Annotated in this window: 51 protein-coding genes and 1 riboswitch (1 of these 52 only partly in view); of the genes, 34 read left to right on the forward strand and 17 right to left on the reverse strand. The window is 73.2% G+C overall.

Going from position 1 to position 56,767, the window contains the following annotated elements; translation table 11 throughout:
* Positions 1–11: 11 nt before the first annotated feature.
* Positions 12–1,271, forward strand: a complete 1,260-nt coding sequence (locus ACYF6T_RS23980; RefSeq protein ID WP_461698875.1) for an alginate lyase family protein — start codon at positions 12–14, stop codon at positions 1,269–1,271.
* Positions 1,272–1,368: 97 nt separating this feature from the next.
* Entirely contained in the window at positions 1,369–1,827 is a 459-nt protein-coding gene (locus ACYF6T_RS23985; protein WP_461698876.1) for an acyl-CoA thioesterase, read from the forward strand.
* On the opposite strand, the gene ACYF6T_RS23990 is transcribed toward ACYF6T_RS23985, so the two are convergent.
* Positions 1,787–2,998: an MFS transporter gene (locus ACYF6T_RS23990; RefSeq protein WP_461698877.1), complete on the reverse strand. Its 1,212-nt coding sequence runs from the start codon at positions 2,996–2,998 to the stop codon at positions 1,787–1,789. The genes ACYF6T_RS23985 and ACYF6T_RS23990 overlap by 41 nt on opposite strands.
* Before the next feature lie 132 nt (positions 2,999–3,130).
* Here ACYF6T_RS23990 and ACYF6T_RS23995 point away from each other — a divergent pair, with 132 nt between their 5' ends.
* Complete coding sequence (locus ACYF6T_RS23995) at positions 3,131–4,555, forward strand: ROK family transcriptional regulator (protein WP_461698878.1); 1,425 nt, start codon at positions 3,131–3,133, stop codon at positions 4,553–4,555.
* A gap of 12 nt (positions 4,556–4,567) precedes the next feature.
* On the opposite strand, the gene ACYF6T_RS24000 is transcribed toward ACYF6T_RS23995, so the two are convergent.
* Positions 4,568–5,464 (reverse strand): RNA polymerase sigma-70 factor, encoded by an 897-nt coding sequence (locus tag ACYF6T_RS24000; RefSeq protein WP_461698879.1) that lies wholly within the window; start codon positions 5,462–5,464, stop codon positions 4,568–4,570.
* A 231-nt stretch (positions 5,465–5,695) separates the two neighbouring features.
* Positions 5,696–5,826: riboswitch (FMN riboswitch) on the forward strand.
* A gap of 156 nt (positions 5,827–5,982) precedes the next feature.
* Here ACYF6T_RS24000 and ACYF6T_RS24005 point away from each other — a divergent pair.
* The 9 genes from ACYF6T_RS24005 to ACYF6T_RS24045 all read left to right on the forward strand — a co-directional run bounded on the left by ACYF6T_RS24005 (position 5,983) and on the right by ACYF6T_RS24045 (position 13,314).
* Positions 5,983–6,588, forward strand: coding sequence for a riboflavin synthase (locus tag ACYF6T_RS24005; RefSeq protein WP_461698880.1), 606 nt, complete (start codon positions 5,983–5,985; stop codon positions 6,586–6,588).
* On the forward strand, positions 6,585–7,235 hold the full coding sequence (gene pnuC / locus ACYF6T_RS24010) for a nicotinamide riboside transporter PnuC (protein WP_461698881.1): 651 nt from the start codon (positions 6,585–6,587) through the stop codon (positions 7,233–7,235). Before ACYF6T_RS24005 ends, pnuC begins: the two co-directional genes overlap by 4 nt.
* The gene (locus tag ACYF6T_RS24015) at positions 7,232–8,575 is read left to right on the forward strand and encodes a bifunctional 3,4-dihydroxy-2-butanone-4-phosphate synthase/GTP cyclohydrolase II (protein WP_461698882.1); all 1,344 of its coding nucleotides are present in this window, start codon (positions 7,232–7,234) and stop codon (positions 8,573–8,575) included. The genes pnuC and ACYF6T_RS24015 overlap by 4 nt, the downstream gene beginning before the upstream one ends.
* A 26-nt stretch (positions 8,576–8,601) precedes the next feature.
* Positions 8,602–9,087 carry a 6,7-dimethyl-8-ribityllumazine synthase gene (gene ribH / locus ACYF6T_RS24020; RefSeq protein ID WP_461698883.1) on the forward strand — a complete coding sequence of 162 codons (486 nt, stop codon included), beginning with the start codon at positions 8,602–8,604 and terminating at the stop codon, positions 9,085–9,087.
* Between the two features lie 34 nt (positions 9,088–9,121).
* Entirely contained in the window at positions 9,122–9,394 is a 273-nt protein-coding gene (locus ACYF6T_RS24025) for a phosphoribosyl-ATP diphosphatase (RefSeq protein WP_128789165.1), read from the forward strand.
* Positions 9,395–9,439: 45 nt separating this feature from the next.
* The gene (hisG, locus tag ACYF6T_RS24030; protein ID WP_461698884.1) at positions 9,440–10,288 is read left to right on the forward strand and encodes an ATP phosphoribosyltransferase; all 849 of its coding nucleotides are present in this window, start codon (positions 9,440–9,442) and stop codon (positions 10,286–10,288) included.
* A 13-nt stretch (positions 10,289–10,301) separates the two neighbouring features.
* The gene (locus ACYF6T_RS24035; RefSeq protein WP_461698885.1) at positions 10,302–10,745 is read left to right on the forward strand and encodes a PH domain-containing protein; all 444 of its coding nucleotides are present in this window, start codon (positions 10,302–10,304) and stop codon (positions 10,743–10,745) included.
* A gap of 176 nt (positions 10,746–10,921) precedes the next feature.
* Positions 10,922–12,247 carry a hemolysin family protein gene (locus ACYF6T_RS24040; RefSeq protein ID WP_461698886.1) on the forward strand — a complete coding sequence of 442 codons (1,326 nt, stop codon included), beginning with the start codon at positions 10,922–10,924 and terminating at the stop codon, positions 12,245–12,247.
* Positions 12,244–13,314 (forward strand): hemolysin family protein, encoded by a 1,071-nt coding sequence (locus ACYF6T_RS24045; protein ID WP_461698887.1) that lies wholly within the window; start codon positions 12,244–12,246, stop codon positions 13,312–13,314. Before ACYF6T_RS24040 ends, ACYF6T_RS24045 begins: the two co-directional genes overlap by 4 nt.
* Positions 13,315–13,366: 52 nt before the next feature.
* Here ACYF6T_RS24045 and ACYF6T_RS24050 read toward each other — a convergent pair whose 3' ends face one another.
* Together ACYF6T_RS24050 and ACYF6T_RS24055 are read right to left on the reverse strand one after the other, a co-directional pair.
* Complete coding sequence (locus tag ACYF6T_RS24050) at positions 13,367–15,226, reverse strand: AAA family ATPase (RefSeq protein WP_461698888.1); 1,860 nt, start codon at positions 15,224–15,226, stop codon at positions 13,367–13,369.
* Positions 15,227–15,652: 426 nt separating this feature from the next.
* A complete protein-coding gene (locus ACYF6T_RS24055; RefSeq protein ID WP_461698937.1) occupies positions 15,653–16,273 on the reverse strand; it encodes a uridine kinase family protein in 621 nt (206 codons plus the stop codon).
* A 204-nt stretch (positions 16,274–16,477) separates the two neighbouring features.
* Here ACYF6T_RS24055 and ACYF6T_RS24060 point away from each other — a divergent pair, with 204 nt between their 5' ends.
* The 8 genes from ACYF6T_RS24060 (at position 16,478) to ACYF6T_RS24095 (ending at position 25,925) form a co-directional block, all read left to right on the forward strand.
* Complete coding sequence (locus ACYF6T_RS24060; RefSeq protein ID WP_461698889.1) at positions 16,478–17,452, forward strand: hypothetical protein; 975 nt, start codon at positions 16,478–16,480, stop codon at positions 17,450–17,452.
* A gap of 45 nt (positions 17,453–17,497) precedes the next feature.
* Positions 17,498–18,952: an amino acid permease gene (locus ACYF6T_RS24065; protein ID WP_461698938.1), complete on the forward strand. Its 1,455-nt coding sequence runs from the start codon at positions 17,498–17,500 to the stop codon at positions 18,950–18,952.
* Between the two features lie 204 nt (positions 18,953–19,156).
* Positions 19,157–20,527 carry a peptidase C39 family protein gene (locus tag ACYF6T_RS24070; protein WP_461698890.1) on the forward strand — a complete coding sequence of 457 codons (1,371 nt, stop codon included), beginning with the start codon at positions 19,157–19,159 and terminating at the stop codon, positions 20,525–20,527.
* Positions 20,528–20,719: 192 nt separating this feature from the next.
* Positions 20,720–20,860, forward strand: a complete 141-nt coding sequence (locus ACYF6T_RS24075; RefSeq protein WP_461698891.1) for an SCO1431 family membrane protein — start codon at positions 20,720–20,722, stop codon at positions 20,858–20,860.
* A 66-nt stretch (positions 20,861–20,926) separates the two neighbouring features.
* Positions 20,927–21,598 carry a TetR/AcrR family transcriptional regulator gene (locus ACYF6T_RS24080; RefSeq protein ID WP_461698892.1) on the forward strand — a complete coding sequence of 224 codons (672 nt, stop codon included), beginning with the start codon at positions 20,927–20,929 and terminating at the stop codon, positions 21,596–21,598.
* 610 nt (positions 21,599–22,208) lie between these two features.
* On the forward strand, positions 22,209–23,381 hold the full coding sequence (locus ACYF6T_RS24085) for an acyl-CoA dehydrogenase family protein (RefSeq protein ID WP_461698893.1): 1,173 nt from the start codon (positions 22,209–22,211) through the stop codon (positions 23,379–23,381).
* A 335-nt stretch (positions 23,382–23,716) separates the two neighbouring features.
* Entirely contained in the window at positions 23,717–24,817 is a 1,101-nt protein-coding gene (locus ACYF6T_RS24090) for a hypothetical protein (RefSeq protein WP_461698894.1), read from the forward strand.
* Between the two features lie 13 nt (positions 24,818–24,830).
* Complete coding sequence (locus ACYF6T_RS24095) at positions 24,831–25,925, forward strand: phosphotransferase family protein (RefSeq protein WP_461698895.1); 1,095 nt, start codon at positions 24,831–24,833, stop codon at positions 25,923–25,925.
* A gap of 10 nt (positions 25,926–25,935) precedes the next feature.
* On the opposite strand, the gene ACYF6T_RS24100 is transcribed toward ACYF6T_RS24095, so the two are convergent.
* Positions 25,936–26,373 (reverse strand): hypothetical protein, encoded by a 438-nt coding sequence (locus ACYF6T_RS24100; protein WP_461698896.1) that lies wholly within the window; start codon positions 26,371–26,373, stop codon positions 25,936–25,938.
* Positions 26,374–26,642: 269 nt separating this feature from the next.
* On the opposite strand from ACYF6T_RS24100, the gene ACYF6T_RS24105 reads away from it, so the two are divergent.
* The 4 genes from ACYF6T_RS24105 to fxsA all read left to right on the forward strand — a co-directional run bounded on the left by ACYF6T_RS24105 (position 26,643) and on the right by fxsA (position 30,751).
* Positions 26,643–27,083: an Lrp/AsnC family transcriptional regulator gene (locus ACYF6T_RS24105; RefSeq protein ID WP_461698897.1), complete on the forward strand. Its 441-nt coding sequence runs from the start codon at positions 26,643–26,645 to the stop codon at positions 27,081–27,083.
* A gap of 73 nt (positions 27,084–27,156) precedes the next feature.
* Positions 27,157–28,755 carry an amidohydrolase gene (locus ACYF6T_RS24110; protein WP_461698898.1) on the forward strand — a complete coding sequence of 533 codons (1,599 nt, stop codon included), beginning with the start codon at positions 27,157–27,159 and terminating at the stop codon, positions 28,753–28,755.
* A 557-nt stretch (positions 28,756–29,312) separates the two neighbouring features.
* Positions 29,313–30,107 carry a polyprenol monophosphomannose synthase gene (locus ACYF6T_RS24115; protein ID WP_461698899.1) on the forward strand — a complete coding sequence of 265 codons (795 nt, stop codon included), beginning with the start codon at positions 29,313–29,315 and terminating at the stop codon, positions 30,105–30,107.
* Between the two features lie 80 nt (positions 30,108–30,187).
* Positions 30,188–30,751, forward strand: coding sequence for an FxsA family membrane protein (fxsA, locus tag ACYF6T_RS24120; RefSeq protein WP_461698900.1), 564 nt, complete (start codon positions 30,188–30,190; stop codon positions 30,749–30,751).
* A gap of 118 nt (positions 30,752–30,869) precedes the next feature.
* Here fxsA and ACYF6T_RS24125 read toward each other — a convergent pair whose 3' ends face one another.
* The 4 genes from ACYF6T_RS24125 to yczE all read right to left on the reverse strand — a co-directional run bounded on the left by ACYF6T_RS24125 (position 30,870) and on the right by yczE (position 34,369).
* Positions 30,870–31,244, reverse strand: coding sequence for an RNA polymerase-binding protein RbpA (locus ACYF6T_RS24125; RefSeq protein ID WP_003977404.1), 375 nt, complete (start codon positions 31,242–31,244; stop codon positions 30,870–30,872).
* A 255-nt stretch (positions 31,245–31,499) separates the two neighbouring features.
* On the reverse strand, positions 31,500–32,834 hold the full coding sequence (locus ACYF6T_RS24130) for an MFS transporter (protein ID WP_461698901.1): 1,335 nt from the start codon (positions 32,832–32,834) through the stop codon (positions 31,500–31,502).
* A gap of 54 nt (positions 32,835–32,888) precedes the next feature.
* A complete protein-coding gene (locus ACYF6T_RS24135) occupies positions 32,889–33,665 on the reverse strand; it encodes a glycerophosphodiester phosphodiesterase (RefSeq protein ID WP_461698902.1) in 777 nt (258 codons plus the stop codon).
* On the reverse strand, positions 33,662–34,369 hold the full coding sequence (gene yczE / locus ACYF6T_RS24140) for a membrane protein YczE (protein ID WP_461698903.1): 708 nt from the start codon (positions 34,367–34,369) through the stop codon (positions 33,662–33,664). Before yczE ends, ACYF6T_RS24135 begins: the two co-directional genes overlap by 4 nt.
* Before the next feature lie 56 nt (positions 34,370–34,425).
* On the opposite strand from yczE, the gene ACYF6T_RS24145 reads away from it, so the two are divergent.
* A complete protein-coding gene (locus ACYF6T_RS24145) occupies positions 34,426–35,925 on the forward strand; it encodes an SCO1417 family PLP biosynthesis transcription factor (protein ID WP_461698904.1) in 1,500 nt (499 codons plus the stop codon).
* A 50-nt stretch (positions 35,926–35,975) separates the two neighbouring features.
* Here the strand turns inward: ACYF6T_RS24145 and ACYF6T_RS24150 are convergent, their stop codons facing one another.
* Together ACYF6T_RS24150 and ACYF6T_RS24155 are read right to left on the reverse strand one after the other, a co-directional pair.
* On the reverse strand, positions 35,976–37,598 hold the full coding sequence (locus ACYF6T_RS24150; protein WP_461698905.1) for a P-loop NTPase family protein: 1,623 nt from the start codon (positions 37,596–37,598) through the stop codon (positions 35,976–35,978).
* 40 nt (positions 37,599–37,638) lie between these two features.
* Positions 37,639–37,833, reverse strand: coding sequence for a hypothetical protein (locus tag ACYF6T_RS24155; RefSeq protein ID WP_007380617.1), 195 nt, complete (start codon positions 37,831–37,833; stop codon positions 37,639–37,641).
* Positions 37,834–38,093: 260 nt separating this feature from the next.
* On the opposite strand from ACYF6T_RS24155, the gene ACYF6T_RS24160 reads away from it, so the two are divergent.
* From ACYF6T_RS24160 to ACYF6T_RS24180, 5 genes are all read left to right on the forward strand, one after another.
* The gene (locus ACYF6T_RS24160) at positions 38,094–38,486 is read left to right on the forward strand and encodes an ankyrin repeat domain-containing protein (RefSeq protein ID WP_461698906.1); all 393 of its coding nucleotides are present in this window, start codon (positions 38,094–38,096) and stop codon (positions 38,484–38,486) included.
* 301 nt (positions 38,487–38,787) lie between these two features.
* Positions 38,788–40,206, forward strand: coding sequence for a HEAT repeat domain-containing protein (locus tag ACYF6T_RS24165; RefSeq protein ID WP_461698907.1), 1,419 nt, complete (start codon positions 38,788–38,790; stop codon positions 40,204–40,206).
* Positions 40,207–40,391: 185 nt separating this feature from the next.
* Positions 40,392–41,522, forward strand: coding sequence for a glycosyltransferase family 4 protein (locus ACYF6T_RS24170; protein ID WP_461698908.1), 1,131 nt, complete (start codon positions 40,392–40,394; stop codon positions 41,520–41,522).
* Positions 41,519–42,676 (forward strand): glycosyltransferase, encoded by a 1,158-nt coding sequence (locus ACYF6T_RS24175; protein WP_461698909.1) that lies wholly within the window; start codon positions 41,519–41,521, stop codon positions 42,674–42,676. Before ACYF6T_RS24170 ends, ACYF6T_RS24175 begins: the two co-directional genes overlap by 4 nt.
* Positions 42,673–43,521, forward strand: a complete 849-nt coding sequence (locus ACYF6T_RS24180) for an SGNH/GDSL hydrolase family protein (protein WP_461698910.1) — start codon at positions 42,673–42,675, stop codon at positions 43,519–43,521. Before ACYF6T_RS24175 ends, ACYF6T_RS24180 begins: the two co-directional genes overlap by 4 nt.
* A 153-nt stretch (positions 43,522–43,674) precedes the next feature.
* Here the strand turns inward: ACYF6T_RS24180 and ACYF6T_RS24185 are convergent, their stop codons facing one another.
* The 5 genes from ACYF6T_RS24185 to ACYF6T_RS24205 all read right to left on the reverse strand — a co-directional run bounded on the left by ACYF6T_RS24185 (position 43,675) and on the right by ACYF6T_RS24205 (position 48,145).
* Positions 43,675–44,544: a 5-oxoprolinase subunit C family protein gene (locus ACYF6T_RS24185; protein ID WP_461698911.1), complete on the reverse strand. Its 870-nt coding sequence runs from the start codon at positions 44,542–44,544 to the stop codon at positions 43,675–43,677.
* Positions 44,541–45,158, reverse strand: coding sequence for a 5-oxoprolinase subunit B family protein (locus tag ACYF6T_RS24190; protein WP_461698912.1), 618 nt, complete (start codon positions 45,156–45,158; stop codon positions 44,541–44,543). The genes ACYF6T_RS24185 and ACYF6T_RS24190 overlap by 4 nt, the downstream gene beginning before the upstream one ends.
* On the reverse strand, positions 45,155–45,913 hold the full coding sequence (locus ACYF6T_RS24195; RefSeq protein WP_461698913.1) for a LamB/YcsF family protein: 759 nt from the start codon (positions 45,911–45,913) through the stop codon (positions 45,155–45,157). Before ACYF6T_RS24195 ends, ACYF6T_RS24190 begins: the two co-directional genes overlap by 4 nt.
* Positions 45,914–46,004: 91 nt before the next feature.
* Positions 46,005–46,853, reverse strand: coding sequence for a putative hydro-lyase (locus ACYF6T_RS24200; RefSeq protein WP_461698914.1), 849 nt, complete (start codon positions 46,851–46,853; stop codon positions 46,005–46,007).
* The gene (locus ACYF6T_RS24205; protein ID WP_461698915.1) at positions 46,850–48,145 is read right to left on the reverse strand and encodes an MFS transporter; all 1,296 of its coding nucleotides are present in this window, start codon (positions 48,143–48,145) and stop codon (positions 46,850–46,852) included. The genes ACYF6T_RS24200 and ACYF6T_RS24205 overlap by 4 nt, the downstream gene beginning before the upstream one ends.
* A gap of 161 nt (positions 48,146–48,306) precedes the next feature.
* Here ACYF6T_RS24205 and ACYF6T_RS24210 point away from each other — a divergent pair, with 161 nt between their 5' ends.
* The 4 genes from ACYF6T_RS24210 (at position 48,307) to ACYF6T_RS24225 (ending at position 56,276) form a co-directional block, all read left to right on the forward strand.
* The gene (locus ACYF6T_RS24210) at positions 48,307–49,008 is read left to right on the forward strand and encodes a GntR family transcriptional regulator (RefSeq protein WP_461698916.1); all 702 of its coding nucleotides are present in this window, start codon (positions 48,307–48,309) and stop codon (positions 49,006–49,008) included.
* A gap of 126 nt (positions 49,009–49,134) precedes the next feature.
* The gene (locus ACYF6T_RS24215; RefSeq protein WP_461698917.1) at positions 49,135–50,661 is read left to right on the forward strand and encodes a hypothetical protein; all 1,527 of its coding nucleotides are present in this window, start codon (positions 49,135–49,137) and stop codon (positions 50,659–50,661) included.
* Positions 50,662–50,692: 31 nt separating this feature from the next.
* Complete coding sequence (locus ACYF6T_RS24220; RefSeq protein ID WP_461698918.1) at positions 50,693–51,571, forward strand: hypothetical protein; 879 nt, start codon at positions 50,693–50,695, stop codon at positions 51,569–51,571.
* A gap of 37 nt (positions 51,572–51,608) precedes the next feature.
* On the forward strand, positions 51,609–56,276 hold the full coding sequence (locus ACYF6T_RS24225; RefSeq protein WP_461698919.1) for a hypothetical protein: 4,668 nt from the start codon (positions 51,609–51,611) through the stop codon (positions 56,274–56,276).
* Between the two features lie 133 nt (positions 56,277–56,409).
* On the opposite strand, the gene ACYF6T_RS24230 is transcribed toward ACYF6T_RS24225, so the two are convergent.
* A protein-coding gene (locus ACYF6T_RS24230) for a hypothetical protein (RefSeq protein WP_461698920.1) crosses the window boundary here: on the reverse strand, positions 56,410–56,767 show its 3' portion. The gene runs 194 nt beyond the window's last position; only the last 358 of its 552 coding nucleotides appear in the window; its start codon lies beyond the right edge, outside the window; it ends in the stop codon at positions 56,410–56,412.

The raw sequence follows: 56,767 nt of genomic DNA on the forward strand, positions 1-56,767 counted from the left end.
CGGAGTGCCCGATGAGTGGAAGATCCCGTGCGGCCGTCCTGCTGGCCGCGGTGGTGACGTGCGCGACCGCCCTCGTCCCCTCCGCCCACGCGGCCCCGCAGGTGCCCAGGACCACCGTCCTCGACGGCGGCCGGCTCCAGCAGACGAAACTGCGCCTCGACCGCGGTGATCCCCAACTCCGTGCCGCGCTGAAGGACTTGACCGCCCGCGCCGACGGCTGGCTGAGCCAGGGCCCCTGGACGGTCGTCGACAAGCCCCGGCCGGCGCCCGGCGGCGACGTGCACGACTACCTCAGCCAGGCCCCCTACTGGTGGCCCACCACCACTCCCACCGCCGACAACCCCTGGGGCTGCCCGTACGTCCAGCGGGATGGACAGCGCAACCCCGAAGTCGACTCCGGCACCGACCGCCAGGACGCCGAGCACGTCTTCGACTCGACGTACGACCTCGCCCTGGCCTGGTACTACACGGGCCGGACGGCCTACGCCCAGAAGGCGGCCCGCATCCTGCGCACCTGGTTCCTCGACCCCGCCACCCGCATGAACCCGAACCTGGACCACGCGCAGTTCATCCCGTGCATGTACGACGGCCGGGCCATCGGCATCATCGACTTCTCCCAGTCGTACACGAGCGTCCTCGACGCGCAGGCCCTCCTCGCCACCGGAGCCCCCGGCTGGAGCGCCGGGGACCGCGCGGCGATGGGCCGATGGAACGCGGACTTCCGCGACTGGCTGCGGAACAGCGACTTCGGCAAGGCCGAGGGCGCGGCCGCCAACAACCACGGCACCTTCTACGACCTTCAGCTCGCCGCCCTCGCCTACGCGACCGGCGACACGGCCCTGGCCCGGCGGACGGTCCTGGACGCCCGCGCCAGGCGCATCGACCCGCAGATCGCCGCCGACGGCAGCCAGCCCCAGGAGCTGGCCCGCACCCGCAGCTGGCACTACTCGACCTTCGACCTGGTCGCCTACACCCGGCTCGCGGCGATCGGCCGGCACGTCGGCGTGAACCTGTGGGCCTATCGGGGACCGGACGGACAGAGCCTGTCCAAGGCGGTGGACTACCTGCTGCCGGCCGCGACCGGCGCCGCCGCCTGGCCGTACCCGGAGCTGGAGTTCCACCGCTACGCGGCCACCGACGTCGTCCACGCGGCGGCCGACGCGGGGGACAAGGCGGCGCGCAGGGCCGTCGCGCGGCTGGAGACACCGCCCGGCGGCGACCTCTGGGCGCTGCGCCCGGCGGCCGAGCAACTGGACTCCATAGCGGGCTGACCATGGCTGACCAGGCCCTTCCCGGCCGGGGCTGCTGAGCGTCCGCTTAGGATGGGGTGTCCCCACCGCTTCACCGTGACGCTCAGGAGCCCCACCCATGACCGCCGAAGCCCCGGCCGCGCCCGCCCTGTCCCACGGCCGGCTGATCCCCGTCACCGTCCACTTCGACGACCTGGACGCGCTCGGGCTGCTGCACAACGCCCGCTACCCCCTCATGGTCGAGCGGGCGTGGGCCGAGCTGTGGCAGGAGTACGGCGTCCACTTCGCGGGCGACTGGGTGGCGGCCGGCGACGCCTGCAACGCCGTCAAGGAGCTGCGCATCGGCTACGAGGCCCCGGTCACCCGGCCCGGCACCTACGCCGTCCACCTCTGGCTGGAGCGGCTCGGCACCACCGGCCTGACCTACGGCTTCCGGTTCTGCTCGCGGGACGGCGCGACGACCTACGCGCAGGGCACCCGCGTGCTGGTCCGGCTGGACCCGCACACGCTGCGCCCCGCACCCTGGAGCGACCGCTTCAGGGCCGCGGGTCGGGAACTGCTGCGCTCGGCGGACTGACCTTCGGCCGGTTGCGCTCACCGGCCCGCAGCACCCCGGCGAAGGCCGCGAGACCGCCGGCCAGCACGGTCACCAGCACGAAGGACACCACCAGGCTCGTCGCCTGCGCCACCCCGCCGATCAGGCTGGGCGCGACCAGACCGGAGGTGTACGTGATGGTGGCGACGCCCGCGATGGCCTGGCTCGGATTCGGGCCGCTGTGCCCGGCCGCCGCGAAGCACAGCGGTACGACGACGGCGATGCCGAGCCCGAGCAGCGCGAAGCCGGTCATCGCCGCCACCGGCTCGCCCGCGACGACGATGAGCAGTCCGCCGAGGACGGCGAAGGCGCCGCCGGCCCGGACCGTGCGCACGGCGCCGAAACGGTTGACCACCGCGTCGCCCACCAGCCGCGCCACCGCCATGGTGAGCATGAAGCCGGTCGTGCACGCCGCCGCCAGGCCCGCCGAGGTGTCCAACTGGTCGCGCAGGAAGACCGCCGACCAGTCCAGGCTCGCGCCCTCCGCGAACACCGCGCAGAAGCCGACGGCGCCGATGAGCAGGGCGGACCTGGGCGGCAGCGCGAACCTCGGCGGCGGCTCCTCGTCCTCGGCCGGCTGCAGGTCGAGCACCCACGTGCAGGCCAGCAGGCCGAGCGTGGTGAGGGTCGCCGCCGCGAGCGCGAAGTGGACGCGGGCGTCGGAGCCCAGGTGCGCGGCGAGCGTGCCGCCCGCCGAGCCGATCAGGGCGCCCGCGCTCCACATGCCGTGCAGACCGGACATGATCGACTTGCCGAGCCGGTGCTCGATCTCGACGCCGAGCGCGTTCATGGCGACGTCCGCCATGCCGGCGCTCGCGCCGTACGTGAACATCGCCAGGCACAGCAGCGGCAGGTTCGGGGCGAGGGACGGCAGGATCAGGGACAGCGTCCACATCGCGATCAGGCCGCGCAGGGCCGTACGGCTGCCGAAGCGGTGGCTGACGCGGCCCGCCAGCGGCATCGAGCAGGAGGCGCCGAACGCCGTGAAGGCCAGGGCGAAGCCCAGTTGGCCGGCGCTCAGATGTGCGTGGTCCTGGATCCACGGCACGCGGGTGGCGAACGAGCCGGTGACCGCGCCGTGCACCGCGAACACGGCCGCCACGGCGTACCGGGCGCGCCTCACCTCGCGCTGGTCGTAGACCACGTCGCCCATTCTCGGCCCCTCCCGCTGCTCCCGGCCCCACTGCCTCCCGTAAACTATCAGGAACCCTACCTGATAAATAGGGGATTATCGGTCTCGCGGGTGCCGCCCGGCGTGGCCCCGCCGATCTGGAAGGATCCCGGCATGCCTGCATCGCCGAGCACCGCCCGGGCCATCAACGACCGGCTCGCCCTGCGTCTGCTGCAGCAGGAAGGCCCGCTCACCGCGGGGCAGTTGAAGCAGCTCACGGGGTTGTCCCGGCCCACGGTCGCCGACCTCGTGGAGCGCCTGACCGCGTCCGGACTGATCACGGTGGTCGGGGAGGCGGGCGAGCAGCGGCGGGGGCCGAACGCGAAGCTGTACGGCATCGTCGCCGACCGCGCGCATCTGGCGGCGCTGGACGTGCGCACCGAGGGCGTCTCCGTGATCGTGTCCGACCTGGTGGGTGCGGTGCTGGCCGAGGCGTTCGTGCCGATCGACGCGGGGGCCGGACCCGAGGTGGAGCGGGCGGTCGCGCTCGTCGAGCGGGCGGTGAAGGAGGCGGGGGCCGACCGGTTGCACACCGTCGGCGTCGGCGCGCCCGGTCTGATCGACCCGGCGACCGGGGAACTGCGCGACTCCTCGGGTCTGCCCGAATGGCACCGCCGCCTGGTCGCCGCCCTCCAGGACCGCTTTCCCGAGGCCCGCTTCAGCGTCGACAACGAGGCCAACCTCGCGGCCCTGGCCGAACAGCGCGAGGGCGCGGCCCGCGACCGCGACACCTTCGTCCTGCTCTGGCTCAGCCACGGCACGGGCGCGGCGGTCGTCCTCGACGGCGCACTGCGCCGCGGGGCCTCCGGGGGTGCGGGTGAGATCGGCTTCCTGCCGGTACCGGGCACGCCCGGCCTGCCGTCGGCGACGGACTGCGACGGGGGCTTCCATTCACTGGCGGGTTCGGCGGCGATCGTGGACCTGGCGGCCAAGCACGGGGTACCCCCCGAGACCGGACCACAGGAACCGGCGGCTGCGGGTTTGGTGCGGGAGGCGGTGGAGACGGCGGCGGCCGACGGCGATGCGGCGAACGTGGGTGGGGTGGGCAGGGGTGTGGCCGAGGTCAACGGGGTGAATGCGGGCGCTGACAACGCGGACAGGGTCGACGTGGGTGGGGTGGGCGGGAACTCGGCTAACGCGGGTGGGGTTGCCGGGCATGCGGTCGGCGCGGGCGTGGCCGGCATGGGCGTGGTCGACGTCGACGGGGCCAACGGGGGCGCGGGCGACCCGGGCGCCGTCGAGTCCGGTTTCGGCGGTGTCGGTGCCGGCTGTTTTCTCGATGACCTCGCCGAGCGCCTCGCGGTGGGTGTTGCCTCCGTTGTGGCGATCCTGGACCCCGGGTGCGTGGTGCTGGGGGGCGAGGTCGGTCAGGCCGGCGGGCAGGCGCTCGCCGGGCGCGTCGAGGACCGCATCCGCCGTATGTCCCCGCTGCCGACGGAGGTGCGCCCCAGCACCCTGGGCGGCGCCGCGGTCCTGCGGGGCGCCCTGCTCACGGCCCGCGACCGCGCCCAGGACGAGCTGTTCCCGCGGGGACGCTGACGCGGATCGCGGCTACGCCGGCCGCGCGAGCTGACGCCGTACGAAGTCCAGCTTGTCGGGGTTCACCAGGACCCGGACATCCGTCACCAGCCCGTCGCGCAGGTCGAACGACAGCACCCCGACGAGCAGGTCGCCCGCCCACGCCACGAGCGCACTCGCGCCGTTGACCTCGGCCGGGGCGAACCGCAGATCCGTTCCCCAGCGCTGGAACGCCCCGATCGCCAGCCGGCCGACCTTCTCGCGCCCCTCGACCGGCCGCCGCGCCGCCGAGACCTTGCCGCCGCCGTCGGACCACCAGGTCGCGTCCTCGGCCAGCAGCTTCTCCAGGCCGGTCAGATCGCCGCCCCGGGCCGCCGACATGAACGACGCGACCAGCTCGTCCCGCCGCTCGGGCGCCGGTTCGAACCGCGACCGCTCCTCGCCCACCCGCCGCACCGCCCGCCGGTACAGCTGACGGACGTGGGACTCGGTCAGCTCCAGCACGCCGGCGATCTCCCGGTGGCCGTAACCGAAGGCCTCGCGCAGCACGTACACCGCCCGCTCGGCCGGAGTCAGCCGCTCCAGCAGCACCAGCATGGCCAGCGAGACGGCCTCCCGCTGCTCCGCCGACTCCAGCGGACCCAGCGTGCCGTCCGAGGTGACCACCGGCTCCGGCAGCCAGGTCCCGACATACCGCTCGCGCCGCGCCCGCGCCGAGGTCAGCCGGGTGAGGCAGAGGTTGGTGACGACCTTGGCGAGCCAGGCCGCCGGATGGTCGATCCCCCCGCGGTCGGCCCCGCTGAAGCGCAGGTAGGCGTCCTGGACCGCGTCCTCGGCCTCGTCCGCGGAGCCCAGCAGGCGATAGGCCAGACCGAACAGCCGCGGACGGTGGCTCTCGAACTCCTCGGCGATCGAGATGCTGGTGGTCATGGCTCTCACCCTGCCAGAACGCGGGCCGGCGAGGAGAGTTGGAGGCCCGGCGACGGGCAAGGGCCGTCGTCACCGCCGCCGGGCCGGTCTGCGGAGCCGTAAAGGACTAGACCAAAGCTTCCGGCATGCGGGGCGGGTTGAGAAGTCCAGTGACGCACCCTGTGAGCCACCCCACACCGTTCCCTCGTCTGGGCGTCGATCGGGCGTGGCACACTGGCTCTGTACCAGAAGCAGCGCACTCCGGGGTCGGTGAAAGTCCGAACCGGCGGTTACAGTCCGCGACCCGACCGCTTCCAGCGGCCGGTTGACCAGGTGAAATTCCTGGACCGACGGTTAAAGTCCGGATGGGAGGCAGTGCGCGGCGAGCGGGCACGCAGTGTGTGCGCGCCGCCGTACGTGGCTTCGCCCTCCACGGGCGGGTCCTGTCCGGCGTCGCCCCCGGTGTTCTCGCTCGTACGTTCTGTCGTCATCGACAGGCCCCGGAGTCCGTGCCCGAAAGAGGCAGGAGGACCCGGGAAGTGTTCACCGGAATCGTCGAAGAGCTGGGTGAGATCACCGCCGTCGAGGACCTCGGCGACTCCTGTCGTTTCCGGGTCCGCGGTCCCGTCGTCACCGAGGGCGCGAAGCACGGGGACTCCATCGCCGTCAACGGCGTCTGCCTCACCGTCGTCGACCACGAGGGCGACGAGTTCACCGCCGACGTCATGGCCGAGACCCTCAACCGCTCCAGCCTCGGCGCTCTCGCCGTCGCCTCCCGCGTCAACCTCGAACGCCCCACCGCGGTGGGCGCGCGCCTGGGCGGGCACATCGTGCAGGGGCACGTCGACGGCACCGGCGAGGTGCTGGAGCGCAAGCCCTCCGACAACTGGGAGATCATCAAGATCTCGCTGCCCGCGGACCTTTCGCGCTACGTCGTCGAGAAGGGCTCCATCACGGTCGACGGCATCAGCCTCACCGTCGTCGACGCCGGCCCCGACTACTTCACCGTCAGCCTCATCCCCACCACCCTCGCGCTGACCACGCTCGGCATCAAGCAGCCCGGCGACCCGGTCAACCTGGAAGTGGACGTCGTCGCCAAGTACGTCGAGCGGCTGCTCGCGAGCGGTCAGGGGGCGGCCAAGTGAACTGGCTGAACTCCGAGGCGTTCGTCCTGTTCGACCAGCACATCATCTGGTCCGACACGATCGGCAACATCCTCGGCCTGATCACCCTCGCCCTCGGCTGGCGGCGCTCGCTGCTGACCTGGCCGGTGCAGTTCCTCTCCGGCCTGATCCTCTTCGTCGCCTTCTACGGCCACCTCGCCGGCAGCGCCGGCAAGCAGGTCGTCGTCATGGTGGTCGCGCTGTACGGCTGGTGGCAGTGGAACCGCAACAAGGGGCGGGCCGAAGACGGCGGGGACGGTCACATCGCCCCGCGGTTCGCCACCTGGCGCGAGCGCGGCGCGATGATCGCCGCCGCCGCGGTCGGCACGGTCGCAGTCGCCCTGCTCTTCAAGGCCTACCCGTCCCTGTCCTGGGACCCCTGGCCGGACGCCTACATCTTCGTCGGCACCGTCGTCGCGATGTACGCCCAGGCGCGCGGCATGGTCGAGTTCTGGATCGCCTGGCTCCTGGTCGACCTGGTCGGCGTCCCCCTCAACTTCGCCAACGGCTACGCCTTCTCCGGCTTCGTCTACGTCATCTACGGCGCACTCGTCCTGTGGGGCATGCGCGACTGGTGGCTGCGCTCCCGCCGGACCCCGCAGCCCGTTCTGGAAGGAGCGCCGGCATGACCACGGCACCCGTTCTGTACCGCACGGACACCGTCGAGGACTTCTCGCTCGACCCGGTCGAGCAGGCCGTCGCCGACATCGCCGCCGGCCGGCCGATCGTGGTCGTCGACGACGAGGACCGCGAGAACGAGGGCGACCTCGTCATCGCCGCGGAGAAGGTCACCCCCGAGATCGTCGCGTTCATGATGAGCGAGTGCCGCGGCCTGATCTGCGCCCCCATGGAGGGCGAGGAACTGGACCGGCTCCAGCTGCCGCAGATGGTCGAGGACAACACCGAGTCGATGAAGACCGCCTTCACGGTCTCCGTCGACGCCTCCGCCGCGCACGGCGTCACCACCGGCATCTCCGCCGCCGACCGCGCCACCACGCTCCGGCTCCTGGCGGGCGGCGACGCCCAGCCGGCCGACTTCGTCCGCCCCGGCCACATCTTCCCGCTGCGCGCCCGGCCCGGCGGGGTACTGACCCGCAACGGCCACACCGAGGCCGCCGTCGACCTCGCCCGCCTCGCGGGTCTGCGTCCGGCCGGTGCGATCGTGGAGATCGCCGGCGAGGACGGCCGCATGCTGCGGCTGCCCGAGCTGATCCCCTTCGCCCGCAAGCACGGCCTGACGATCATCTCCATCGAGGACCTGATCGCCTACCGCCGCTCCGCCGAGCGCCCCGCCCCGCCCGCGCAGGCGGCGCCGGCCGCGGCGCCCGAGCCGGCCGTCCGCCGTGAGGCCGAGGTCCACCTGCCCACCCGGCTCGGCACGTTCACGGCGTACGGCTACCGCTCCACCGTCGACGGCGTCGAGCACGTGGCCCTCGTCCACGGCGACCTCGCCGACGGCGAGGACGTCCTGGTCCGCGTCCACTCCGAGTGCCTGACCGGTGACGTCTTCCACTCCCTGCGCTGCGACTGCGGCCCCCAGTTGGACGCCGCCCTGGAACGCATCCAGGCCGAGGGCCGGGGCGTCGTCGTCTACCTGCGCGGCCACGAGGGGCGCGGCATCGGCCTGCTGTCCAAGCTGCGCGCCTACGAGCTCCAGGAACGCGGCCGGGACACCCTCGACGCCAACCTCGAACTCGGTCTGCCCGCCGACGCCCGCGACTACGGCGCCGGCGCCCGCATCCTGACCGACCTCGGCGTGCGCAGCGTGCGCCTGATGACCAACAACCCCGACAAGACCGACGCGCTGCTGCGGCACGGCATCCAGGTCACCGGCCGCGAGCCGATGCCCGTGCAGGCGGGCGAGTACAACCTCCGCTACCTGCGCACCAAGCGGGACCGGATGGGACACGACCTGCCCTGGCTGGAGACGACCCCGGCCGGCGCGGCGACCACCTGCGGCAACCAGTAACCAGCACACCGAGGAGACTTCAGAACGTGAGCGGCAAGGGCGCACCGGAGCTGTCCGTACGCAACGTGGGCGACCTCAGGGTCGCCGTCATCGCGGCGCAGTGGCACGAGAAGGTGATGGACGGACTGGTGGACGGCGCCCTGCGCGCCCTGCACGACCTGGGCATCGACGAGCCGACCCTCTTGCGGGTCCCCGGCAGCTGGGAACTCCCGGTCGTCGCCAAGGTGCTGGCGGGCCGCGGCTACGACGCGATCGTCGCCCTCGGCGTCGTCATCCGCGGCGGCACGCCCCACTTCGACTACGTGTGCCAGGGCGTCACCCAGGGCCTGACCCAGGTCTCCGTGGACACCGGCGTCCCCGTCGGCTTCGGCGTGCTGACATGCGACACGGAGGAGCAGGCCCTGGACCGGGCCGGCCTCGCGGACTCCAGCGAGGACAAGGGGCACGAGGCGGTGACGGCGGCGGTGGCGACCGCGGCCACGCTGCGTTCAGTATCTGAACCATGGCGTTAGGGCGGGCGGCCCACCGCGTAGAGTGGGCGCCACCATGTCCAAGAAGACGTTCGAGGAGCTCTTCACCGAGCTCCAGCACAAGGCCGCCCACGGCGACCCCGCCACTTCCCGCACCGCAGAACTGGTCGGCAAGGGCGTCCATGCCATCGGCAAGAAGGTCGTCGAGGAGGCCGCCGAGGTCTGGATGGCCGCCGAGTACGAGGGCAAGGACGCGGCAGCCGAGGAGATCTCGCAGCTGCTGTACCACGTCCAGGTGATGATGGTCGCCCGCGGGATCTCCCTGGACGACGTCTACGCCCACCTGTGAACCACCCGCCGCACCACCCCCTTCAGAGCAAAGGAAGCCGACCTCATGCTGCGCATCGCCGTCCCCAACAAGGGTTCGCTCTCAGGCCCTGCGGCGGAGATGCTGCATGAGGCCGGCTACCGGCAGCGCCGCGAGTCCAAGGAACTGCGGATCGTCGACCCGGCCAACGAGGTCGAGTTCTTCTACCTCCGCCCCCGCGACATCGCCATCTACGTCTCCTCCGGCCGGCTCGACATCGGCATCACCGGCCGCGACCTGCTGATCGACTCCGGCGCCGACGCCGAGGAGATCCTGGCGCTGGGCTTCGCCCGCTCCACCTTCCGCTTCGCGGCCAAGCCCGGCACGGCGAGCGGCGTCGAGGACCTCAAGGGCCGCACCGTCGCCACCTCCTACGAGGGCATCGTCGAGGGCCACCTCGCCGAGCACGGCGTCGACGCCTCCGTCGTCCACCTCGACGGCGCCGTCGAGACCGCCATCGAACTCGGCGTCGCCGAGGTCATCGCCGACGTCGTCGAGACCGGCACCAGCCTGCGCAACGCGGGCCTGGAGGTCTTCGGCGAGCCGATCATGAAGTCCGAGGCCGTCGTCGTCCGCCGCACCGGCGCGGACGCCGAGGAGCCCAAGGTGCAGCAGTTCCTGCGCCGGCTCCAGGGTGTCCTGGTGGCGCGGACGTACGTGATGATGGACTACGACTGCCGCGTCGAGCAGCTGGAGCGGGCCGTCGCCCTGACCCCGGGCCTGGAGTCCCCGACGATCTCCCCGCTGCACAACGAGGGCTGGGTCGCCGTCCGCGCCATGGTGCCGACCAAGGAGGCCCAGCGCATCATGGACGACCTGTACGAGATCGGCGCCCGGGCGATCCTGACCACGGCCATCCACGCCTGCCGTCTCTGAGGGACCGTACGAGATGTCCGACCTGCCCCCGCTCCCCGTCACCTTCCGGCCGGGCCGCACCCGGGCCGTGCTGCTCACCGGCGGCGTCGCGATCTTCGCGGTGATCACCGCCATCGCGCTGCTCCTGGAGCAGCTCAGCACCGGCGAGCGGCTCAGCTTCATCCTCACCGGAGCGATCCTCTTCGGTGTGCTGGCACTGCTCGCCCGGGTCAAGGTGGTCGCCGACGAGACGGGCGTCACCGTCGTCAACATCGCCAGCAGGCGGCACCTGGAGTGGGCCGAGATCCTCCATGTGAACCTGCGTCCCGGCGACCCCTGGGTGTTCCTCAACCTCAGCGACGGCACCAGCCTGCCCGCGCTCGGCATCCAGCCCGGCATCGCCAGGGAGCGGGCCGTCGCCGACGCCCGCACCCTGCGGGCGCTCGCCGAGGCCCGCTCGACAAGGGATCTGCCGTAGAGCCCCTTGTCTTGATTAATCTGTTGGCGGAGGCGTTTACGTCGCGCCTCCGCCGCCGGTGGTCCCGCCGGACACCGGCTGCCCCTGCTACCCGAGGAGTGACTCCCTCCAGCGATGGACGGATCGTCCTGTAGTACCTGCGCCGCCCCCTCACGCCATGGCGAGGCGGCGGCATCATGACCACCCCGCTACTGCTCCTCGGAGCAGCCCTCCTGCTGATCCTCGCCAACGGCTTCTTCGTGGCCGCCGAGTTCGGCCTGGTCACCGTCGAGACGACGGACGTCGAGAAGGCCGCGGCCGAGGGCGACAAACGCGCCCGTACCGTCGCCGAGTCGCTGCGGGAGCTGTCCTTCCAGCTCTCCGGCACCCAGCTCGGCATCACCATCACCTCCCTCGTCGTCGGCATGCTCGCCGAACCGGCCCTCGCCCGGCTGCTGCACGGCCCGTTCCGGGCGGTCGGCGTCCCCGAGGGCGCGGTCTCCGGCATCGCGGTCGTCGTCGGCATGCTGCTGGCCTCGGCCGTGCAGATGGTGATCGGCGAGCTCGTGCCCAAGAACTGGGCGGTGTCCAAGCCGCTGCAGGTCGCCCGGTTCGTGGCCGGCCCGCAGCACGCCTTCGCCCGCCTGTTCCGCCCGGTCATCGCCGCGCTGAACGCCGTCGCCAACCGCCTGGTCCGCGCCCTCGGCGTGGAGCCCGCCGAGGAGCTGGCCTCCGCCCGCACACCGGGCGAGCTGGTCTCCCTGGCCCGGCACTCCGCGCAGGCCGGCGCCCTGGAACAGGACACCGCCGACCTCTTCGTGCGCACCCTGTCCCTCGGCGAGCTGACCGCGCAGCACGTGATGACCCCGCGGGTGAAGGTCAGCGCCCTGCAGTCGTCGGCCACCGCCGAGGACGTGGTCAACCTGACCCGCGCCACCGGGCTGTCCCGCTTCCCCGTCTACCGGGAGAAGATCGACGAGATCGTCGGCATGGTCCACCTCAAGGACGCCCTCGCGGTCCCCGCGCCGGAACGCCTGCGCACCCCGGTCGGCGAGATCGCCCGTCCGGCGCTGCTCGTCCCCGAGACCCTGCCCGTCCAGCCCCTGCTCGGCCGGCTGCGCAGCGAGCAGCCCATCGCGGTCGTCGTCGACGAGTACGGCGGCACGGCCGGCGTGGTCACCCTGGAGGACATCGTCGAGGAACTCGTCGGCGAGGTCCGCGACGAGCACGACGGGCAGGACCTGCCCGAACTCGCCGCCGCCCCGCCGGAGGACGGCCGCCCCGCCTGGGACGCCGACGGCAGCTGCCGCGTCGACATCCTCCAGCGCATCGGCCTCGACGTGCCCGAGGGCCCGTACGAGACCGTCGCCGGGCTCGTCGCCGACCTGCTCGGCCGGATCCCGGCCGTCGGCGACAGGGCCGAACTGCCCGGCTGGCGGCTGACCGTGCGCCGCGTCGGGCACTACCGCGCCGAGCGCGTGCGGCTGGTGCGGACCGGACCGGTCGTGGAGGTCGCCCGATGAGCCTGCTCCAACTCCTCTTCGCCGGCCTGCTGGTGCTCGCCAACGGCTTCTTCGTCGGCGCCGAGTTCGCGCTGGTCTCCGTGCGCCGCAGCCAGATCGAACCGCTCGGCACCGCGCGCGCCCGCCAGGTCCTCTACGGCCTCGAACGGCTGCCCCAGATGATGGCCGCGGCCCAGTTCGGCATCACGGTCTGCTCCCTCACCCTCGGCGCGGTCGCCGAGCCGACGGTCGCGCACCTGCTGGAGCCGGTCTTCGAGTGGATCCACCTGCCGGACGGCATGATCCACCCCCTCGGCTATGTGATCGCCCTCGTCGCCGTGGTCTTCTTCCACCTGGTGATCGGCGAGATGGTGCCGAAGAACCTGGCGATGGCCGCCCCGGAGAAGGCCGCGCTGTGGCTCAGCCCCGGCCTGGTCGCCTTCGCCCGCCTGTGCAAGCCCATCACCGTCGCCCTCGGCGCCTGCGCCCAGGGCATCCTGCGGCTGTTCCGGGTGGAGCCGAAGGACGAGGTGGAGGCCGTCTTCACCAGCGAGCAGCTCAACCGGCTGGTGGAGGACTCCGGGCAGGCCGGTCTCCTCGACCCCGAGGAGCAGGAGCGCCTGGAGGACGCCCTGGAGCTGGGTTCCCGCCCGGTGACGGACGTCCTGCTGGGCCGTGAGTCGCTCATCACGGTCAGTCCCTCGGTCACCCCGGGCGAGATCGTCGACCTCACCGCCCGCACCGGCTACTCCCGCTTCCCGGTCGCCGCGCAGGGCGGCGCCTTCATGGGCTACCTGCACGTCAAGGACGTACTCGACCTGGAGGACTCCGACCGGGCGGTGCCGCAGCAGCTGTGGCGCCCGATGACGACCCTCCGCGCCGACCTCCCCCTCGACGACGCGCTCACGGTCATGCGCCGCGCCGCGACCCACCTGGCCCAGGTGGCGGACGGCACGGGCCGGGTGCTGGGCCTGGTCGCCCTGGAGGACGTCCTGGAACTCCTGGTGGGCGAGGTGACGGACCCGGCACACCGGGAGACGACACCGCAGCCCCGCCTGGCGGAGGCGAAGGAGACGGTGGCGAGCTGACGCCGGGGCCCCGCGCCCCCCGGGGGCGCGGGGCCGTGTCGACGCGCGGTCCTCACAGCGCCGACGGGTCCTGCGGTCCCCGTCCCGACAGCACTTCCCCGTACGCCTGCATCAGATCGGGCAGCCGCAACGTCGACAGGTCGTCCCGCGACAGCACCCCGGGATACGCCGACAACCGCAGGTCCCGGTACGCGCAGCTCTTCTCGTACAACGTGCGCAGGAACCGCCCGTTGCCCAGCTCGTCGATCCACCCCTGGTCCACCACGTGCCCGGCGATGGACCGCAGTTCGTCCAGGGCCTCCTCGTCCCACACGTCCCCGTTCTCCGCGGCCAGCACCTCGCCGATCGCGGTGAGTTCGAGCGGCCGGTAGGACGGGAAGTCGACCCGGGTGGTGAAGCGCGAGGACAGTCCGGGGTTGGCGGCGAGGAGCCGGTCCATGCCCTCCGGGTAGCCGGCCAGGATCACCACCAGGTGGTCCCGGTTGTCCTCGGCCCGCTTCAGCAGCACCTGCAACGCCTCGTCCCCGTACGCGTCCCCCTTGCCGTAACCGGAGTTGGACAGCGAGTACGCCTCGTCGACGAAGAGCACGCCGCCGATCGCGGAGTCGATCAGCTCGTTGGCCTTCACGGCCGTCTGGCCCAGGTACTCGCCGACCAGGTCGGCCCGCTGGGCCTCCACCAGATGGTCGCCGCCGAGCAGGCCGAGGGCGTAGAAGACGCGGCCGAGGATGCGGGCGACCGTGGTCTTGCCGGTGCCGGAGGGGCCGGAGAACACGAAGTGCCGTTTGGGCGGCTGGACCGGCAGGCCCTGACCGGCGCGCAGCCGCGCCATGTTCAGCTGCGCCGACAACGCCTTCACCTGTCGCTTCACCGGCTCCAGGCCGACCATGCGCTCCAGTTCGGCGAGCGCCTCCTCGAGTAACGCGGGGTCGGTGGGGCCCGTCGGCAGGGGTGACGTCACCGCGCTCTTCTCGCGGACCGCCGGGTCGATCACCGAGGGCATCGGGCCGACCGGCGGCAGGTCGGGCTCGGGCAGCCGCAGGTCGCGGCCCTCCATGCCGAACAGCGGATCGAGGGTGTCGGGTCCCTCCAGCGCGTCCTGGCCGCCGGTCAGCGCGATCGCGGCGAGGTCGGCGGAGTCGTCGTACCCGTCGCCCTCGGCGATCGCCGCGAGCCGGGCCGAGGTGTCCATGAAGGCGGGGTCGACGCGGTGCACGGCCCGGTAGAGGGGGAGCGCGGCGGCGGACCGGCCGGTGCCCTCGTGGGCGCGCGCCAGCCAGTAGCGCAGCTCCTTGCGCTGCGGCTGTTCGCTGCGGCAGCGCATCAGCGCGGCGGACAGCAGCGGTTCGGCCTGGCCGTACATCTCCAGGCGCACCCGGGCCATCCCGCCGAACAGGCCCGCCTCGATGCCCAGCAGCGGATCGTCGATCAGCGGGTCGGTGTGGCGTACGAGCTGTTCCCAGTCCTTGACCAGGTAGGCGCGGCAGGCGTGCAGGAAGCGGACCTGGTGGTCGGTGTCCACGGGCGGCAGCCCCGCCAACGCCCGGTCCAGCTCGGGGACATGGCGGCCGTCGAGCCAGTGGGAGGCGTGCGCGAGCAGCAGGTCGCGGGGGGTCTCCAGCACCGGCTGCACCCACCAGCCCAGCCAGTACCAGGAGTTGAGGGCGCGGCGGTGCCGGGCGCGCTGCTCGCCGAAGCGGTCCCGGTGCCGGAACATCCGCAGCAGCGCGGTCGTCGTGTCCACGCGCAGCGCGTGCAGCCCGAGCCAGCCGTCGGCCATCCCGGGGTCCATCCGCACCGCGGCCCGGAACTCCTCCTCCGCCTGCGGATAGGCCCCCATGGTGTACGCGTCCACACCTCGCAGCCAGGCGAGGTCGGCCGGGGCCTCGGGGCCCCGCGTGCCGAAGTCCATCACGTCCCCCACAACCGTGCCCCCGTCGGTTGGCCTCCGGGTGGTCACCCGTCGGCCGCCTTGATCGAACCGCCGTGCCGCGGACCGGAGTTGCGGTGCGCGCAGCCGAACGAAGGTCGCACCGAGGGCATCGTACCTGCGGGGGTGTCGCCCGCCGAAGGGTGCCGCACAGGCGGTTTGGCGAGGTGGGAGCGGATGAGACCCGACCGGGACGGTGACCGAGGGTGAGCGAATCGTGCCGCGCAGCGTCCGGAAAGGCGGGGGAGGGCAGAACGAAGCCCCCGATCACGGGGGAACAACCGGGGGCTTCGCGTCTGCAGGGCGGCCTCGATCGACCGCACATTGAGAACGTAAGACCTGTACGGCCCCCCGGTCAAGCCGAGTTGAGGCACTCCGGGAAGTTCCCCGGCGGCGATCTTCACAAGTTCAGCACATAGCCGCCGGTCCGTCACCGTGCGTGAGCGACTGGTCCGGTCCAACCGTGTGCACAGGCCCCGGAAACACCTCGTATCCCTTCTCCAACTGCCGTACCAGCAAGTCCGCGTGCGGTCTCGACGGATCCTCGGCGAAGTGCCGGCGCTCCGCCGCGACCCACCCGTCCCAGAACTCCCGCAGTTCCTCCCCGTCCCGCGACCGCCCGCGCGCCCACGCCGCCTCGTCCGGCAGCTCCATCCACAGCAGCCGGGCCAGATGCGGCCGGAGCGCCCGGCGGCCGGCGCCGACGCCCTCGACGACGATCACCGGGGCGGGCGGCAGCGGCCGGGGTGCCGTGAAGCGGCGGGCACTCCAGTCGTAGGGGGTGTAGTGGGCGGTCTCGCCGCGGGTGAGCGGTGCGATCGCCTGGGTCAGCAGCCGGCCGGTCCAGGCGAACGGCTCGTCGTGGCTGGCGATGTCGTCGAGGTGCAGCACCGGCGCGTCCTCCAGCGCGCGGGCCAGCCGTCCGGCGAACGTGGACTTTCCGGAGCCGGCGTGCCCGTCGACCCCGATCAGGCGGACGGGTCCGCAGGACGGGGGCAGGCGGCGCAGCCGGCGTGCGAGGTCGTGAATGGCCGTTCCTCGGGGAGGGGGTGTGCGTATTCGACGGGGACATTCTAGTGGTGGCGGAAAACGGGACGTATGGATGCACACGGAAAATGGTTCCCCGTTAAACCAATCGGCCATGTCGAAAACCGCGTTCCGCTTGCCCGCGCCAGTGAGTAAGGTGCCAGGTGCACAACTGCCAGGCGCACGTACGGGGGTGGACAGGAGCAGATGGCCGCGGGCTTATTCGAAGGGCAGTATGTGTGGCACCCGGCGGCCGACGACCGTGTCCTCGCGAGCGTGTGCGTCGACGTCCGCGCGGGACGCTGCGCGAGCGCCCAGGAAGCCCTCGCCGAAACCCGCGGCGACTTCGCGCTGCGCGCCCACCGCTCCCTGGTGCTGGCCTCCGAGGCCGCCGACTCCGACCTCGTCGAGCGCTGGCTGGCGGAGGAACCGAGCCCCGAGGCCGCGCTGATGTGGGCGCGGGTGGCCGTGCTGCGGGCGCTGCGCGCGGCCGACGCGCGCGACGAGCGGGCCGGGGCGCTGGAGCGGATCGCCCTCGCCGCCTGTGACCGGGCCTCCGCCGCGGCCCCGGCCGATCCCACGCCCTGGACGGCCCGGCTGGCGATGGCCCGGCTGCACCGGCTGCGCGACCCGGCCCCGCGTGGCCTGCTCACCGCACCGCCCGGCCCGTGGCGGCTGTTCGCCCACGTCCTGTCCCTCGACCCCTGGCACCGCGAAGCCCACCACCGCTTCCTGGCCTGCTTCTTCACCCGCCACGGCGGCTCCGTCACCGCCGCCTGGGACGTCGCCGCCTTCCTCGCCCAGCGGGCCCCGGCCGACTCCGCGCTGCGCCTGCTGCCGCTGGTCGCCCTCGTGGAGGGCGTCGAGAGCCGCAACCCGCACCAACTGCTCGCCGACCGCGTCTGGGAACAGCCGCAGTGGCGCTCCACCGCCCTCGCGGTCTACCGCAACTGGCTGCCCACGGTGCCCGGTCACCGCTTCACCCCCGTCCTCGACCTCGCCTACCTCGCCCACGCCCTGGTCATGGGCGAGCAGCGGTTCGAGGCCCGCGCGGTCCTCACGGCGATGGGGCCGTACGCCTCGCGGATGCCCTGGAGCGCCTTCGGCGACCCGCAGGAGCAGCTCTCCCGCGCCCGCCGCGCCTGCGGCCTGCCCGTTCCCCACCGAGAGAAAGGCCGGTAAGTGTCCGACCCGACCACGCTCGACGACGACGCCACCCTGCACGCGATGGGGTATCCGAGAAAACTCACCCGTCGTTTCAAGGCGTTCGACAATTTCGCCATTTCCTTCACCATCATCAACGTCATCTCGGGCATCTTCTCGGGTTTCGGATACGGCATGAACGCCGGAGGTCCGCGCATTCTCGTGTTCGGCTGGATCGGCGTCTGCGTCATGGTGCTGTTCGTCGGCGCCGCGATGGCGGAGGTCGCCTCGGCCTATCCGACGAGCGGCGCCCTGTATTTCTCCGCAGGGAAACTCGCCCGGCGGCACAAGGGCGCCTGGTCCTGGTACACGGGCTGGCTGAACTTCGTCGGCCAGATCGGCGGCACCGCCGCCACGGGCTACGCCGCGGCCACGTTCGTCCAGGCCCTCATCGCCCTGCAGTGGTCCTCGTACGTGCCCACCGCCCACCAGACGGTGCTGTTCACGGCCGTGATCATCGTGCTGCAGGGGCTCGCCAACACCTACACCGTGCAGTTGGTGGCCCTGCTCAACCGGATCTCCGTGTGGTGGCTGCTGATCGGGCTCGTGGTGATCGTCGGCGCCCTGACCGTGGGACCCGACCAGCACCAGTCGGCTTCCTTCGTCACGCACTTCGCGAACAACACCGGTTTCACCAGCGGCCTTTACGGCGGGATGCTGGGCCTGCTCGTCACCAGCTGGACGTTCACCGGCTTCGACGGCAGCTTCCACATGTCCGAGGAAACGGTGCGGGCCACGGTGAACGCGCCGAAGGGCATCGTCCGCGCGATCGGCTACTCGGCCCTCACCGGCCTGATCCTCATGCTCGCCCTCGTCTACGCCATTCGCGACTACGACGAGGTGGCGAGCGCCTCGGCCCCGCCCGTGCAGATCCTCATCGACGGCCTCGGCCTCGGCACCGCCAAGGTGCTGCTGCTGATCGTGATCGGCGCGATGCTCTTCTGCGGACTGGCCAACCTCACCAGCAACACCCGGCAGATCTTCGCCTTCTCCCGGGACGGCGCCATGCCGGGCTCGCGCTGGTGGCACTCGGTCTCGCCGCGCACCCGCACACCCGTCAAGGCGGTCTGGCTCGCGGTCGCCTGCTCGCTGGCCCTGGTCCTGCCCGGCTGGTGGTCGCACACGGCGTTCACCGCCATCGTCAGCGTCAACGTCGTCGGCCTCTTCCTCGCCTACGCCGTGCCGATCCTGCTCCGGCTGCGCCTGGGTGACGACTTCCGACCCGGTCCCTGGCAGCTGGGGCGCTGGAGCCGGCCCGTCGGCGCGGTCGCGGTCACCTGGATCCTGTTGAGCAGCGTGCTGTTCATGCTCCCGCAGGCATCCCCGATCACCGTCGACTCCTTCAACTACGCGCCCGTCGCGCTGGCCGTCGTCCTGGTCGTCGCCACGGTGTGGTGGTTCGCCACCGCCCGCCGCCGTTTCCGGGGACCGGTCAGCTACGGCCGTCCCGACGAGGTCGCCGCGATGGACCTGGTCTGACCGCCGGCGCCGGAGCGGATCTCGCGGCGGCGGGATCCGGGCCCCGCAGGTCATGCCAGTGGACCAGACCAATATTGGCGGGCGTGGCATGGGCCGAAGTGCTGGCCGGGACCCGCCGCGTATGGCCATAGTTGGCGCACAACCGTGCAGCGCGTCCGTGCATGGGATCCGCCCCGACTCGATCACCTGGGGGTCAACCCACCCATGAGCAGAGCCGAACAGCCGTCCCGCAGAACCCTCCTGGCCGCCGCGGTCGCGGCGGCGGTCACCGGCCCCGTGGTCGCCGCCGGCGCGGCCGAGGCCGCGGACCCGTCGGACCCGGCCGACACCGCCGTGGCCCCGGTCCGCCTGGTCGACAACCACGACTGGACCACGTACACCGACTGGCGCGGCGGCACCGCGCAGGGCGTCCGCCCCGTCGCCGGCGCCCGCCCCGGCGTGGTGATCGCCACCCCGGCCGGTACGACCGACTACACCGACCTGCACACCGGCACGACCGCGAGCTGGGAGTACGCGACCTGGACGTCCCCCGTCCACCGCCTCTCGGTGCCGTCCACCGAGGCGATCGCCCACTGGAACGCGCACACCCCGGCCGGCACCTGGCTCCAGGTCGAGCTCCACGGCACCTACTCCGACGGCACGGACACCCCCTGGTACGTGATGGGCCGCTGGGCGGCCGGCGACCAGGACATCAAGCGGACCTCGGTCGACGACCAGACCGACGGCAAGAGCACCATCTGGACCGACACCTTCGCCATCGACGACGCCACGACCAGCCTGCGCCTGGTGTCGTACCGCCTGCGTCTGACCCTCTACCGCAAGCCGGGCACCAAGCTCACGCCCACCGTCTGGCGGCTGGGCGCGATGGGCTCCGACATCCCGGACCGCTTCACCGTCCCGGCCTCCACGCCGGGCCTGGCCCGGGAACTGCCCGTCCCGCGGTACTCGCAGGAGATCCACAAGGGCCAGTACCCGGAGTACGACAACGGCGGCGAGGCCTGGTGCAGCCCCACCTCCTCGCAGATGATCATCGAGTACTGGGGCGGCCGGCTCACCCCCGAACAACTGGCCTGGGTGGACCCGTCCTACGCCGACCCCCAGGTCGACCACGCGGCCCGCTTCACCTACGACTACCAGTACGAGGGCTGCGGCAACTGGCCGTTCAACGCCGCGTACGCGGCCACGTTCGACGGTCTGCAGGGTGTGGTTACCCGGCTCGCCTCGCTCACCGACCTGGAGACGCTGATCGCGGCCGGCATCCCGGCCATAACGTCCCAGTCCTTCCTGGCCAGCGAGCTCACCGGCGCGGGCTACGGCACCTCCGGACACCTGATGACCGTCATCGGCTTCACCGAGGCCGGCGACGTGATCGCCAACGACCCGGCCTCGCCGAGCGACGAGGCGGTGCGACGGGTGTACCTGCGCCGGGAGTTCGAGAACATCTGGCTCAGGACCAAGCGGTACAACGCCTCCGGCAAGGTGGTCTCCGGCACCGGCGGCGTCTGCTACCTGTACTTCCCGGCCCACCCGACGCCGCGCCAGCGCAGGGCGCTCGCGGCGGTCGGCGTGTGCTGATCCGGCAGCCGGCGCGGACGGGAAGGGCTCCGGGGGCACCGGGGGCCTTCCCGCGCCGGACCTGTGAGCGGCGGGAACCGTGCGGGGCGCGGCCTGTGAGCAAGGTCTCTGCCGCGAACGGCGCTCAGGGTGGCAAGGTGGACGGCACGGTGGGGGGAGTCCACCCAGTACGTCCGACATCAGCGAGAAGCCATGACTGCACACTCCGCCACCGCCGCCCGCGCCCGCACCGGCGGCCCCAAGGACGACGGCCCGAAGTACCTGGAGCACGCCCTCGGCTGGACCCTCGTCGTGGTGATCGCGATGTTCGTCACCCAGCTCGGCCTGATGTGACCTGACCCATACTTGACCTGACATACTGCGGACACCCCCGCAGCCCGTTGGAGACCAGGGTCGAAATTGAATATCAGCCAGCAGAGCGACGCCGTGCGCCCACGCGCGCGCGGTACCGAACGCTCGGTCGCGCGCCGTGCCGAACTCATCGCCATCGGGCGGAAGTTGTTCGCTGACACGTCCTACGACGCGCTCTCCATGGACGACATCGCCCGCCAGGCGCATGTCGCCAAGGGGCTGATCTACTACTACTTCCAGTCCAAGCGCGGCTACTACCTGGCGATCATCCAGGACTCCGTCACCGACCTGGTCACCTACGCGGCGAGCGGCCTCGAACTGGAGCAGGACGAGGACCGGTTGCAGCGGGTGCACAGCACCATGGAGGGCTACCTCCGCTTCGCCGAGCACAACCAGGCCGCCTTCCGCACGATCGTCAGCGGCGGCGTCGGCTTCGACGCCGAGGTGCACGCCATACGGGACGGGGTGCGTGAGGCGATCGTGGCGACCATCGCCGAGGGCGCCTACGGCCGTACCGACATCGCCCCGGTGGCCCGCATGGGCCTGCTCGCCTGGGTGTGCAGCGTCGAAGGGGCCACGCTCGCCTGGATCGACAGCTCGGAACTGTCCCGGGAGAGCATGCGCGAACTCCTGGTCAAGATGCTCGGCGGCACCCTGCGCGCGATAGAGGAGATCGACCCCGACTACCGCGCACCGACCCCGGCCCGCCGCGACTCCTGAAACGCGAGCGGCGTCCTTCAGACGTATCCCGGACGTCCCCCGGGCGTACCTCGAACGTCCCTTGGGCATGGCGCGGGCATCCTGCGGGCGTGCGCGGAACGTTCTCCAGACGGGCCCCGAGCGTGCCCGAGGCGCGCTCAGCCGTCCTCCGGGCATGTCCCGCGCGGGCCCGAGGCGGGCTCGGACGTCCTTCGGGCATGTCCCGCGCGGGCCCGGGGTGTGCTCGGACGTCCTTCGGGCATGTCCCGCGCGGGCCCGGGGTGTGCTCGGACGTCCTTCGGGCATGTCCCCGACCAGTCCGAGGCGTGCTCGGACGTCCTCCAGGAAGCCTGTCTCCGGCCTGCCCCCTGCGTGCTTCGGGCGTCCTTCACGCGTGCCCGGCCGTGCTCCGAGCGTGCTGCCGTTTCGGGCGGTACGATTTCCTGAAGTAAGCGGTCGTTAACTGGTGACGCGATGCCGCCGATCGGGCATACTCACTGCGCACAGCCGCTGGTCAGCAGCCTCCGAGACCCGGAGGCGCGGCCTTGGCTGGGCCAGCAGAAGACCCGGCGGCGCCGCCCCACCCCCGGCGAACGTCCGCCCGCGCCCCGAAAGGGAGGAGAGCGTCGCCATGCCCGACCGCGCCCCGCAGCCGGTGGACCGGCAACTGCCCACGGACGAGGCCCGGGACCTGATCTCGCTGGTCCGCGACATCGCGCAGCACGAGATCGCCCCGAAGGCGTCCGAGGAAGAGGACGCCGGACGCTTCCCCCGCGAGGTCTTCACCCTCCTGTCGGCGTCGGGACTGCTCGGCCTGCCGTACGACTCCGAGTACGGCGGCGGAGACCAGCCCTACGAGGTCTACCTCCAGGTCCTCGAAGAGTTCGCCGCGGCCCGGCTCACCGTCGGCCTCGGCGTCAGCGTCCACACCCTGGCCTCCTACGCGCTCGCCGCCTACGGCACCAAGGAACAGCAGGTCGACCAGCTGCCCGCGATGCTCGGCGGCGGTCTGCTGGGCGCCTACTGCCTCTCCGAACCGTCCTCCGGATCCGACGCCGCCTCCCTGCGCACCAGGGCCGTGCGCGACGGCGACGACTGGGTGATCACCGGCAGCAAGTCCTGGATCACCCACGGCGGCGTCGCCGACTTCTACACCGTCATGGCGCGCACCGGCGAGGAGGGCCCGCGCGGCATCACCGCCTTCCTGGTCCCGGGCGACGCCGAGGGCCTGAGCGCCGCCGCGCCCGAGAAGAAGATGGGCATGAAGGGCTCGCCCACCGCCCAGGTCCACTTCGACGGCGTGCGCGTCGGCGACGACCGGCGCATCGGCGAGGAGGGCCAGGGCTTCGCGATCGCCCTGGCCTCGCTCGACTCCGGCCGGCTCGGCATCGCCGCCTGCGCCATCGGCCTCGCCCAGGCGGCGCTCGACGAGGCCGTAGCCTACGCCACCGGGCGCCGGCAGTTCGGCCGGCCCATCGCCGACTTCCAGGGCCTGCGCTTCATGCTCGCCGACATGGCGACCCAGATCGAGGCGGGCCGCGCGCTGTACCTGGCGGCGGCGCGCCTGCGGGACGCCGGGCGGCCGTTCGCCAAGCAGGCGGCCATGGCGAAGCTGCACTGCACCGACACGGCGATGCGGGTGACCACCGACGCCGTGCAGGTCCTCGGCGGGTACGGCTACACGGCCGACTTCCCGGTGGAGCGCTACATGCGCGAGGCCAAGGTCCTGCAGATCGTCGAGGGCACCAACCAGATCCAGCGGATGGTCATCGCCCGTCATGTGGCGGGACCGGAGACGCGCTGAACTGGCCGGGTCTGACCTGCGGCGCCGCGAGCCGGGCCCACTCCGGGTCGTGGCGCCCCGGCAGGGTGCGGCCGCGGTCGGCCCAGGCGCGCAGCAGGTCCTGGTAGATCGGCGGATCGTGCGGCGGAACGAACGGAACCGTTCCTGCGGGCGGCGGTACGAAGAACCGGCGGGTGGCCTGGTACATCGGGGTCATACCCGGGCAACGCGGCGGCGGCCGGACAGGTCACCGCCGAGGACGTTCGAGCGTGAGTTCACGGACGTCCGCCCCCGTGTCTGGCCACCGCCGGCCGTCTGACATACCGTCAGCCCAGCCGTCCCCAGGGAGGTGTGGCGTGGCCGACGACCGTCCCGTACCGCTCGACGAGTACCCCGTGCACCAGGTGCCGCTGTCCATGAAGCACGTGGCCACGGGGGACCGCAACGCCTACGACCGCTGCATCTTCCACGTCTTCGACCACGACGGCCGGGCCCTGCTCATCCTGGGCCTCGGCGTCTACCCGAACCTCGGGGTGATCGACGCCTACGCCACCCTGCGCACCGGCGAGGTGCTGCACGCGGTGCGCGCCTCGGACGCCCTCGGCGAGGACCGCACCCGCCTCGCCGTCGGCCCGCTGCGCATCGACGTCGAGGAGCCGCTGCGCCGGCTGCGCCTGCGCTGCGCGGACGACCTGCTGGCGTACGACCTCGTCTGGAGCGCCGGCTTCCCCGCCCTGTGGGAGCCCCACCACCTCCAGCGCCGGGGCGACCGGCTCACGCTGGAGGGGCGGCGGTTCGTGCAGGCCGGGAGCGTGACCGGCGTGATCCGCGCGGGCGGCGAGGAGTTCCGGGTCACGGCGGGCGCGTGGACCGGCACCCGCGACCGCAGCTGGGGCGTGCGGCCCGTACCGGGGGAGGACGGCGGCCGGTTCGCCGAGGAGCACCCCACCGAGGGCTTCCACTGGATCTGGTGCCCCGTCCGCTTCGAGGACCGGTTCCTCATGGTGATCGTCCAGGAGGACGCCGACGGGCACCGCTCCCTCAACGACGCCACCCTCGTCCGCCCCGGCCACCGCGACCGCCAACTCGGCTGGCCCCAGCCCGAGATCACCTACCGCTCCGGCACCCGCCATCCCGAGCGCGCCCTGATCCACCTCGGCGACATCCGCAAGCCCCGGCTGCTGGAGGCCGAGGTCCTCACCTCCTCCCCGCTCGCCCTCGGCGCCGGCTACCCGCCTGCCGACGACTGGCAGCACGGCACCTGGCAGGGGCGCGGCTGGACCAACCGGCGCACCTACGACCTCACCGAGCCCCACCCGTCGGCCTCCTACGGCGTCACCGACCACGCCGCCCGCTTCCGGCTGGACGGGCAGGTCGGCCACGGCATCTTCGAGCACGGCTCGTTCGGGCGGCACGACCCGAGCGGGTTCACGGACTTCGCGTCGGCAGCGCCGTGAGGGGGTGGGCGACATGGCCACGGCACCCCGCCCCCGCACCACCACACGCGACCCCGGCGAGATCGCCCACCGCCTCACCGCTTGGCTCGGCACCCGCTTGCCCGGCGCCCGGGCGACCGGCGTCACCGTCCCCGCCGCCAACGGCATGTCCAGCGAGACCCTGCTCTTCGACATCGAGCACCCCGAACCACCCGTGCGGGCCTGCGCGTTGCGGCTGGCGGCGGACCCGGCGGCGTACACGGTGTTCCCGGTGTACGACATGCCGCGCCAGTACAGCACCATGCGCCTGGTCGCCGAACACTCCGACCTGCCCGTGCCGAAGGTGCTGTGGCTGGAGGAGGACCCCGGCCCGCTCGGCGCGCCGTTCTTCGTGATGGAACGCGTCGACGGGCGCGTGCCGCCGGACGTCATGCCGTACACCTACGAGGGCAACTGGCTGCACGCGGCGAGCGACGAGGAACGCGAGCGGCTGGAGGCGGCGTCGGTCGGGCTGTTGGCCCGGCTGCACGACCAAGTGCCCGTACGGGAAGCGGAGTTCCTCGCGCTGCCGGGGGAGGGCGACGCCCTGCGCCGCCACGTCACGGCCCAACGCGCCTACTACGCATGGGTCGTCGACGGGCGGCCCCGCTCACCGCTCATCGAGGCCGCCTTCGACCGCCTGGAGGAGCGGTGGCCGAGCGATCCGGGCGAGCCGGTGCTCAACTGGGGCGACGCGCGCATCGGGAACGTCGTCTACGACGGCTTCACACCCGCCGCCGTCCTCGACTGGGAGATGGCGGCCCTGGCCCCGCGCGAGGTCGACCTCGGCTGGACCGTCTACCTGCACCGCTTCTTCCAGGACCTCACGGTCGCCTTCGGCCAGCGCGGCCTGCCGGACTTCCTGCGCCGCGACCGCGTCGAGGCCCGCTACGCCGAACTCACCGGTCACACCCCGCGCGACATGGACTTCCACACCCTCTACGCCGCGCTGCGGCACGCGATCGTCATGCTGCGCGTCGCCTACCGGCAGGTGCACTTCGGCGAGGCCGACGTCCCGGCGGATCCGGACACACTGATCCTGCACCACGGCAGCCTGCGGGCCATGGTGCAGGGCAGCTACTGGGACTGAGCCAAGCGGCTCAGGCGGCCTGACGGCGCATCACCGGCACGCGCATGGGGCGCGAACCCGGGCCGCCGACGTGCGAGAAGGGCTGTGTGCGCCAGTCGAGTCCCTGAGGGAGCGTCAGCAGGAGCGCGGTGTCCTGCTCCTGGGGCCGCACCGACTCGTCCGCGGAACGGGCCTCGCTGGCCCGGCGGCCCGTGCCCGCGCAGACCGTGAGACCGAACGGGTTCCAGGGCGAGGCGCACAGCGCGTGCTCCGGCAGGACCTCCTCGTCCGCCAGCAGCGCGATGGGCTGCGCGCAGTCCGGGCAGATCACCCGGTACATCTCGAAGGTGTCGTACGCGTCGAGTTCGTCGTAGTCGTCGGCGTCGGGTTCGACGCCCTCCGGCTCGGGTTCGACGACCGGCTGGAGCCGCTTGGGTGCGGTGCGACCAGGGCGCTTGAGACTCTGCATGGATAACTCCCCCTTGGGCTGGGGCCGTGAAGGCGCTGCGGCCTCGACCACAGCAAGCACTTCCCACCCGCTCTCGGGGGTAATCACGAGAACATCACGGAGGCGTCACGGCTCGTGTGGCGTTCGTCACATGCCGCACGCAGGTGCCCGTAGCGGACGTTTTGTCCCTCAGGTGGCTCACAGCCGGTTCCCCGTCAGATCACGAACCGGGTATGACCTGGGCTGCTCAGGTATCGGAGGAGATCAGGCGCACTGTAGGTTCTTGCGCCATGGAGGAGCTGGACCGACAAATCGTGCAGCTGCTCGTCAAGGACGGGCGGATGAGCTACACAGACCTGGGCAAGGCCACGGGCCTGTCCACGTCGGCCGTGCACCAGCGGGTGCGGCGGCTGGAACAGCGTGGCGTCATCCGCGGCTACGCCGCGGTCGTGGACCCCGAGGCCGTGGGGTTGCCCCTGACCGCGTTCATCTCGGTCAAGCCGTTCGATCCCAGCGCCCCCGACGACATCGCGGACCGGCTGGCCGGGGTCACGGAGATCGAGGCCTGCCACAGCGTGGCGGGGGACGAGAACTACATCCTCAAGGTGCGCGTGGCCACACCGCACGAGCTGGAGGAGCTGCTGACGCGGTTGCGGACCCTGGCGGGGGTCTCGACGCGGACGACGGTGGTGCTGTCGACGCCTTACGAGGCACGGCCGCCGCGGATCTGACCGCCGCGTCGCACGGACGCGTCGCACGGACCTCGGTGCCGGCTGTCCGCGGCGGCACGCGAGACTGTTCCCCATGAGTGAGCGCAGTCCTGAGTCGAAGACCGTCCTTCTCCGCCGCGGTGAGGTGCACAGCCCCGCCGATCCCTTCGCCACCGCGATGGTCGTCGAGCGCGGGCACGTCGCCTGGGTCGGGTCGGAGGGGGCCGCGGACGCGTTCGCCGACGGCGTCGACGAGGTCGTCGACCTGGACGGCGCCCTGGTCACCCCGGCCTTCGTGGACGCCCACGTGCACGCCACCGCCACCGGCCTCGCGCTCACCGGCCTCGACCTGTCCGGCGCGCCCTCCCTGGAGGCCGCGCTGGCCCTCGTACGGGACTTCGCCGCCGCCCGCCCGGGCGACCGCGTCCTGCTCGGGCACGGCTGGGACGCGGCCCGCTGGCCCGGCGGACGGCCGCCGACGCGGGCCGAGCTGGACGCGGCCACCGAGGGCCGTCCCCTGTATCTGAGCCGTATCGACGTCCACTCGGCCGTGGCGACCACGGCGCTGCTGGAGATGGCGTCCCTCGGGCCCGTGGACGGCCCGCTCACCGCCGACGCCCATCACACCGTGCGCGCCACCGCCCTGGCCTCCCTCGCGCCCGCCCAGCGCGTGGAGGCCCAGCGAGCCGCCCTCGCCCGCGCGGCCTCCCTCGGCATCGGGACCGTCCACGAGTGCGCCGGGCCGGAGATCTCCTCCGAGGACGACTTCACCGGGCTGCTGCGGCTCGCCGCCGAGGAGGCGGGGCCGCGGGTGGTCGGGTACTGGGCGGAGCAGGACGTCGACAAGGCGCGGGAGCTGGGCGCGGCGGGCGCCGCCGGCGACCTGTTCGTCGACGGCGCCCTCGGCTCCCACACCGCCTGTCTGCACCAGCCGTACGCCGACGCCGGCCACACCGGCAGCGCCTACCTGGACGCGGCCGCCGTCGCCGCCCATGTCGTCGCCTGCACCGAGGCCGGTCTCCAGGCGGGCTTCCACGCCATCGGCGACGCCGCCGTGACCGCCGTCGTCGAGGGCGTGCGCACCGCCGCCGACAAGGTCGGCCTGGCCCGGATCCGCGCCGCCCGCCACCGCGTCGAACACGCCGAGATGCTCACCCCCGACACCGTCGCCGCCTTCGCCGAGCTGGGCCTGACCGCCTCGGTGCAGCCCGCCTTCGACGCGCTGTGGGGCGGCGAGAACGGCATGTACGCCCGGCGGCTGGGCGCCGATCGGGCCCGTCTGCTCAACCCCTTCGCGGCGCTGCTGCGCGCCGGCGTCCCGCTCGCCCTCGGCTCCGACAGCCCGGTCACCCCGCTCGACCCCTGGGGCACCGTCCGGGCCGCCGCCTTCCACCGCACGCCGGAGCACCGCGTCTCCGTACGGGCCGCCTTCACCGCCCACACGCGCGGCGGCTGGCGTGCGGTCGGCCGGGACGACGCCGGGGTGCTCGTGCCCGGGGCGCCCGCGGACTACGCGGTGTGGCGCACCGGCGAGCTCGTGGTCCAGGCCCCCGACGACCGCGTCGCCCGCTGGTCCACCGACCCCCGCTCCGGCACCCCCGGCCTGCCCGACCTGACCCCGGGCCGTGACCTGCCCGTCTGTCTGCGCACGGTGGTCGGCGGACGGACGGTGTTCGTACGGCCGGGCGAGTGATCTGCCGGGGTGGCGTGCCGCCAAACGTGGTCCGTCACCCCGTCGCCCGAGCTGCGCGTCCTCCGCGCTGACCAGGCGATTGACGGAAGATCCGCAGGTCGAACGGCTGTTGACAGGCGGCGGCAGGGGGCCGGTAGGTTCGGCGAGTCCACCACCGGACGCCCGACCGGACAACCTCCGCGCACTCGCCCGCGGCGCCGCTGGGTCAGGGACGGTGTGCCGCACCGGGGCACCGCCACTGGCAGCCAGGCTCAGCGCCCGCGCCGCGGCGCGGGAACGTTCCGGCCGGGGAGGTGTGACCCGGGTGGGGCCCGGGCGCTCAGTAGACAACGGCTTTCGGTCGACCCGCAGCCAGCGGGTCCCAGGTCGGCCCGAAGGGCGCCGGGCCCCCATCCGCAGTGCACCGCGCGTGCCCGCGCGGCAGCCCGGCGCCAGCCCGAAAAGGCGCTCTTACCCCGCTCTTGCGGAAACGACACCACCATACGAACGTCTTGTCACGTCATCGCAGGCAGGGGCCACTATGGTGGACGTCGGCGTACGGACATGAAGGGGCAGCAGTGAACGACGGCGACGCAACCCCCGCGGCACAGGACCGAGGCAGGCGGTTCGGTCCCCTCGGCACGGCCTTGGTGATCATCCCGACCTACAACGAGGCGGAGAACATCAAGAAGATCGTCGGCCGGGTGCGCAGGGCGGTCCCGGAGGCGCACGTCCTCGTCGCCGACGACAACAGCCCCGACGGCACCGGCAAGTACGCCGACGAGCTGGCCGCCGAGGACGACCACGTCCAGGTGCTGCACCGCAAGGGCAAGGAGGGCCTGGGCGCCGCCTACCTCGCGGGCTTCCGCTGGGGCCTGGACCACGGCTACGGCGTCCTGGTCGAGATGGACGCCGACGGCTCCCACCAGCCGGAGGAGCTGCCCCGGCTGCTGACCGCCCTCAAGGGCGCCGACCTGGTCCTCGGTTCCCGCTGGGTGCCCGGCGGGAGGGTGGTGAACTGGCCCAAGTCCCGCGAGTTCATCTCCCGTGGGGGCAGCCTCTACTCCCGCCTCGCCCTGGACCTGCCCCTGCGCGACATCACCGGCGGCTACCGGGCCTTCCGCCGCGAGACGCTGGAGGGCCTCGGCCTCGACGAGGTCGCCTCCCAGGGGTACTGCTTCCAGGTCGACCTGGCCCGCCGCGCGGTCAGGGCCGGCTACCACGTGGTCGAGGTGCCCATCACCTTCGTCGAGCGTGAACTGGGCGACTCCAAGATGAGCCGCGACATCCTCGTGGAGGCCCTGTGGCGGGTCACGGTGTGGGGGGCGACGGAGCGGGCCGGCAAGGTGCTGGGGCGCGGCAGGAAGGCGTGAGCGGACGGCCGTGCGGCGGCACGGGTCGCGCTGATCGTCCCCTTATGCCGTCCTGAGCCGTGCCCAGGCACACTGGACACATGACGACTGGCGCTACGACCCCCACCTATCCCGCCCGGCCCCGGCGCTCGCGGCTGCGGACCTTCCTGCCGCTGGGCATCGCGGCCTGGCTGGTGCTGGAGATCTGGCTGCTGACCGTGGTCGCCGGCGCGTCGAGCGGGTTCGTCGTGTTCCTGCTGCTGCTCGCCGGCTTCGTGCTCGGGTCGGCGGTCATCAAGAAGGCGGGGCGGCGGGCCTTCCAGAACCTCAACGAGGCGCTCCAGCGCGGCGGCACCCCTCAGCGGGGCGGGGGCAACGGCCTGATGATGCTGGGCGGCCTGCTCCTGATGATCCCCGGCTTCCTCTCCGACGCGGTGGGACTGGCGCTGCTGATCCCGCCGGTCCAGAAGGCCCTGGGCCGGTTCGGGGAGCGCACCCTCGACCGCAGGCTCCGCGAGGCCGCCCCCGGCGGCTTCGGCGACGCCTTCCGGCAGGCGCGCATCCACCGCCCCGACGGCAAGGTGGTGCAGGGCGAGGTCGTCCGGGAGGAGCCGGGGGACGCGCACCGGGGCTCCGAGGACCCGCGCCCGCCGCTGACGCGCTGAGCGCGGGAAGCGGTACGGCGACCGTACGGCCGACGCACGACTGAGGGCCGGCCACGTGAGACTCACGTGGCCGGCCCTCAGTCGTTTGCTGCTGTTGTCGTGCGCCAGGCCCTGGGGACTACGCGGACTTGCGGCTGTCCCGGGGATGAACGGCGATGTTCATCGCGCCGGAGCGCAGGACGGCCAGGCGCTCCTCGAGGACCTCTTCGAGTTCCTCTCGGGTGCGCCGCTCCATCAGCATGTCCCAATGGGTACGCGCGGGCTTGGCCTTCTTCTCTTCCGGGCCGTCGCCGTCAACGAGGAGTGCCTGGGCCCCGCAGACCTTGCACTCCCACTCCGGCGGGATCTCCGCCTCGACCGAGAAGGGCATCTCGAAGCGGTGCCCCTTCTCGCATGCGTACTCCACGGCCTGGCGCGGGGCCAGGTCGATGCCGCGGTCCGTCTCGTAGCTGGTCACCACGAGGCGCGTGCCGCGAAGAGCTCGCTCACTCATGAATCGTGCCTCCCGGGCTTGTCGCCCACAGGACAGGTGTCGCTGTCGTCGTCATCCGGTCAACGTCCGGTCGGCGGTAAAGATTCCCGTTCCGGGTCATGCGTCGCCGTCGTAGCCGCCCCTTGTTGTACCCACCAGCGCCCGGTTTGTCACATCTGCTAGCAGATGTCACCCAGCGTTTCGGCATCTTTGACGCGCAGTAACGGTACGCCTGGCAGGCCAAACGCGTACACTACAGCGCTTTCGCCTCGAACGCTAAATCCTCTCGGGAACCGGGTTGCCCGCGTCGTGGATCGCCCGGCGCACCGGAACCCGTGCGAGCAGCGCGAACCCGGCCACGAAGAACACCACCAGCGAGATGATCGCGTCCCGATAACTTCCGGTCAGCTGGTAGGTGATCCCGAAGATCAGCGGCCCGAGCCAGCTCATGCCCCGGTCGCTCATCTCGTACGCCGAGAAGTACTCGGCCTCCTTGCCCGGCGGCACCAGGTGGGAGAACAGGGAGCGCGAGAGCGCCTGGCTCCCGCCGAGCACCAGACCGATGCCGGCCGCGAGCACGAAGAACCACACCGGCGCGTGGGCCGGCAGGAAGTACCCGGCCGCCAGCGTCGCCGTCCACGCCACCAGCGAGCCCAGGATCGTCCGCTTGGCACCGTAGGTCCGTGCCAGCCGCCCCATGCCCAGCGCTCCCGCGACCGCCAGCACCTGCACCATCAGCACGGCCGTGATCAGCGTCGACTGGCTCAGGCCCAGCTCCTCGGAGCCGTACACCGACGCCTGGGAGATCACGGTCTGGATGCCGTCGTTGTAGACGAGGTAGGCGAGGAGGAAGGCCAGGGTGAGCGGTTTGCCGCGCATGTCCCGGACGGTGGCGGCCAGCTGCCGCCAGCCGTGCACCGCGGGGGCGGCCGACGCCGTACGCCGGTCGCGCAGCCGTTTCAGCGGGACGAGGGTGAAGGCGCCCCACCACAGGCCCGCGGAGGCCAGACAGATGCGCACCGCCGTCGACTCCGAGACGCCGAAGGAGTCGTGGCCGGTGAACAGCACCAGGTTGACGACCAGCATCGAGGAGCCGGCCGCGTAGCCGAAGGCCCAGCCGCGCGAGGAGACCCGGTCGCGGTCCTCGGGCGGGGCGATCTGCGGCAGGTAGGAGTTGTAGACGACCATCGAGACCGCCACCGACGAGTTGGCGACGATCAGCAGCAGCCCGCCCAGCAGATAGCGGTCACCGGAGAGGAAGTACAGGCCGGTCGTGGCCGCCGCCCCCACATAGGCGCAGGCCGCGAGCAGCGGCTTCTTGCGTCCCGTGCGGTCGGCCGCCGCGCCCACCAGGGGCATCAGCACGATCGACACGATCACGGACGCGGAGACGCAGTACGCGAAGAACGACCCGGCCCGCACCGGGACGCCCAGCGGATGCACGAACCCGTCCGCGTCCGCCGCCGACTCGGCGACCGACGTCAGATAGGGGCCCAGGAACACGGTGAGCACGCTCGTCGAGTAGACGGAGCAGGCCCAGTCGTAGAAGTACCAGCCGCGCTGCTCGCGCCGCAGGTCGGGGGCGTGTGCCCGCAGGGTGTCGGTGCTCACCCGTGCCCTCGCTTCGTGGTGGGTGTCCCGCGCGAGGGCGGCGGCGCGCCGGTGTCAGGGGTGGGGCACCCAGACACCGCGCTCTTCCATGACCTTGCGCAACGTGTCGATGTGATCGGTCATGATGCCATCGACTCCGAGGTCCAGGAGCCGGTGCATCGCATCGGGTTCGTTGACGGTCCACACGTGCACCTGCAGCCCGCGCGCGTGGGCGGTGCGCACGAAGCGGTGGTCCACCACCTGGATGCCGGACTGCGCCACCGGCACCTGCGCGGCGACGGCGGAGGCGCGCGGCGCGGCCGGGACGCCCCAGGAACGCAGCCGCAGGTTCACCACCCCGCGGGTGCCGTACGAGGTCGCCAGGCGCGGTCCGGCCAGCCGCTGGGCGCGCACCACGCGCGCCTCGGAGAAGGAGCCGACGCAGACCCGGTCCCAGGCGTTGGTGCGCTCGACGAGGTCGAGGAAGGGGCGCAGCGCGGGCTCCGCCTTGACGTCGACGTTCCAGCGCACCTCGGGGAAGGTCTCCAGGAGCTCCTCCATGAGCGGCACCGGCTCCTGGCCCGCCACGCGCGCGTGCGCCACGTCCCGCCACGGCAGGTCGGCTATGCGGCCCGCGCCGTCCGTCACCCGGTCCAGCGTCGCGTCGTGGAAGGCGACCAGCCTGCCGTCCGCCGTGGCGTGCACGTCGGTCTCGATGTACCGGTAGCCCGCCCGCACCGCCCGCCGGAACTGCAGCACGGTGTTCTCCAGACCGTCCGCGGCCCCGCCCCGGTGGGCGAAGGCGATCGGGCCGGGATGGTCGAGGTAGGGGTGGCGTATCCGCGGGGTCACCGTCGCAGTATCGCCCGCCGCGGTTGCCCGCCGGCAACGACCGTGCTGCCGCCGGATGCCGACGGGACGTCGAACATCCGCAGGAACAGCTGGGCGAGCGGGCCGATCGCCACCGCGTACAGCAGGGTGCCGAGGCCGACGGTGCCGCCGAGGGCGAAGCCGGTCGCCACGACGGCCACCTCGATCGCCGTGCGCATCAGCCGGATCGAGCGTCCGGTGCGCCGGTGCAGACCGGTCATCAGGCCGTCGCGCGGGCCGGGCCCGAACCGGGCCGAGATGTACAGGCCGGTCGCCACACCGTTGAGCAGGACGCCGGCCAGCAGCAGGGGGACGCGGACGGCGAGGGCGTGTGCGTGGGGGAGGAGGGCGAGCGTGCCGTCCATGGCGATGCCGACCACGAAGACGTTGGAGACGGTGCCCAGGCCGGGGCGCTGGCGCAGCGGGATCCACAGGAGCAGCACGGCCGCACCCACGATGATCGACACGACCCCGATCGTCAGGCCGGTGAGCTCGGCCAGGCCCTGGTGCAGCACGTTCCACGGTTCGAGACCCAGGTCCGCGTCGACGAGGAGCGCGGAGCTCGCCCCGTACAGGGCGAGGCCGAGATAGAGCTGGACCAACCGTCTTCCGAGGCGGCTCTGAGCGGACGTCTGCGCGGACAAAGGGATCCCCTGTGGTGGTAGTGGCCTGACGCGTGACACCATGTGGCTTGGGATCAGACGGCATCCATGGCCAATTCGGGGAAGGTGGACTGATTTCAGTGGCACAGTGGACCTCGGCGATGGGGGCGGCCCAGCTCGCCCGGCTGCTCAACTCCCAGCAGGACCGCCCCGCGGGTCCCGGCACGCGCCGCCCGCCCGCCTACCGCGCGCTGGCCGACGGCATCCGGCTGCTGGTGCTGGAGGGCCGGGTACCGGTCGCCGCGCGGCTGCCCGCCGAACGCGAACTGGCCCTGTCCCTCTCCGTCAGCCGTACGACGGTGGCGGCGGCCTACGAGGCGCTGCGCACCGAGGGGTTCCTGGAGTCCCGGCGCGGCGCGGGCAGCTGGACGGCGGTCCCGGCCGGCAACCCCCTCCCCGCCCGCGGCCTGGAACCCCTGCCGCCGGAAGCCCTCGGCTCGATGATCGACCTCGGCTGCGCGGCGCTCCCGGCCCCCGAACCGTGGCTGACCCGCGCCGTCCAGGGCGCCCTGGAGGAACTGCCCCCCTACGCCCACACCCACGGCGACTACCCGGCCGGACTGCCCGCCCTCCGCGCGATGATCGCCGACCGCTACACCGCGCGCGGCATCCCGACGATGCCCGAGCAGATCATGGTGACCACCGGCGCGATGGGCGCCATCGACGCCATCTGCCACCTCTTCGCCGGCCGCGGCGAGCGCGTCGCCGTCGAGTCGCCGTCCTACGCCAACATCCTCCAGCTCATGCGGGAGGCAGGGGCCCGGCTGGTGCCCGTCGCCATGGCCGAGGGGCTGGCCGGCTGGGACATGGACCGCTGGCGCCAGGTCCTGCGCGACGCCGCGCCCCGGATCGCCTACGTCGTCGCCGACTTCCACAACCCGACCGGGGCGCTGGCCGGCGACCACCAGCGGCGGGAGCTGGTGGAGGCGGCGCGTTCCGCCGGGACCGTCCTGGTCGCCGACGAGACGATGAGCGAGCTGTGGCTGGACGAGGACGTCTCGATGCCCCGCCCGGTGTGCGCCTTCGACCCCGCCGGCTCCACGGTGATCACCGTCGGCTCGGCCAGCAAGGCGTTCTGGGCGGGCATGCGCATCGGCTGGGTGCGCGCCGCCCCCGACGTCATCCGCAGCCTGGTCGCCGCGCGGGCCTACGCCGACCTCGGCACGCCGGTGCTGGAACAGCTCGCCGTGAACTGGCTGTTCAGCACGGGGGGCTGGGAGCAGGCGGTGGAGGTGCGGCGCGGCCAGGCCCGGGAGAACCGCGACGCCCTGGTCGCCGCGGTGCGCCGCGTACTCCCGGACTGGGAGTTCGAGGTCCCGCAGGGCGGACTGACGCTGTGGGTGCGCACCGGCGGCCTGTCGGGTTCACGGCTCGCGGAGGCCGGGGAGCGGGTCGGGGTACGGGTGCCGTCCGGCCCCCGGTTCGGCGTCGACGGCGCCTTCGAGGGCTATGTGCGGCTTCCGTTCACCGTCGGGGGCGCGGTGGCGGAGGAGGCGGCGACGCGCCTGGCGGCGGCGGTGAGACTGGTGGAGACGGGGGCGCCGGGGGCGGGGGAGCCTCCGCGGACGTTCGTGGCGTAGCCCCGCACTTTGCGGGGCCGCGCCGCGACCTCACCGCCGACGCCGTGCGCCTACGAACTCTCCGCCACCACGGCCTCCGCGGGCACCGCCTCCGCCGCCACCGCCTCCGCGGGCACCCCCTCCGGAGGCACCGCCTGCGACTCCATCCCCTCCCCGTCGGCCGGGGTGGTTCGCGGCGGCAGCAACGCCAGCACCGCCTGCCGGTCCGCGTCACTCGTGGCGTCGTCGTAGGGATCGGGCGTCGCCGGCACCTGGAGCCGCCGTACCGGCCCCGCCCCCAGGCGCGCGTACCCGCGGCCGGGCGGGACGTCCGCGACCGGGGTGGTGTGCGGCGGAGCCCCGAGCACGGCCTCCAACTGCGCGGGCGTCGCGGGCCCGAGCACGACACGCGCGCGTGTGTGCTGCCGTACGGCGTCGCTGAGCGCGTCCGCGCTGTCGAACTGGTCGGCCACGACCACCGTGACGTTCGCCGCCCGTCCGTGCCGCAGCGGGACCTGCAGCAGGGCCTGCGGATCCTTGCGGCCGTCCGCGGCGGCGAGGTGGGTGAACGCGCTGGGCCGGTCGAGCAGGACCCACAGCGGACGCTTGGTGTCGTCCGGCGGCGGGTGCCCGGCCTGACGGGCACGGTTGGCCGCGATCAGCCGCCGCTCCGTCTCGGTGGCCGCCCACTCCAGGCTGGCCAGCGCTCCGGCCAGCCCGCACTCGACCGCCAGGACGCCGTCCCGGCCGGTCAGGCAGGCGTACTCGCCGGTGCCGCCGCCCTCGACGATCACGACGTCGCCGTACTGGAGGGCCTGCAGGGCGATGGACCGCAGCAGGGTCGAGGTGCCGCTGCCCGGCTGGCCCATGACCAGCAGGTGCGGCTCGGTGGAGCGGATGCCCGTGCGCCAGACGACGGGCGGGACGTCGCGCTGTTCCTCGCCGTAGGTGAGGGGGAGGGTGCGCTGGACCTCGGAGGGGTCGGTGAAACCGAGGACCGTCTCGCCCGGTGCCGTCACGAAGCGCTGGGCGGCGATGTCGGTGGGCAGCGGGGCGAGGACGGCGACGGTGAGCTGGTTGCCCTCCTCGTCCCAGACGAAGCGGTACTCGCGGCCGCGGCCCGACTTGGCGTGCAGCAACTGCTCGATGCGGGCGCGGGCGTCGGCCTCGCCGTCCGGGAAGTAGGCCGGGTAGCGGATCACGAGGTGGGTGACGCGGCCCGAGGCGTCGAACTCGTACGCCGGGAAGACCTGCTCCCACTCGCCGCCGTGCGCGTACATCGGCGCCGGGTCCTCGGGCACCGAGAAGTACGGCACCAGGGCCTCGTACAGGGACTTCAGGCGCTGCGTCTGCGACTCGTCCGGTCCCTCGGGGGCCGGCGGGGTGCGGTCGCGGCCCTGCCAGGCCGCCACCCCCATCAGGGTGATGGCGGCGAGCAGCGGTCCGTACGGCACGAGCGCGACGACCAGGACCACCGACGCCACCAGGAACAGCAGCGGTCCGCGCCGGTCCTTGGGGGTGTCGGCCCATCTGCGCCGCCCGGCCGAGGCCAGCCGGCGCAGACCGCGCGTGATCGTCAGCAGCGGGTGGAGGACGTCGGTGGCGCTGTCGGCCGCCGTCCGGGCCAGCTCCCGGCTCCGGGCGATCTGCGCGCTGCCTGTGCTCAGGATGCGGGGGAGGGGGCGCCGGGCCACTGCGGTCTCCTGGAGGTGCGTGCGGACGGGTGGGACGACGTCAGAACTTGATGCCGCCGAGCAGGCTCGCGAGGCTCTCGCCGCCGGCCTTGATGCTCGGGGCGATGGCCGTGCTGGCCAGGTAGAAGCCGAACAGGGCCGAGATCAGGGCGTGCGACGCCTTGAGCCCGTCCTTGCGGAAGAAGATGAAGACGACGATGCCGAGGAGTACGACGCCGGAGATGGAGAGGATCATGTGAGCGCTCCTGGTTCGTGGGGACAGTCACCATGAGTACTTCCAGGATCACAGCATGTATCCATACGACAAAAGGTGCAACTGAGTGAATTTCGCTTGATTTCCCTCGCTTGGTCCAGTGGCCTTCCGCCGGTTGAGCAGGACACTTGCGTCCGGCCGGGTCTGCCGTGATCTTTACCTCCGGCGCATCGGGTCATGTGCCGCATCAGCCAGTACCCTGGCGATTCACCTGAACGGTTGTAGGAGAGGCGGTCCGGCCGATGACTGAAGCCCCCGACCCCGAGGTCGTGGAGCTGGCGACGAAGATCTTCGATCTGGCCCGGCAGGGGCAGACCGAGGCACTCGTGGCGTACGTGGACGCGGGCGTTCCGGCCAACCTCACCAACGACCGGGGCGACTCGCTCGTGATGCTCGCCGCCTACCACGGCCACGCCGGGGCGGTGCGCGCGCTGCTCGCCCGGGGCGCGGAGGCCGACCGGGTCAACGACCGAGGCCAGACCCCGCTCGCCGGGGCCGTATTCAAGGGCGAGACCGAGGTGATCAAGGCATTGCTGGAGGGGGGCGCCGACCCCTCCGCGGGCACCCCGTCGGCCGTCGACACGGCCCGGATGTTCGGCAAGACCCAACTGCTCGAACTGTTCGGCGCACACTGAACCACACGTTCTGACCAGCGAAAACAGAGAAAACGGGGGAGGCGGTACAGGGCCGCCGGAATTTCGGTCGCGGCAGGTCGAACTGCCGAGTCATCATGACGTCGTGATTCACGGACGCGATGGCTGGGCAGGCGTTGCCGCACCGCGCGGGCCGTGATGCGGTCCGCATGGGCCACCGACGAGAGGCAGAGGAAGATGGCTTACAGCAAGCAGGAAACGGCGGGCGCCCCGACGTGTTGTCACGCGGCCAGGTGAAGCAAGAACCCCGGTTGCGTCGACGCTTGATGTGAGGCTGTTTCCCATGTTCGAACCGGTCATAGCGCCCAGCGGTACGCTGCTCGGCCTGCTCCAGCGGGGCCGCGGCGACGGCACGCTGCACGCGCTCACCGCCCCACGCGCGGAAGCCCTTGCGGCCCTGAACCACTGCGTGCTGCGCGACCCGCGCCGCGACTGGCAGGTGGAGAACCGCTCCCTGTACTACGCCCGTCTCTACCTCGACCTGCACGGCGAGCTGGACGAGATCGAGGCGCACCTCTTCGACGTCGAGGACGCCTTCGACACCGAGGAGTCCCGCACGGGCCTGGCCCTCGCCGTCCTCGGCCACCTCGCCTCCTACGGCAGGCGGGACGCGCTCGCCCTGCTGCGCCGGTACGCCGCCTCCGGCTCCAACTGGGCCTGGGCCCTGGACGAGCTGGCCCTGCGCGACGACGACGCCGGCCTGCGGGCCCTCGCCGCCCCCGTGCTGGCACGCTTCCCGACGGACGCGGACGGCGAGGCCGAGCTGGCCGCCGCCGTACGCGACGCCTTCGAGCCGCGCCCGTGGCGGCTGTGGGCCGAGGACCCCCGCGCGTCGATCGCCACGCGCGTGCGTGCCGCCCAGGAGGCCGGCTGCTTCGACCGCTGGCAACGGCAGATGCGACCAACCGGGCCCCGTCCGGGGTGGAGCGTGCGGGCCGTCTTCGAATGGGCCCAGCAGGGCGTCGAACGCGGCGCCGCACTGCACGTCCCGGCCGCCCGCTGCCTCACCGCCGTCGCCGGCCCCGAGGACCGGCCCGAGATCGTCCAGGCAGCCAGGGACGGCAGCGACGGAGCCCGCTGCACCGCCCTGCGCTACCTCGCCGACAGCAACGATCCCGACGCCCTCGACCTGATCGAGGGCGCCGTCGCAACCGGCTCGCCGACGGTCGTGGAAGCCGCCGTGGACGCCTTCGAGCGGATGCGCACCGTGGCCGCCGTCGACCGGGCGCGCGGCTGGGCCCACCGGCCCGACCCGCTCGGCGCCGCCGCCGGCCGCGTGCTCGCCTGCCGGGGCGGGACCCAGGACAAGGACCTGGTCCTCGGCGCCCTGCGCGAAGCCGTACGCGGCGAAGGCCCCGACGCCCCGACCCTGTGGACGCTCGTCGACGGCACCGGCCGCCTCGGCATCGCCTGCGCCGCCCCCGTCCTGCGCCATGTCTACCGCGAGACCGCCTCCTCCCACCTCCGCGGCCGCGCCGCCCGCGCCCTGGCCGCCACCGACCCCTCCTTCCCGGCCGGCTTCGCCGTCGAGTGCCTGTGGGACTGCGAGGAGTCCACCCGCGAGATCGCCGCCCGGCACGCCGAGACGGGTGACGCCCGCGTCGTCGAACAACTGCGCCGCCTCGCCGCCGATCCGGCCGAGGAAGCCGAGGTGCAGACCGCCGTACGCAGTCGGATCACACCCGACGGCCCCGCTGTTTGAGCCACATCCCGCAGGGGAACCGAGCCTCGGCACGGCCTCAGAGTGAACAGGGGATGACCCGTGGGTCAGGCGGTCATGGACGCCGCCTGACCTGCTCGGGTGTGCGCAGGAACGCTCACGGGACGTTCATCGTTCGCAAAGATCCACGTTGACGCGACCACGTCCAGTACGGCGAGAACACCCGTATGCGTGTCGTCATCGTGACCGAATCCTTTCCCCCCGACGTGAACGGCGTGGCCCACTGCGCGCTCCAGACCGCCCGGCACCTCGTAGATCGCGGTCACACCCCCGTCGTCGTCGCCCCGGCCCCCGCTCCGGGCCTCAGGCTCGACGCCTCCCTGGCGCCGTGCCGTGTCGTCCACATCCCCTCCCTCCCGCTCCCCGGCTACCCCCAGGTGCGCGTCGCCCTCCCCAGCCGACGCCTGGCCGCCACGCTCGTCGAGCACCGCCCCGACGTGGTCCACCTGGCCAGCCCCTTCGTCCTCGGCGTGCGCGGCATGGCCGCCGCCGCCCGGCTCGGCATCCCCGCCGTCGCCGTCTACCAGACCGACCTCGCCGGCTACGCCCGCACCTACATGGGCGCCGGCGAGGCCGCCGCCTGGCGGCGCATCCGCTCCGTCCACTCCGCCGCCGACCTCACCCTCGCCCCCTCCAGCGCGTCCCTGCACGATCTGGAGGCCCATCACGTGCCCCGGGTGAAACTGTGGCCGCGCGGCGTGGACACCGTCCGCTTCCGCCCCGACCTGCGCGACGAGGCACTGCGCCGCGAACTCGCCCCGAACGGCGAGCTGATCGTCGGCTACGTCGGCCGGCTCGCCCCCGAGAAGCACGTCGAGCTGCTGGCCGGCGTCTGCCGCCTGCCCGGCGTGCGGGTCGTGGTCACCGGCGACGGGCCCAGCCTGCCCAGCCTCCAGCAGGCGCTGCCCGGCGCGGTCTTCCTCGGCCGCCGCACCGGCGACGAGCTCGCCCGGATCTACGCCTCGCTGGACACCTTCGTGCACACCGGCCCCTTCGAGACGTTCTGCCAGACCGTCCAGGAGGCGATGGCCAGCGGCGTCCCCGTCGTCGCCCCCGCGATCGGCGGCCCCCTCGACCTGGTCGCCCACGGGCGCACGGGGCTGCTCGTGCCGCCGCGCGACGCCGACGCCGTCCGGGACGCGGTCGCCGGTCTGGCCACCGACCCGGCGACACGCGCCGCCTACGGTGCCGCCGCGCGGGCCACCGTCGAGGGCCGCACCTGGGCCGCCGTCGGCGACCAGCTGATCGCCCACTACGGCGCCGTGCTCGCCACGCGCAGGACGGCGGTGGCGGCATGACCCCGCTGCGGATCGTGCGCCTGGCGAACTTCGTCGCGCCCGCCTCCGGCGGCCTGCGCACCGCCCTGCGCGAACTCGGCAAGGGCTTCAAGGCGGCCGGGCACGAGCCCGTGCTCATCATCCCCGGAGAGCGCGCCGACGACCGCGAGACCGAGCAGGGACGCGTCATCACCCTGCCAGGGCCGCTGCTGCCCGGCACGGGCGGCTACCGCGTCCTCACCGACAAGCGGCGCGTGGCGCGCGTCCTGGAGGAACTGGAGCCCGACCGCCTGGAGGTCTCCGACCGGACGACCCTGAGGTGGACCGGCAAGTGGGCGCGACGGGCCCGGGTGCCCGCCGTGATGGTCTCCCACGAGACCGCCGACGGCGTCCTGCGCACCTGGGGCGTCCCCGAGGGAGCGGCCCGGCGCGCCGCCGACGCCCTCAACGTCCGTACGGCGCACACGTACTCGCGCGTGGTGTGCACGACCGAGTTCGCCGAGCGGGAGTTCGTCCGCATCGGCGCCCGCAACGTCGTACGGGCCCCGCTCGGCGTCGACCTGGAGCAGCGGCATCCCTCGCTGTACGACGCGGGCCTTCGGGACCGGTACGCGCGCGTGTCCGAGACGCTGCTCGTGACGTGCACCCGGCTGTCCGTGGAGAAGCGGCCCGGCACGGCCCTGGACGCCCTGGAGGCCCTGCTGCGGCGCGGCCGCAAGGCGGTGCTGGTGGTGGCCGGGGACGGGCCGCTGCGGGCGGGGCTCGAACAGCGGGCCCGTGAGCGGCGGCTGCCGGTCATCTTCCTCGGCCATGTCTCCGACCGCGGCACGCTGGGCGCGCTCCAGGCATCCGCGGACGTGTGCCTCGCTCCCGGACCCGCCGAGACCTTCGGGCTCGCCGCGCTGGAGGCCATGGCCTGCGGGACGCCCGTGGTGGTGAGCGCCTCCTCCGCACTGCCCGAGGTCATCGGGTCGGCCGGAGCGGTCGCCGCGGACCGCGGGGAGGCCTTCGCGGACGCCGTCGACATGCTGCTCGGCCTTCCCGAACAGGAGCGGCGCGAGAGCGCACGCGCGCGTGCGGAGTGCTTCGGCTGGGGTACGGCCGTCGAGGCGTTCCTCGCCGCGCACGACGCCGGCGTTCCGGTACGGCGCTTCGTGCCCGGGGGCGTGGCATGAGACCGGTGCGTTTCGTCGCCCTCGGTGACTCCCTCACCGAGGGCGTGGGCGATCCCGTCGGGGACGGGTGGCGCGGCTGGGCCGCGCTGCTCGCCGGCGGGCTCGCCGAACAGGCGGTGGAGTTCACCAACCTCGCCGTCAGCGGCGCCCAGACCCGGGAGGTGCTGGAGCAGCAGCTGCCGGCCGCGCTGGCGCTGCGGCCGGACGTCGTCTCCGTGGTCATCGGCGTCAACGACACCCTGCGCTGCACCTTCGACATCCATCGCGTCGCCGAACGGCTCGACAAGGTGTACGCCGCGTTCACCGGGCAGGGCGCGGTCCTGCTCACCGCCTGCCTCCCCGACCCCGGCTCGATGCTCGGGCTGCCCGGGGCGTTGGCACGTCCGCTGGCCCGGCGGCAGCGCGCCGTCAACCGCGTGGTCCACGCGCTGTCCGAGCGCTACGGAGCGGTGCATCTGCACGCCGCCGAGGGCGCGTGGCTCGTCGACCGGGCGATGTGGAGCGCGGACCGGCTGCACCCCGGTGAACGGGGGCACCGGCAACTGGCCGTGCGTTTCCACGCGCTGCTGGCGGAGCGGGGCCTCGCCACGGGGCCCGCGCCCTCGCCGGAACCCGACTTCCCGGCGCCCACGAAGTCGGCGAGCCTGTGGTGGCTGGCCACGGCGGGCACCGGGTGGGTGGCGCGGCGCTGCACCGACCTCCTGCCGCAGCTGCTGAGCCTGGCCGCGGACGAGCTGCGCCACCGCGCGCGGGGCACGAGCGCCCGCCTGGACCTACGAGCCTCCGCGGCGGTCTCGGCGGCCCTGGCGGCCCTGTCGACGGGAGAGCCGGCAGACGCGGCGTGACGGGTCCGCCGGTTCGGCGGTTCGCCGGGGCCGGTGTGGGTGTGTCTGCCGTGTCGCCGGGGCGTCGGGTGAGCGGCCCAAGGCGTCAGCTGCGCGGCGCGGCGTGAGCGAGTCCTCGGCGAAGGCGTGGCGAGGTGTGCGCTGTCCGCGGTGTCAGTGGGGGCGTGTCTCGATGAAGCGGATCGGTGTGCCGGGGGCGGCCTGGGCGGCGGCCGGCAGGTCCTGTGCCCGGACCACCGCGATCACCGGGTAGCCCCCGGTGGTCGGATGGTCGGCGAGGAAGACCACCGGCCTGCCGTCCGGCGGCACCTGGACCGCGCCCAGCACCATGCCCTCGCTGGGGAGTTCGCCGGGCAGGGCGCGGGCGAGGGCGGGCCCTTCCGTGCGCAGGCCGATGCGGTTGCCGGCCGGCGACACCCGGTACGTGCGGGACGTGAAGGCACGTACCGCTTCCGGCGTGAACCAGTCGTCGCGTGGTCCGAGCGTCACCCTCAGCACCAGCTCGGCCGGAGGAGCCGGCTGCGGAGCGACGTCCACGCGCGCGTGGTGCGTGCGCGCAGCGCCCAGCGGGAGCACCATGCCGTCCGCGAGAGGCGCCGGTCCGAGCCCGGACAGCAGGTCCGTCGAGCGGCTGCCGAGGACCGGCTCCACGGCGACGCCCCCGGAGACGGCCACATAGCTGCGTACTCCGGAGACGACGTTCCCGACCTCCAGGACCGCGCCGGCGGGCACGCGCACCGGTGCGCCCCAGGCCGCCGGACGCCCGTCCACGGTGACCGGGCAGGGAGCGCCGCCGACCGCCACGGTGACCGCCGAACGCGGTCGCAGGGCACAGCCGTTGACCGTGGTCTCCAGGACGGCCGCCTCGGGGCCGTTGCCGACCAGGCGGTTGACGAGGGCCGCCGCGGGGCCGTCCAGCGCCCCGGAGCGGGGCACGCCGAGGTGGGCGTGGCCGGGGCGGCCCCGGTCCTGCACGGTGGTGAGCGCTCCGGCCCGTACGACGACGAGCGCGCGGTCCGTCATGGGCACCCCACCGGAACGAAGCGCACGCGCGTGCCGGGCGACAACAGGGCGGCCGGCACGCGCGCGTGGTCCCACAGCACCGCGTCCGTACGTCCGATCAGCTGCCAGCCGCCCGGAGACGAGCGCGGGTACACGCCCGTGTACGGGCCCGCCAGCGCGACGGAGCCCGCGGGGACAGCCGTACGCGGAGTGGCCCGGCGCGGGACGTCGTAGTGCCGCGGCAGACCGGTGAGGTATCCGAAGCCGGGCGCGAAGCCGCAGAAGGCGACGCTGAACTCGGTGTCCGCGTGGATGCGGGCCGCCTCCGGTGCGGAGACGCCCCAGTGCGCGGCGACGTCGGCCAGGTCCGGGCCGTCGTACCGCACCGGGATCTCGATGACGTCACGCGCGCGTGGAGGCGTGGCCGGCAGGGCGGCGCCGGTGAGTTCGGAGGCCAGGCGGGCGGGGTCGGCCAGGCCGTCGAGGAGGACCGTGCGGGCGGCGGGGACGATCTCCCGTGCCGACAGCGTGCCCTCGGCGCGCCGGCGCAGCAACTGCGCGTGCAGCGCCTGCGCCTGTTCCCCCGAGTCCACCTCGACCAGCAGCGCGCTCTCCCCGACGGGCAGCACCCTCATGCGAAGGCCTCCACCCGGACACCCGACTCCTGCAGCCGCCGCCGCACCCGCCGGGCCAGTTCGACCGCGCCGGGCGTGTCCCCGTGCAGGCACAGGGAACGCGCGCGTACGTCGACGCGCGCACCGGAGTGGGCCGTCACCGTCCCGAAGCGGGCCAGTCCCAGCGAGCGCTCGACGACCGCCTCCGGGTCGGTGACCACGGCGCCGTCCTGGCCGCGCGGCACCAGCGTGCCCTCCTCGGTGTAGGCCCGGTCCGCGAAGGCTTCCGGAACGGCCGGCAGGCCCGCCTTCCCGGCCTGCTCCAGCAGGCGCGAGCCGGGCAGGCCGAGCACGGGCAGCGTGGCGTCGGCCAGGCGCACGCCGTCCACCACCGCCTCGGCCTGCTCCTCGTCGTGCACGACGCGGTTGTAGAGCGCGCCGTGCGGCTTGACGTACGACACGCGCGTGCCCGCCGCGCGCGCGAAGACCTCCAGGGCGCCGATCTGGTAGGCCACCTCGGCGGCCAGCTCGGCGGGCGGCACGTCCATGGCGCGCCGCCCGAACCCGGCGAGGTCCCGGTAGGAGACCTGGGCGCCGATCCGCACGCCCCGCTCGGCCGCCAGCTCGCACACCCGCCGCATGGTGGCCGCGTCCCCCGCGTGGAAGCCGCAGGCCACGTTGGCGCTGGTGACGACGGACAGCAGCCGTTCGTCGTCGGTGAGCCGCCAGCGGCCGAAGCCCTCGCCGAGGTCGGCGTTCAGATCGATCGCGGTCATGGAACCTTCGTGTCTCCTGTTCCGTTCTCAGGCCGTCCGTCTGCGGCGTCTGTGTTCCCAGGCCGTCCGGATCCGGCCCTTCGCGGTGCTCTCAGACCATGACGCGGTACTGCTCGTCGCGGGCGTCGGTGAGGAACATCTGTCCCGGCGCGTGCGTGATGGCGAACGGCGGGCGCGAGGCCGTCACGGCGGCCTGCGGGGTCACCCCGCACGCCCAGAAGACCGGGATGTCGTCCGGTTCGACGTCCACCGCGTCGCCGAAGTCGGGCCGGCCGAGGTCGTCGATGCCGAGCGCCGAGGGATCGCCGCAGTGGACGGGGCCGCCGTGCACGTCCGGCAGGAGGCTGCTCTCCCTGATCGCCGCCGCCAGGTGCTCGGGCGGCACCGGGCGCATGGACACCACCATCGGGCCGTGCAGCCGTCCCGCCGGCCGGCACGGGCGGTTGGTGACGTACATCGGGACGTTGCGGCCCTGCTCGACGTGCCGGATCGGGACGCCCGCCCGGGCCAGTGCCCACTCGAAGGTGAAGCTGCATCCGATCAGGAACGACACCAGGTCGTCGCGCCAGTACGCGCGCACGTCGGTCGGCTCCGCCACCAGCTCGCCGTCCCGCCACACCCGGTAGCGCGGCAGATCGGTGCGCAGGTCGGCGCCGTCGGCGAGGACGGTCGTCCAGGAGCCCGCGTCGGTGACGTCGAGCGTCGGGCAGGGCTTCGGGTTGCGCTGGCAGAACAGCAGCATGTCGTACGCCCAGTCGGCGGGCACCGAGATCAGGTTGACCTGGGTGTGGCCGGCCGCGACGCCCGCGGTGGGGCCGGTGAGCCCCTCCCGGAAGCGGGCCCGGGCGGTTTCCGGGCTCCACGCGTGCGCGTGCTCGTCGACGAGCGTGACAGGGCGGTCCTCGGAAAGGGTCGGCGGCCGATCCCCGGTGCGGTTCACGCGAGCTCCTTCCCGCGCGTCTCGGGCAGGCCCAGCAGCGCCAGCGCCGCGACGCCGTAACCGATCGCGCCGAACACCAGCGCGCCGCCCACACCCCAGCTGTCGGCCAGGAAACCGACCGTCGTCGGGAAGACGGCACCCACGGCCCGCCCGGTGTTGTACGTGAAGCCCTGGCCGGTGCCCCGGACGGCCGTCGGGTACAGCTCGCTCAGGTAGGAGCCGAACCCGCTGAAGATCGCCGACATGCAGAACCCGAGCGGGAAGCCGAGCACGAGCAGCAGGGTGTTCGCGCCGCTCGGGATGTTGGCGTACGCCAGGATGCACACCGCCGACAGCAGGGCGAAGAGCCAGATGTTGCGTTTGCGGCCCAGCCGGTCGGTGAGGTACCCGCCGGTCAGATAGCCGAGGAAGGCGCCGGAGATCAGGAAGGTGAGGTAGCCGCCGGTGCCGACGACCGAGAGGTCACGCTCGGTCTTGAGGTACGTCGGCACCCAGGTGGCCAGCGTGTAGTAGCCGCCCTGGACGCCGGTGGACAGCAGGCCGGCGAAGACCGTGGTGCGCAGCAGGCCGGGCCTGAAGATCGCCGTGAACGAGCCCTTCTCCGCGCTCTGTTCGCGTACGGCGACCGCCTGCGGGGCGTCGTGCACCCGGCGGCGCATCCAGACCACGAACAGCGCGGGCAGCGCGCCCGTCCAGAACATGATCCGCCAGGCCAGGTCGTCACCGGCGAACGAGAACACCAGGGTGTACACGATCGCGGCCAGCGCCCACCCCACGGCCCACGAGCTCTGGATCGCCCCGAGAGTGCGGCCCCGGTGCTTCGCGCTCGCGTACTCGGCGACGAGGATCGCGCCGACGGCCCACTCGCCGCCGAACCCGAGCCCCTGGAGAGCGCGGAAGACCAGCAGCGTCTCGTAGTTGGGCGCGAAACCACAGGCGACGGTGAAGACGGCGTACGTGACCACCGTGATCATCAGCGCCCTGACCCGCCCGACCCGGTCCGCCACGACCCCGGCGAGGGCGCCGCCGACGGCGGAGACCACCAGCGTGACGGTGGTGAACAGCCCGGTCTGGCCGCTGTCCAGGCCGAAGTAGGCGGCCAGCGCGACCATGCTCAGCGGCAGCGTGAAGTAGTCGTACGAATCCAGGGCATAGCCGCCGAACGCGCCCGCGAAGGCACGCCGGCCGTTGGGTCCCAGGGCGCGCAGCCAGCCCAGGGCGCCGTCGGGGGCGGTGAGTTCACCGGTGCCTGTGCCGGTCGCCAGGGCCTGCGGTGGAGGGGTCGAGCTCATGGGCACCTCGCAGAGGGAGGACGGAGGGTGCTTGGGGACCGAGCCGTGCGGAAGCGAGGCACCGCGAGGGAGCGGTGCCGTGAGAGCACCGTAGAGGATTGTTCAACGATCCCTCAATACCCATGTTGTTTCGTTCTTGTGATCTGCGATTGAATTCCGGCATGGCAGAGCAGCTGACGTCACTCGCCGAGGACCGCGCCCTCCTGGGCCGTACGAGCACCGCCGAGCGGGTCTCCGACATCCTCAGGAGCCGCATCGCCGAAGGCTTCTTCCCGCCCGGCACCCGGCTGTCCGAGGACAGCATCGGCGGCGCCCTCGGGGTCTCCCGCAACACGCTGCGCGAGGCGTTCCGGCTGCTCACGCACGAGCGCCTGCTGGTCCACGAGCTGAACCGGGGGGTCTTCGTCCGGGTCCTGACCGTGGAGGACGTCGAGGACATCTACCGCACCCGCGGCCTGGTCGAGTGCGCCGTCGTGCGCGGCCTGGGCGAACCGCCGTACCGCCTCGGCGCCCTGGCCGAAGCGGTCGAGGAGGGGTGGCGGGCGGCGCGCGAAGGTGACTGGAAGGGTGTGGGTACCGCCAACATCCACTTCCACCGGGAACTGGTCGCCCTGGCCGACAGCGCCCGCACCGACGAACTGATGCGCAGCGTCTTCGCCGAGCTCCGTCTGGCCTTCCACGTGGTCGACGACCCCCGGGCCCTGCACGAGCCCTACCTGACCCGCAACCGCCAGATCCTCCAGGCCCTGGAGTCCGGGGACCGGGCGGAGGCGGAACAGCTGCTCGGCATCTACTTGCAGGATTCACTCGAACGTGTGGTCGAGGTCTACCGGCGCAGGGTGGGTGCCGACAACGCCCCGTAAGGGGGTGCGGGAAACGGGCATCAAGTTCTCGCCGGCCCGCACCCGACGGCCGGTGCCCGGCCGCACCGCCGCAGGCGATCCGCGTCGTTTGGGTCGTTGTCAGACCGAGGACCTAGTCTGTGCACCGTGACTTCGCCTGCATCGACGGACAGTGTTCCGCCCCAGCTCAGCGCGGGGCCGCGCCCCGCACCGGGCCCGGCCGCCGACGAGGGACTGGCGCGGCGGCTGCGCGCGCTCGCCTGCACCGCGCCGCTGCACGACCTCGACGCGCGCAAGGCCAACCTCGCGGGCGAGTACTCGGTGTACGGCATGGCGGAGGTGGCCCTCGCCGCCATCGACCTGGTCACTCTGAACATGGACTTCGACACGGGCGCCGACCACGACCAGATAGTCGCCCGGCTCATCCCGCGCATCGCCGCCCAGGCCCCGCAGCGCCCGGTCGCCGAGCACGAGCGCGTGGCCCGCTGGGTCCTGGAGAACCTGATCAACGTCGGCAGCGTCGACCGCGGCTTCCGGGCCGTCTACGGCACCTTCACGACCGACGGCAGCTATGTCCGGCGCGACTACGACTTCAAGCTGATCGAGGAGGTCCCCGGCCCCGGCGGCACGGTGTACCTGCGCACGACCGACGAGGCGGTCAACGTCCTGGTCGGGGCCCTCGACACCGACGTCACCAGCGCCCAGATCGCCGCCGAGGTCAAGCTGGAGGTGCTGATCAACCGCGGTCGCCTCGCCGACGCCCAGCTCGCCGCCGAGCAGGCCCGCTACCGCACCGTGCAGTACTCGGAGACGCTGCGCAGGGCGCTGGAGGCCACCCGGCGCAACGTACGCGCGGTGGACTGGCTGAACGCCGTACCGGACATGATCGCCGAAGCCCTCGACCACGTGGCCGACCGCTACCGCCACGAGAACGCGATCCTCACCAACATCCGCAAGGCACGGGACGAGACGGAGGACCCCGAGCACAAGCGGCGGGCCGCCGAACTCGTGGACATCGTCAAGGACTGCATCCGGCGGCACACGCAGTTGCAGTCGCGTCTGCTGGAGGCGGGGCCGCTGTTCCGGGCCGAGCAGGACCGGCAGGCGTTCGCGACACCGATGGCGTCTTCGGGGATAGACCTGTACGGCCACCTGGTCGCCCCGGTGCTGCCGCTGCCGGTGGAACAGGCCGTCCGCGTCACGGACGCGTTCTTCGCGCACGGGACGGGACTGCGCACGCCGGTGGCGGTGCGGGTCGGTGACCTTGTCGACATATTGCTCACGCCGCCGGTCGAGCGGGAGCACCTGGGCGCGGAGATGCCCGAACCGGACCTCATCGCCACGCCGGACGACAGCCGCTTCAGCGAGGAGCAACTGGCGGCCGCCATGGAGCTGCTGGACCTGCCCGCCGACGCGCCCCGTCGGCTGTCGGGACTGCTCGCGGAGGCGCGCCGACAGGACCCCGAACTGCCCTACTTGGTCGCCCTGTTGGCGGTGCACGCGGCCAGCCCGCCGGTGGGCACCGCCTACCGCCAGGGCGAGGAGAAGCTGCTGTTCGCCGTGGACGACGGGACGGAGCTGGACGACCCCGAGTTCGGCGGGGCCGACCTGATCGTGGGGACGGCGCTGCTCGACGCGGCGGGGATGGCAGCGGATCGGACGGAAGCAGCATGAGTGAGCCAGCGCGCGACAAGGAGCCTGAGCAGTGACCGAGCACGTCGAGTGGAGTGAGGCGGAAGTCCCCGCCGTGCCGGCCTCCAGCGCCGTCACGCCCGCCGACGCCGCCGACGCGGCCCGGCTCGTCGCCTTCGGGCTGCAGCCCAAACTGCAGCCCGCGCGCGACCAGGAGTACGCGGAACTGCTGCGCCGCTACCGCGAGGACCCGGCCTTCGCCCGGCTCGCGGACGCCGTGGCCGCGGGGCTCGGACTGGTGGTGCTGGAGGTGTCCCCGCGCGCGGGGATGGCCGTCACCGCCGCCGAGGACTCCGTCTTCGCCGTGCGCATGGGTGACTACGCGCGTCGTACGTCCGCCGACGGCGGGGACCGGTTCCTGCACGGACTCGCCCATCTCGCCGTCGCCGCCATGGCGTTCCCGCGGCCCGAGGACCTCGCCGACGACGGGTACATCGGGCGGGTCAGCGTCAACGGCGTCGACGCCTTCGTCCGGCAGGCATGCCGCCGCCTGGAGGAGCGCGCGCTGGAGCAGGGCGAGAACACCGACCCGGCGACGGACGCGCCCGGCCTGGAGGCCGCCTGGCGGATCTGGGTCAGACGCAGCGCCACCGGCGCCACCAAGGACGCGCGCAGACTCGCCGGCTCGACCACCGGCATCGTCGGCAAGGCGGTCGCCTTCCTCACCGATTCCGGCTTCCTCCAGCGCACCGGCGACGACAACGGCGGCACCTACCGCACGACGGCCCGCTACCAGCTCCAGGTCCGCGACATGGCCGGCAGCGCCGCCATGGCCGAACTGCTGGAGCTGGGCGTCGTCCCGGTGACCGACGGCACGCCGACTCTGCTGCCCGCCGAGGACACCGACGACCTGGAGCTGGCCGCCGACGCCGGGCTGCCGTTCCACTCCTGAAGCACCGCACCTTTCCCCAGACTTACGAGAGTCCGCCATGTACGAGCTGTCCCGGGTCCGCCTCTACTCCATCGGTCCCGCCGGTGCGCGCTACGCCGACACCGTGCTCGACCTCAGAGGGGTGGGCGAGCCGGTACCCGACCCCGCGCCCGCCCAGGCGGAGTTCTTCGAGGAGGAGCCCGTCGGCCCGCCGCGCCGCCCGGCGCCCGCCGGCGTGCTCTTCCTGGAGAACGGCGGCGGCAAGTCGGTCCTGCTCAAACTGATCTTCTCGGTCATGCTGCCGGGCCACCGCAACACCCTCGGCGGCGCCAGCTCCGGCGTGCTGCGCAAGTTCCTGCTCGCCGACGACTGCGGGCACGTCGCCCTGGAGTGGCAGCACGTGCAGACCGGCGAGTGCGTCGTCGTCGGCAAGGTCAGCGAGTGGCGCGGACGGCAGGTCTCCAACGACCCGCGCAAGTTCGCCGAGGCCTGGTACTCGTTCCGGCCCGGGCCCGGACTGTCCCTGGACAACCTGCCGGTCGCCGAGTCCACCGCCGTACGGCCGCCCGTCGAGGGCCAGTCGGGCGCGCAGGGCCGCCGCCGCACGATGAAGGGCTTCCGCGACGCCATCACCGAGGCAGGAAAGGCGTACCCGCACCTGGAGGTGCACTGGGAGGAGATCCACGACCGCTGGATCGAGCACCTCGGCGACCTCGGCCTCGACCCCGAACTCTTCCGCTACCAGCGGGAGATGAACGCCGACGAGGGCGAGGCGGCCGGTCTCTTCGCGGTCAAGAAGGACTCCGACTTCACCGACCTGCTGCTGCGCGCGGTGACCGACACCCGGGACACCGACGGCCTCGCCGACCTGGTCAGCGGCTTCGGCAACAAGCTGGGCCGCCGGGCCGAGCTGATCGCCGAACGCGACTTCACCGCCGGGTCCGTGGACCTGCTCGGGCGGATCGTGGAGGCCGCCGAGGCGCGCACCCGCGCGCGGGACGTCCACACCGGTGCCGAGCGCCGCACCCGCACGCTGGCGCGTCGCCTGTCCGCGCGGGGCGTGCGGGAGCGGGCCCGGGCCGGAGACCTCGCCCAGCGGGTCACGGCGGCCGCGTACGCGGTCACGCACGCCGAGGCGGCCCGGGAGCGCAGCGCCCTGATCGCCGCGGAACTCGCCTACCGCAACGCCTCCCTGGCCCTCGCCGCCGCGGAGAAGTCCGCCGCCGCGCAGAAACGCGAGCTCGCCGACGCGCGCACCCTGCACTCCGCCTGGCAGGCCGCCGAGGCCGTCCTGCGCCACCGCGCCGCCGCCGACCGCGTGGCGCGCGTGTCCGCCGCCATCCAGGAGGCCGAGCGGGACGCGGCCCCGGCCCTCGCCGCCCGCGCCAAGGCCGCCGTGGACCTCGTACGCGCCCTGCACACGGCCGCGGAAAGCGCCGAGGCCCTCGCCAACGAGGAGGAGGAGCGCTCCGCCGCCCTGCAGGAGACCGGCGAGGCGGCCTACCGGGACTCGACCGCCGCCGCCACGGAGGCACAGCGCGCCCGCAGCGAGGCCGGGCATCTGCGCCAGCGGCTGTCCGAGGTCGAGCAGGAGACGGCCGAGGCGGTACGCGCGGGCTGGCTCGACGACAGCGCCCCCGACGCCGACCCCGCGCGTGCCGCGCTCGCGGCCAGCGACGCCGAGAAGACGGCCGTCGCCGCCTGGGACGCGGCCCGCGAGGCCGCCCGCAAGGCCACCGAGCACGCCCGCGAGGCGGCCTCGGCCGAGTCCCGCGCCGAGCTGACCGCGGCTCGTGCGGCGGACGCGGCCACGGCCGCCCAGCGGGCGTACGAGGCCGAACGCCGGATCGCCGAGAGGCTGGCGGGGGAGGAGCGGCTGGCGGAGCTGCTGAGCCTGGCCGGCACCACCGGGACCGTGCCGGCGCCCCGCGCCGGTGCCGACGGCGCCAGGAAGGGCGGCAAGGCGGCCGGTGACGGCGCCGCTACGGGGGCCGCCGAGGGCGCCCTCACCCCCGAGGAGCTGGACCGCTTCGCCGACGAGCTGCGCGAGCTGCTCGACGACGCCGTCTCCGCCGCCGAACGGCAGCTCTTCGAGCTGCGTACCGCCGCGGCCGACGACGCGCGGATCCTCGGCGCGCTCGGCGACGGCGGTCTGCTGCCGCCCGGCCCGGACGTGCTGGCCACCGTGGAGTTCCTCGGCGAGCACGGCATCCCGGCGCTGCCCGGCTGGCGCTACCTCGCCCAGGCCGTCGACCCCGCCGACCACGCGCGCGTGCTGGCCGCCCGGCCCGAGCTCGTCGACGGTGTGATCATCACCGACCCCGACACCCACGCCCGGGCCCGCGACGCGCTGAGCGACGCGGCCCTGCTGCCGCGCTCCGCCGTGGCCGTCGGCACGGCCGCCGCCCTGCTCGCGCCGACGCCGGCGCCCGAGACCATGGGCGGCGACGTCTTCCTCGTGCCGCCGAACCCGGCCATGCACGACGAGCACGCCGCCGACGAGGAGCGGCAGGCGCTGCGTGCCCGGGCCACCGAGCGGGACGAGGAGATCCGCACCCTCGCGGCCCGGCTCGGCAAGGACCGGGAACTGGCCGCCCGGCTCGCCTCCTGGCGCACCGGCTGCCCCGCCGGGCGGCTCGTGGAGCTCGCACAGGCCGCGCACGACGCCCGCGCGTTCGCCGAGGAGACCGACGCCGAGCTGGCCGAGGCACGCACCGTGCGGGCCGAGGCCGACGAGGCCGCCGCGGAGGCCACCCGGGTCCGCGACGAGCGTCAGGAGGCCGCGCAGAAGGCCCGGCGCGCCGCCGACGCCCTCGCCGGGCTCGCCTTCCGGCTGCGCGAGCGGGCCGGCTGGCAGGTCAAACTGCGTGAACTGGCCGACGAGGCCGCCGAGTCCGAAGCCCGCGCCCAGGCCTGCCTGGAGCGCGCCCGCGCCGCCGACGAGGACCGGCGCGCCGCCCAGCGCGCCGCCGACGACGCCCGCCGCACCGCCCGCGCGCTGCGCGCCGAGCGCTCCGAGATCGCCGGCGCGCCCGACGACGTCGTACCGGAGACGGACGCGGACGGCGGCGCTCCCAAGGCATCCCTGCCCGCGCTCCGCGAGGCCTACCGCGCCGCCTCCCAGGTGTACGAGAAGGTCGGTGTCGGCGCCGACCTGCGCGCCGAGCAGGCGCGCGCGGAGAGCGACGAGAGCGCCGCGCGGGCCGAACTGGACCGGTTGAGCAACAAGGTCCGCACGCGCGCGGAGCAGTTGCTCCAGTCACCGGACGGGTCCGACGGACCGTCCCGGCAGGCCGCCGCCGCGCGGGCCGAGGAACTGGTGCAGCTGCTGGAGACCCGGATGTCCACCGCCAGCGAGCAGCTCGGCCGGCTGCGCGGCGAGGCCGAGCGGCACGCCCCCGAGGACGGCGAGGCGCACACCGAGCTGCCCGAGGAGCTGGTGCCGCGCGACGCCGAGCACGCGCAGGCGCTGCTGCGCACGGCGACCGCCGAACTGGCCTCCCGCACCGAGGCGTTGACCCAGGCCCGCGAGGCCCACGCCGAGCTGCTGGAAGCCCACCGCGCCGCCGAGGACGCGGCCGGCGGCTTCGACGAGGTCGCCGCGATGCTGCGCGACCTGCTGCGCGAGCACGCCATGGAGGACGATCAGGAGGAGCCGGAGCCCTATCCGGGCAGCCTGGAGGAGGCCCGGCAGGCCGCCGCCGAGGCACGCCGCTCGCTGCGCGGCTGTGCCGCCGACCTGTCGGCTGCCGAGGCCGCCGTACGCGAGGCGAGCGACGTGCTCGTCCGGCACGCCAACTCCACCCGCTACGAGCAGGTGCGCACCCCCGCCCGTCAGCAGATCCGCGAGCTGCCCGCCTCCGCGCTGCCCGAGCACGCCCAGAAGTGGGCGGACGCCTTCGCGCCCCGACTGCGGGTGCTGACCGACGAGTTGGCGCAGCTGGAGCGCAACCGCGACTCGATCGTGGACCGGCTGCGGGGCCTCGTGGAGTCCGCCCTGGCAACCCTGCGCTCCGCGCAGCGGCTGTCCCGGCTGCCCGAGGGGCTCGGCGAGTGGTCCGGGCAGGAGTTCCTGCGCATCCGTTTCGAGGAACCCGACCAGGCCACGCTCACCGAGCGGCTCGGCGAGGTCATCGACGAGGCGACCCGGGCGGCCGTGAAGAAGAACTCCGACCTGCGGCGCGACGGGATGTCCCTGCTGCTGCGGGGAGTCGCGGCGGCCCTCCAGCCGAAGGGCGTGGCCGTCGAGATCCTCAAGCCGGACGCCGTGCTGCGGGCCGAACGCGTCCCCGTCGGGCAGATGGGCGACGTCTTCTCCGGCGGCCAGCTGCTGACCGCCGCCATCGCCCTGTACTGCACGATGGCCGCCCTCCGCTCCAACGACCGGGGCCGCGACAAACACCGCCACGCCGGCACGCTCTTCCTGGACAACCCCATCGGCCGCGCCAACGCCACGTACCTGCTGGAACTCCAGCGCGCCGTGTCCGACGCGCTCGGTGTGCAACTCCTCTACACGACCGGCCTGTTCGACACCACCGCGCTGGCCGAATTCCCGCTGGTGATCCGGCTGCGCAACGACGCCGACCTGAGGGCGGGCCTGAAGTACATCAGTGTCGAGGAGCACCTGCGGCCCGGCCTGCCGCCGCAGCCGCAGCCCGGAGAAGCGGTGCACAGCGAGATCACGGCGACCCGCATGTTCAGACGACCGGCACCCTCGACGTCCTGAGCGGCCGGGGCGCGCGGGACGCCATGGGCGCCGGGAGCGCTCCAGGCGCTGGGACGCTGTGGCGCTCGGTGGCGCGAGAGGGCCGGGCCCGCGCGGCGATGCGCGAACCGCGGTGCCTGGCGCGTCCCGAGGCTCAGGAGTGCGACAGCTGTCCCGCGCCGCCCCGCCTGCGTATGCGCTCCTGCGCCCGCTCCGCGGCCCGCGCCTGGCGGCGCGCCCTGCGCCGCTCGCGCCGCAGGGCCCGGGCGGTGCTGCTGGGCGTCGACACCACGCCGTTGCGCTGGTTCCACACCTGGCGGGTCACCCAGACGTCGAGCGCGCCCCAGGTGGCGACCACCGTGCTGACCACGCTGCTGATGACCATCGGGAAGGCCAGCCACGACCCGGCCATGGTGCACAGGAACGCCACCATCGCCTGTATCAGGGTCACGGCGATGATCAGCACCGCGCGCACCGCGGCCGTCCGCACCGGATCCGGCAGCCGGCGCCGC

This window comes from Streptomyces sp. 7R007, assembly GCF_054850255.1.

Coding starts and splice junctions, on each gene's coding strand:
- ACYF6T_RS23980 (WP_461698875.1), top strand. CDS start 12: ATGAGTGGAAGATCCCGTGCGGCCGTCCTGCTGGCCGCGGTGGTGACG.
- ACYF6T_RS23985 (WP_461698876.1), top strand. CDS start 1,369: ATGACCGCCGAAGCCCCGGCCGCGCCCGCCCTGTCCCACGGCCGGCTG.
- ACYF6T_RS23990 (WP_461698877.1), bottom strand. CDS start 2,998: ATGGGCGACGTGGTCTACGACCAGCGCGAGGTGAGGCGCGCCCGGTAC.
- ACYF6T_RS23995 (WP_461698878.1), top strand. CDS start 3,131: ATGCCTGCATCGCCGAGCACCGCCCGGGCCATCAACGACCGGCTCGCC.
- ACYF6T_RS24000 (WP_461698879.1), bottom strand. CDS start 5,464: ATGACCACCAGCATCTCGATCGCCGAGGAGTTCGAGAGCCACCGTCCG.
- ACYF6T_RS24015 (WP_461698882.1), top strand. CDS start 7,232: ATGACCACGGCACCCGTTCTGTACCGCACGGACACCGTCGAGGACTTC.
- ACYF6T_RS24025 (WP_128789165.1), top strand. CDS start 9,122: ATGTCCAAGAAGACGTTCGAGGAGCTCTTCACCGAGCTCCAGCACAAG.
- hisG (WP_461698884.1), top strand. CDS start 9,440: ATGCTGCGCATCGCCGTCCCCAACAAGGGTTCGCTCTCAGGCCCTGCG.
- ACYF6T_RS24035 (WP_461698885.1), top strand. CDS start 10,302: ATGTCCGACCTGCCCCCGCTCCCCGTCACCTTCCGGCCGGGCCGCACC.
- ACYF6T_RS24040 (WP_461698886.1), top strand. CDS start 10,922: ATGACCACCCCGCTACTGCTCCTCGGAGCAGCCCTCCTGCTGATCCTC.
- ACYF6T_RS24045 (WP_461698887.1), top strand. CDS start 12,244: ATGAGCCTGCTCCAACTCCTCTTCGCCGGCCTGCTGGTGCTCGCCAAC.
- ACYF6T_RS24050 (WP_461698888.1), bottom strand. CDS start 15,226: ATGGACTTCGGCACGCGGGGCCCCGAGGCCCCGGCCGACCTCGCCTGG.
- ACYF6T_RS24060 (WP_461698889.1), top strand. CDS start 16,478: ATGGCCGCGGGCTTATTCGAAGGGCAGTATGTGTGGCACCCGGCGGCC.
- ACYF6T_RS24065 (WP_461698938.1), top strand. CDS start 17,498: ATGGGGTATCCGAGAAAACTCACCCGTCGTTTCAAGGCGTTCGACAAT.
- ACYF6T_RS24070 (WP_461698890.1), top strand. CDS start 19,157: ATGAGCAGAGCCGAACAGCCGTCCCGCAGAACCCTCCTGGCCGCCGCG.
- ACYF6T_RS24075 (WP_461698891.1), top strand. CDS start 20,720: ATGACTGCACACTCCGCCACCGCCGCCCGCGCCCGCACCGGCGGCCCC.
- ACYF6T_RS24085 (WP_461698893.1), top strand. CDS start 22,209: ATGCCCGACCGCGCCCCGCAGCCGGTGGACCGGCAACTGCCCACGGAC.
- ACYF6T_RS24095 (WP_461698895.1), top strand. CDS start 24,831: ATGGCCACGGCACCCCGCCCCCGCACCACCACACGCGACCCCGGCGAG.
- ACYF6T_RS24100 (WP_461698896.1), bottom strand. CDS start 26,373: ATGCAGAGTCTCAAGCGCCCTGGTCGCACCGCACCCAAGCGGCTCCAG.
- ACYF6T_RS24105 (WP_461698897.1), top strand. CDS start 26,643: ATGGAGGAGCTGGACCGACAAATCGTGCAGCTGCTCGTCAAGGACGGG.
- ACYF6T_RS24110 (WP_461698898.1), top strand. CDS start 27,157: ATGAGTGAGCGCAGTCCTGAGTCGAAGACCGTCCTTCTCCGCCGCGGT.
- fxsA (WP_461698900.1), top strand. CDS start 30,188: ATGACGACTGGCGCTACGACCCCCACCTATCCCGCCCGGCCCCGGCGC.
- ACYF6T_RS24125 (WP_003977404.1), bottom strand. CDS start 31,244: ATGAGTGAGCGAGCTCTTCGCGGCACGCGCCTCGTGGTGACCAGCTAC.
- yczE (WP_461698903.1), bottom strand. CDS start 34,369: ATGGTGTCACGCGTCAGGCCACTACCACCACAGGGGATCCCTTTGTCC.
- ACYF6T_RS24155 (WP_007380617.1), bottom strand. CDS start 37,833: ATGATCCTCTCCATCTCCGGCGTCGTACTCCTCGGCATCGTCGTCTTC.
- ACYF6T_RS24160 (WP_461698906.1), top strand. CDS start 38,094: ATGACTGAAGCCCCCGACCCCGAGGTCGTGGAGCTGGCGACGAAGATC.
- ACYF6T_RS24165 (WP_461698907.1), top strand. CDS start 38,788: ATGTTCGAACCGGTCATAGCGCCCAGCGGTACGCTGCTCGGCCTGCTC.
- ACYF6T_RS24170 (WP_461698908.1), top strand. CDS start 40,392: ATGCGTGTCGTCATCGTGACCGAATCCTTTCCCCCCGACGTGAACGGC.
- ACYF6T_RS24175 (WP_461698909.1), top strand. CDS start 41,519: ATGACCCCGCTGCGGATCGTGCGCCTGGCGAACTTCGTCGCGCCCGCC.
- ACYF6T_RS24180 (WP_461698910.1), top strand. CDS start 42,673: ATGAGACCGGTGCGTTTCGTCGCCCTCGGTGACTCCCTCACCGAGGGC.
- ACYF6T_RS24185 (WP_461698911.1), bottom strand. CDS start 44,544: ATGACGGACCGCGCGCTCGTCGTCGTACGGGCCGGAGCGCTCACCACC.
- ACYF6T_RS24190 (WP_461698912.1), bottom strand. CDS start 45,158: ATGAGGGTGCTGCCCGTCGGGGAGAGCGCGCTGCTGGTCGAGGTGGAC.
- ACYF6T_RS24195 (WP_461698913.1), bottom strand. CDS start 45,913: ATGACCGCGATCGATCTGAACGCCGACCTCGGCGAGGGCTTCGGCCGC.
- ACYF6T_RS24205 (WP_461698915.1), bottom strand. CDS start 48,145: ATGAGCTCGACCCCTCCACCGCAGGCCCTGGCGACCGGCACAGGCACC.
- ACYF6T_RS24210 (WP_461698916.1), top strand. CDS start 48,307: ATGGCAGAGCAGCTGACGTCACTCGCCGAGGACCGCGCCCTCCTGGGC.
- ACYF6T_RS24225 (WP_461698919.1), top strand. CDS start 51,609: ATGTACGAGCTGTCCCGGGTCCGCCTCTACTCCATCGGTCCCGCCGGT.